We start from the raw sequence: 57,671 nt of genomic DNA on the forward strand, positions 1-57,671 counted from the left end.
TCAACCAAAACCTCAATCAAACGGTGACGTTTACGGACAGCGACAGCAGCGCCAGCTTTGGCGGGGAATCGTCGTTCAGCAACGAGTCCGAGTTCGACTATCTGATGCAGTACACGACCGCGGGCGCCGACTACGAGTTGGAATTCGACAAGACGTATTCAGAGGAGGCAACGGGAATCAATAAGATTCCCGAATTTACCGTCCGGCCTGCCAATTTCTTCCAGCACTTCATCATACCGCTCTCGGCGCAGCTGGTGGTCGGCGAGTACAGTAATCCTGCGGGCGACGGGCAGCCGGTCGCGCTGGCAACCTGGCGCGGCGACGCCAACCTCGTCGCCGGGCCGATACAGGCCAAGGTCCTCGGCAGCGATTTCGAAGGAACGGTTACCGTCGACCAATACGCCTACGGTACCGGAGACCTCAAAGCGGCTATCGAGCAAGACTTGAGCTTGACGACACCAATCAGCCAGCACATCGTCAACTCGTTGACCTACAACGAGGCGAATTACAACGGTCCCGCGCTCGTCCCGTTCCAGTACTTGGATCAACAGCCCACCGACAACACAAAGAACGCGCAGGACCTGATTCGCCTCTTCAACGACGACGTCTACGCGTTTTCCGTCGGCTGGACGACGAACTTCGACGGAATGGCCCAGCCCTTGAGCTATCAGCTCACGGCCAAGCCGTCGCAGCGTTCGGTGCTGATGCTCAGCGGCTCGTTCATACCCGGCCCGGGGCAGGGCTTCGTGACGACCAATCTCCAGCTTTCGACGCCCTTTGGACGCGACGCCTCACTGCAGTTCGTCACCGATCTCAACTGGAAAGGGCCGGGCGAAATGGTCACCGACAAAATCATCTACTACACGCGTACGATCGGAAACTGCTATCAGCTGCTGGTGCTCTACAACGAATCGCAGCAGGCCATCAACGTCGGATTGAATCTGCTCGCGTTCCCGTCGCAGTCGGCGGTCTTTCAGATCGGCTCGCCGCAGCCGGTCGTTCCGACTACCTTCAACTTCTAACCGCGTTCGTGCATCGACGAGAGAATGCAGGTGCCGGCGGCTTACGGTTCGTCGCAGGGCGGGTGGCCGCACGAACAGGCTTCCGATTCGATGCTCTGGTCGGTGGCGTCTTGACAGTAGTCGCTGCAGTAGGCAACGTCACCGTCGACCGGGGCGCTGACGGTGCAGTTGCAGATATCGTTGCCGCAGGAGACGTTGAGATCGCGCATCACGGACATGGGGTGGGATTGATGGGGTTGTTTGCGATCTCGATGGTGGAGATCATGCCCGCGGGATCCCCTTGAGCGTAGACGCCGTAGTATGTGTTATCGAAGGGCTCGGTCATACAGAGCCGCGGCGAGACGAACTGCGGATCGATCGGTCCACCGGTGCCGAGCGAGTCGATGAACGTCCACGTGCCGCCGTTGGTGGCCTGCGCCGAGAACGCATTGAAGGTCCAAAGGTTCGAGGGCGATGAGCTCGGCGACGGCGAGGGCGAGGCGATGCCGTGGAAGATCGAGCGCTGGGCGAGCATCGAAAACTCGGTGCCCGTGCCGTTGCTGTCCGGGTTGAACGAGAATTGCTGCGGCGTCGTGCCGAGCGGAAGCCACGCCGGCGGAATGTGCGGGTTTTGGTTTCGAACGAACTGGACGGGCTGGGCGTACGCGGCGCCGCCTCGGCCGAGAGCCATCAGGGCAAACGAATATCCGGCCCAGTTCGTTTGCAGAGTGTCGGTCGATGGCGTCTTTCCGTCGCCGCTCGTGTCGAAGACGATCATATATTGATAGTTGGAGAAGTTGAAGGCAGAGGTAACGTCAAAATGGATGGCCATGTATCCCGGAGGCGCCCCGCCGGGTCCTAAACCCGGAGGATTTGGCGTGACCTGCCGACCGCATGCCGATACGATGAACGCCGTTACCGAAACGACTATAAAACCGAAGCTCAATCTACGAATCATGGTCTCCTCGCGGCCCTTGCGAGACGTGTGCCTCGCCGCGATCGCGGCCGTGGCGCTGGCGGCGGCATTTCCTAAGCTTGGCGCGGCGTGGCTCGTTCCCTTTGGAACCGCGGCGCTCTTTTGGTTGTGGCAAGACGCTTCCTGGAAACGAGCGGCGCTTCTTGGTTGGTTTGCCGGATTAGTTTTCTTTACGATCGATTTTGCATGGGTCGGGCATACGGTCGGACGGTATATCGGGGCGTTCGGCCCGTTTCTCGCCTATGGGCCCGCCCTGATCGAGGCGCCGTTTTTTGCCGTCGCGGGCGCGCTGGCGTCGGTGGCGTACGCGCGAATGCGTCCGGTGGTCGCACCACTCGGCGCGGCCGCTGCCTTTACGATTTGCGAATGGCTTCGCTCGATCGGCGTGATGGCCGCGCCGTTCGATCAGCTTGGGTACACGCAAGCCGACACCGTCCTGCGGCCGATCGCGGCGTACGCGGGGACTTACGGAATCACGCTCGTGCTTTGCGTGCTCGGCGCATACGGAGCCGATGCTATCCGCCGGCGAACGTGGCAGCCGTTAGCGGCCGCGGCGGGCGCGACGCTTCTCCTCACCTTCGCGGCGTGGACGTTTTGGCCGGCTCGCCACATCCCCGCGCCGTCGATCGAAGTCGTGGCCGTACAGGGCAACGTTCCGCAGTCGCTCAAGTGGAACGCGCTGCAGGTTGCCGTCGCGCGCTACATGGCAATGACGCGCGGCGCGGCGCGCGCGCACCCGCGCCTGATCGTTTGGCCGGAGACGGCGATTACGACCGAGCTGGACTTCGACCAGCATTTGATCGGCCAGTTCTCCGGTCTCGCGCGCAAACTTCATTCAACGATCGTCGCCGGCGCAATCGATGCGGACTCGCGTGGACTCTTCAACGCACTGTTCATTTTCGCGCCCAACGGTTCTTCGCAGGTCTACCGCAAGCGCCAACTGGTGCCGTTCGCAGAGTGGTTTCCGGGCCGCGCGTTTCTTTCGTGGCTGCCGTACATCGGCGCGCTCAACGGCGGCATAACGCCCGGCCAGCGCGACGGCGTCTATCCGACGACGGCGCTGACGATCGCGCCGATGATCTGTTGGGAGTCGGCTTTTGCAGATCTCGCCTTTGCCCAGTTGCGGCGCAACGCGCAGCTCCTCGTGATCAGCACCGACGATGCCTGGTTCGGCAAGACGTCCGGCCCGTATATGCACGCTCAGATCGCACAGCTTCGCGCCGTCGAAAGCGGCGCGTACGTCGTTCGCGCCGCGGCGACGGGAATCAGCGGAATCATCGCGCCGGATGGCACGTGGCAGGCTCGCAGCCTGCTCGAAGAGCGAACCGTGGTGAAGGGCCGCGTCGGACGGAGGCTGCCGACGATCTTTTCCCGCATCGGCCCGACGACGATCGCGCTGCTGCTGATCCTCGGGTACGTCGCGCTCCTCTTGATTCCGCGCGTCGCTCGGACCGAAGACGATGCGTAAAAAATTGACCTGGAAGCGAATCGGCATCGTCGCCGGTCTGCTCTTTTTCGTCTACGTCGTCGTCGAGATCGTGCTCGCCGGGAAAGGCACGCCGCCGTCCCCGCCCGGGCAGCCGCCCGTCGTGTTAAGGGGCGGTCACGTGCTGAACAATCACATTAGGACAAAGTCGTGGAGCTTCGACTACGATCACGCGAAGCTCTCGCCCGACGGCCTGAGCGGCAGCGTCGACGGCGTGCGCAACGGGATCGTTTTCAAAAAGGGAAAACCGTACCTGCGGATCTCGGCCAAGCACATCCAGCTCAACATCTCAACGCTGGATTTTACGGCAATCGGGAAAGTTCACGTCGAGCGAATCGACGATCCCGAGAAGCGCGCGTTCGACACTGATTTGGTTACCTGGACGAACGATGCAAAGGAGCTGCATATGGCGCACCCCAGTTACATCCATTCCGGCGATCAAACGCTCAAGATCAGCAGTATAACCGTCGATTTCGATGATAACACGGTTCACCTCGGCAAGGTCAGCGGGGGGGTTGAAATCCACCACTGACCCGGCGGGGGGCGTTTTACCCGCTCTCTTCCCCCAGCTTTTTTTTTGCCTCGGCGATCAGTTTCTTGACCTTTTGGCCACCCTTGTGCCCGATCTCTTCGTAGAAATCGGAGCCGTATTTTTCTTTGACGACCTTGCCGCCTTTTTGACCGATCGACTCGTAGAATTCTACGCCATGACGATCGCGCGTCGCCTTGCCGCCCTTGCGGCCAATGTCCTCGTAGAACGTCGAACCGTAGCGGTCGCGCACGGTATCGCCGCCCTTTTTCCCTGCCTCGCGTACGGACATTTCGCGCTTGGTCGCACGCTCGTTCTTATCAGCCATCGGTCCTCTTCACTCGTAGACGGTAAGCGCTTTAAGAAGCAGCCGCCTTACGTTTTGGGCGTTGACCACCTTTTTGACCGATAACTTCATAAAATGACGGGCCGTATTTGCTTTTGGTGGCCTCGCCGCCCTTACGGCCGATTTCCTCGTAAAACTCCGATCCGTATTTGGCCTTGACGCGCTCGCCGCCGCGGCGACCCGCTTCGCGAACGCTCATGCCGCCGGACTGTCCTGAATCCTGGGTCATCTCATCCTCCTTGGTCTGGCGTATAGTCTTTCCCATACAAGCGCTCGGCAAACTCAGGATTTGCTGAGAATTTAGGTCAAGGCTCGGTAAACCGTCTCGCTTCGCTCTCGCAGATGCTCGAGATCGCCGTCGTTCTCGATCACGAAGTCGGCCCGCGAGCGGGCCTCGTCCGGTTCCACCTGAGTGGCCATCCGGGCTCGGACCCGAGCCTCGTCCAGCCGATCTCGCTCGACGATCCGGGCGATTCGCCGTTCGAGCGGTGAGGCGACGAGAACGGACTTATCTACGAGACGATCGTACCCGGTTTCGAAGAGCAAGGGCACGACGTGCACGATCAGCTGGCCTGGAGCGGCCCGGTTCTCGCGCTCGACCGCCAAGCGGCGGATATGGGGGTGCAGGAGCGCATTGAGGCGCTCGCGCGCGGCGGCGTCACTGAAGACGATGTCGGCAAGCGCCGCGCGGTCCAAGACGCCGTTTCGCACGACGGCCGGCCAGACTCTAGCGATCTCGAGCAGGCCGTCGCTTTGAGGCGTCACGACTTCGCGAGCGATGACGTCGGTGTCGATGATGAGCGCTCCGAGGTCGCCGAAGATGCCGGCGACCTCACTCTTCCCAGCGCCGATGCCGCCGGTCAGCCCAACGCGCACGGCGATGCTTACTCGCTCGGGGGAGGCTCCGGAAGCACGTCCACGGGCGTCACGATTCCGCCGGCCTCCTCCTCGACCGCGTACTGCTCGATCTCCTCGAGCGGCACGTCGGCCACGTGTTGGATCGATGCGGTGATCCGCCGCGTAGCGTGATTGATCGTCAGGAGCGTCACCTCGACCTCTTGGCCGGCCGCGAACGCGGCCGATGCATCGAACTCCCCCTTGGGTACCATCGCGAGGATCCCGGGGATGACTTCGACGAGCAGATAGTTCGGGGTGACTTTGACGATCTGTGCCGTGAGCTTGTTGGTTTCATAGAGACGGTCCGCGTACTGGTCCCACGGATCCGGCAGCGCGTGCTTGAGCGACAGGCTCACTTTTTTGGCGTCGGGGTCGAACTTCATGATTTCGACCTGCACGACGTCGCCGATCTTCACCACCTCCGACGGATGTTTGATCCGTGCGTACGACAACTCGCTGTTGTGAATCAAGCCGTCGATTCCGCCGAGGTCGACGAAAGCGCCGAAATCGGCGAGCCTGACGACGACGCCTTCGCGAATCTGCGCAACTTCGAGCGTATCGAGAAGCTCTTGCTTCTTTGCCTGCAGCTCTTCTTCGAGCACGAGCCGCTGCGAGAGAACCACGCGATGACGCTTGTGATCGAGGTCGATCACCTTTAGACGCAAATGCTGTCCGACGAGCTCGTCGAGATTTCCGACCGGCTGCCGGCGAATCTGAGAGGCCGGAACGAATCCGCGCATGCCCAAGTCGACGAGTACGCCTCCCTTGACGACCTGCGTAACGGTTGCCTCGATCACTTCGTCGCGATCGTGCGCTTCGATCACTTTCTCCCAGGTCTTGAGCGCGCGCGCGCGGCGTTCCGAGAGAAAGAGGGTCCCGTCCATCTCATCGATGCGGTGAACCATCACCTCGACGGTGTCGCCGACCTTCAGGAGTTTTGGATCGATTGCGAGAGAGAGTTCGCGGAAGGGGAGGACGCCTTCGGATTTTCCGCCGACGTCGACGAGGACTTCGTCTTTATCTCTTTGGACGATGGTCCCCGTGAGGACTTGGCCCTCGTCGAGGACCTTGAGCGACTCTTCGTACAGCCGCTGTTCGAATGCGAGTTGATCTTCTTCTTGACTGATGGGTGCGAGTTCGGTTGTTGAGATTTGAATTTCCTACCTTTAAATATTTTTTATCTTTGGCATCGCCGGCACCACCAGGTTCCGCGCCCGCCCAAGACGGTTCTCACGATCCTGCCGGTGCCGCAGCGCGGGCACGCTTGCCCGTGCCTGCCGTAGACCGAAAGCTTGTTTTGATAGCCACCCTTGAGACCTTCGGCATCCACGTAATCGTCGACGGTCGTTCCGCGCATGTCGATCGCGCGTTGTAATACGTCAACGATAGCTTCACGTAAGCGGCGCGCGGCCGCCTTTGTCAATGCCCCTGCCGGCCTGGTCGGACGAATCCGGGCCTCCCACAGCGCCTCGCTGGCGTAGATGTTGCCGATGCCGGCGATACGGCGCTGATCGAGCAAGAACGCCTTGATCGGGCTCGTCCGCCCCGCCAGCATACCGATAAAGGCCTCTGCTGTAAAGCCGGTCGAGAGCGGCTCGGTCCCGAGGCGGCCGTCCCAGGATTCGCCGGCCTTCACGAATTGCATCCGGCCGAAGGTTCGCACGTCGGCAAAATGCAGGCGAGCGCCGCCGGTGAACCGCAGGACGACGTGCGCCCGGGGATATTGCGGACGGCCCGCCTGGCTGACGACGAGACGCCCGGTCATTCGCAGACTAACGACCAGCGCGTCGCCCGACTCTAGTTCGATGACCGCATACTTGCCGCGGCGGCGCACCGCCGCGATGCGCTGACCCGCAACCGCGCGTTTAAAATCGACTCCGGGCGGCGCTACGATCATGCGTGCGAGCCGCACGTCCGCCCCCGCGATCTTTTTTCCGGCGATCGCCCGCTGCAGGCCGCGGACGATCGTTTCGACTTCGGGCAGCTCCGGCAAGCAGCGCTTACGAAGGCGTGTCCGCGACGCCGTGCAGATCGAGTTTGACCCCGGCGGCGATTCCGTCGCCGGCCGCTTCACCCGCGGGCAGCTCGATCACGTAGCGAGCCTGGCTCTGCTCTTGCGGAATCCGATCGTCCGGCGTGTTCGGCTGCACGACCGGGACGCCGGCAAATACCCGGCGCACGGTGCCGTTGGAGGCGATGAATACCATGTCGAGCGGAATCAACGTGTTCTTCATCCAGAACGCGATCTGCTCGTCGCGCTCGAATAAGAAGATCATGCCGGTATGCGGCGGCAGGGATTGGCGGAACATCAGGCCGCGTTCGCGCTGCGCCTCGGTCCTTGCGACTTCCAGCGTCAGATTTGCCTTCGGTGCATGGACGAGCGTCGTCGCGAGCATCGCCGCGATCGCCGCTAAGTAGCTAAACACGTTCCAGGCTCTCCTCCGCCAGCGGCTCGACATCGTACCAATTCCGCCCGGTTTTGATCGTCACTTCGAGCGGGACTCGCAGCTCGAGCGCCGTCTCCATGTGCTCTCGCACGAGCGCGGCGGCGGCGGCAACGTCCGTTTTGCGCACTTCAAATATCAGCTCGTCGTGGATCTGAAGCAGCATCGTGGCGTCGAGTCCCGAGGCTTCGAGTGCGCGATCGATGCGCACCATCGCGAGCTTCATGAGATCGGCGGCGCTCCCTTGCAGCGGCGCGTTGGTCGCCTCGCGCTCCGCTGCCGCCCGCAGCATGTAGTTCCCGGAGGTCAAGCCGGGCATATATCGCCGGCGACCGAGGATCGTCGAAACGTAGCCTGCCTCCCGCGCTTGCGCGATCGTGCCGTCGATGTGCGCGCGTACCGAGGGGAAGCGCGCGAAGTACGCGGCAGTAATCTCTTTGGCCTCGGCCCGGCCGATCTCCAGGCGCTGCGCCAGACCGAAGTCCGACATGCCGTACAAGAGGCCGAAGTTAACGCTCTTTGCCATGCGCCGCTGGTTGGGGTCGACCTCGCGATCGGCGGTAATGCCGAAGATTTGGCGCGCGGTAAAATCGTGGATGTCCTGCGACTCTTCGAAAGCGCGCAGCATCGCTGCGTCGCCGGAAAGATGTGCCATCAGCCGGAGTTCGATCTGGCTGTAGTCGGCCGCGAGCAAGACGTATTCGTCGCTGCGTGCGACGAACGCGCGGCGGATCCGCCGCCCGAGTTCGCCGCGCACCGGGATGTTCTGCAGGTTCGGATTCGTCGACGAAAGGCGGCCGGTCGCCGTAGCCGTTTGATTGAACTCAGTGCGCAGCCGGCCGTCCTTTGGATCGACCAGCTGCGGGATGACGTCGATGTAGGTGTTCTTGAGCTTGGTGACCTCGCGCCATTCGAGTACCAACGCGCAGATCGGGTACTCGCGGGCCAGGCCTTGGAGCACCTCGACCCCGGTCGCCCAGCCCGTCTTCGTCTTCTTGGCGCCGGGAATGTTGAGCTTGCCGAAGAGGACTTTACCGAGCTGCTGAGGCGATCCGATGTTGAACTCTTCGCCGGAGAGATCGTAGATCCGCGCTCGCAGCGCTTCGGCCGAGGCGTCGACGCGCTCGCCGATGACGCGCAGCTCCGCAGGATCGATCGCGACACCGGCGCGCTCCATCTTCGCCAATACCGGCGCGAGGGGCAGCTCGATTTCTTCGTAGAGCGAAAGCTGGCCGCGCGCTTCGAGCTCGCTGCGAGTCTTCGCGATCAGCTGCAGGGTCGCATCGGCCGCGGCGGCGGCGTCTGCGGGAAGGTCGAGCCCGAGAAACGCCGCGGCGGCATCTTCGACGTCGGCGAAACCGCGCGACGGGTCGAGTAAGTGCGCACCGATCATCGCGTCGTCGGAGAACCGCGCCCCGCCGGCGCCGGCTTTTTCGAAGACGTGAGCTAGCCGCTTGACGTCGTAGCCGCCGCGCCGCATCGGTGCGGCGAAGATGCGCGCCACCGCATCGCGCACGGCGCCCTGTCCGAGCGCGCTCGTGGCGAAGGCGATGCTTTCCCCCTGCTGGGTCGAGATTCCGAGCGCGTCGCCGGTCAGCGCGAAGCTGACGCTTTGCGCGCCCGCATATCCTTCGAGCTCGCCGGCGAGTGCCGCAAACTCGGGCGGATCCACGCAATCGACGTAGCTGCGATAGTTGCCGGTCAGCTTCGTGACGGCTTCGAAGAGCGGCAGGTCCGAGGGCGGCGAGAGCTTGGCGAGCAGCGTCTTGAACTCGAGTTCGCGGAAGAGCGGGTAGAGGGTTGCGTCGTCGGGAGCCTCGTAGCGGCTCCCACCCCAATCAACGTTCAGCGGCAGGTCGCGGCGAACGACGGAGACGGCGCGGCAGAGACACGCTTGCTGTCCGTACTCTTCGATCAAACGCGCGAGCTTCGGGTTGCCGGCCAGCTCGGGGTCTGCGATCAACGCGTCGAGCGAGCCGGCCGCCGCAAGCAGTTTGCTTGCGGTCTTTTCGCCGACGCCGGGAATACCCGGCAGGTTGTCGGATGGATCGCCCTTGAGGCCCCGGTAATCCGGAAGCTGCGTTGGATCGAGGCCGAAGCGTTCCCGAACGGCCCGCGGATCGTAGCGTCCGAGTTCGGTGATACCCCGCCGGGTGACGAGCACCGTTGTACGCTCGTCGACGATCTGCAGCAGATCGAGATCTCCGGTAACGACGATCGTCTGTTCTCCCGCCTCTTGCGCTTGTCGCGCCAGCGTCGCGATCACGTCGTCGGCCTCTTGTCCCTCGATCTCGACGATCGGAATGCCGTAGGTCGCCAGCACGCGGCGAACCAGCGCGAACTGGCCCCGCAGGTCGTCGGGCATCGCGCGCCGCTGCGCCTTATACTCTGCGAAAAGAGCGAGGCGGTCGGCCGGCATTCCTTTGTCGAATGCCGCGAGAACGTGCGTCGGATGTTCGTCGGCAATGAGCTTGTTGAGCATCATCGTAAAGCCGTACACGGCGTTGATCGGCGTCCCGGTGCTCGTCGTTAAGCCGGGAAGCGCAAAGAACGCGCGGTAAACCAGACCGTAGGTATCGAGCAGCATCAACGCCACGATTCAGCGCACCTCCATCGTCGTCGATCCGGCGCTGACGCTTCCATCATCGGCAATGTCGAGTAGGGAGACCACGTATCGGCCGCGTGCCGGCAAGTCGAATGCGAGTCCGTTGCCATCGCTGCGCACGACCCTCCATACGACCGTTTCCGTTTCGGCCTGGGCCAGCGACTCGTCGGGGGACTGAGAACGCCGCACGAAGCCGAGGATCTGCGCCCGGTTCCCGGTCGAATCGACGCACGGGTGCCAGGTGAGATCCTCTGGCGCGCTGTCCTGCGTACTGGTCAGATCGATCGCCAACAGGGCCGGCGCGGAGGAGAAGAGCGCGGCGCCCGAGGGCGCGCCGCGGCTGACTCGCAGGACGTAGGTTCCCTTCCCGGCGCCGGCGCCATCTAGGGAGACGCGCGCCGGTTCGCCGCTCGTGAAGTGGTCGGTGTGCAGCGTGAGCTCGGAGAGATGCGGTCGCCCCGGCGCCGAGAGGGTCAGCGGAACCGTGCTCCATTCGATCGCACCGCCATGGACGAACGCTGCGCCGACGCGCAGGTCGCCGGCTGCGTCGAGCGCGCGCACTCGCGCCACGGCGTGCCCCCCGTCTGAGCGGACGACGTCGAACTGTATGCCCAGCGCGCTCTCGTAACTGATTAGCGCGTCACCCTGAGAGCCCGGGGCGTCGGCAGCGACGGCCACCTGTTGCCCGGCGCGAACGTCGCTCGCCCCCAACGATATACGCACGTTGGGGCTGCGTCCGTCCGCTGCCGGCACCGACGCCTGCGGATCGACCTGAACCTGGGCGCCGTCGGTCGCGCGACCGCCATGGTCGACCGAAGCAAAGATCAAGTTCGTGCCAAGCTCGGGAGAGTTGAACGTTCCTCGGGCGTGGCCTTGCGCGTCGAGTGCGATCTGCTGTTCCTGCGTAGAGCCGCCGTGCACCAGGTCGACGCGAACGCTCGCCCCGGGCAGCGGTTTGCCCTCGATCGTTTCGACGTCTACGTCGAAGCTCAGCGGCGAGCCTAGACTCTGCTCCGTCCGATCGACGCGCAGATCGATCGCCGCATCGGCGGTCGGCACCACGACGCGCGTCTGCGCGGTCGCTCCGCCCGAGTCGACCACAATGCCGTAGGTCGACCCGAGATTATCGTCCGGCCGGGGGATCGTCACGGTCGCGTTGCCGCCGGCGTCGACGCGAACCGACTGCACGCTCCACTTGGTCGTAGCCCACGGCGTCGTTTCCGGCGCCGCACCGAGATAGACGTGCGGCGAGCGCACGGCCGTCACTTCGACGAGCACGTTTGGGCGGGAGGCATGAACGAGCAGCGGAACGTCTTGACGATAATCGCACAGGCCGTTGCAAGCCGAGTGGACGTCGAGCGAAAGGTCGCCGGCATTTGCGTCGACGTGCACGGTCGCGCCGCCCGTGCCGCCGGCCGCTTGCGCCAAAATCGTATAGTCGCCCGCCCCCGCGCCCGCGGGCACGGCCAGCTCGCCGGCGAAGGCGCCGGCTTCGTCGACGGCAACGCGATGCACGACGAGCACGCGCGCACCCTTTCGCAGAGAAACGAGCGCGCTGCCGCTTCCGGCTCGCAGCACGCCGCCGGAACGCGTCCGCACGAAGCCGGCGACATGCAGGACCCCGCCGGCGTGAACGACGGCCGAATCGGTGCGTACGCCGACGATGGCTCCCGGAACCGGAGCCTGCGGGAGCGGGCTCAGAAACGCGTAGCTGCTGCCCCACTGTGCGAGCGCGAAGACCGGACGTGAGGCCCGGTTCCAGCGTACCGCGCCCTGCGCGTCGGTCTGACTCGTCACGAATGCATTGTTGACAACGAGCTGCACGCGCATCCGCTGCACCGGCGCTCCGGTTCCTAAATCGACACCGTAAAAAAGCGAGCCGCCAGGCGTCTCTTTGGAGAACAGGCCGACGCGCGAGCGGTTGATCCACACCTGCTCGCCGACGTCGCCGCGGCGGGCTTCGACGACAAAGAAACCCTCGCGCGTTCCCAGCGGCACGCTCACTTGGCTCGACTGAAACTGATAACCGCCGGGCGGCGTAAAATTGAACGTGGCGACCGCGCGCCGGCGCGCGGTCGCGATTGGGCGCGGGTTGAAGTTTGCGCCCGCGGTCAGCACGTCTGCGGGATCGACTGCATACACCGAAAAGGCGACCGCTGCGCTTGAGTATGTGTCGAGCCGAACGGTCGCGGCCTTCCACGGCACGCTCGAATCGGCTGCAAAGAGTTGGAAGTACGAGTCCAGGCGGTGGAGGTCGACGATCGGCCGCTCGGCTTGTGCGGCCGAGACATTGAGCGCGAAGATGAGAAAAGCAGCGGCAGCGACCAGACGAAAGGACATCGGTCTGCGCAGCTTCGGCAGGTCGAACTACGAGGCCCGCGTAAAGCGCAGTATCGTGGACGAACAGGCGGCAGGCGAACGGCCCACCTCGACGCGGTGTCGTTTCTGCGGGTTCGAAGAGGGCGGCGACGAAGCGCGCAGCGTGCGAGAAAAGCCGCATCTGCAGGTCGTTGTCGCATGCGGATCCTGCGGTCATCCGTTCGCCGTACTCTCACGCAACTAGTGGGTCGCGCAGCGTCATTGCGTAACGTTCTGCTCGCGCTCCTGTTTTTCGCCGGGGCCGCACCGCTCTTGGCTGCGACGCCGTCGCCCGCACCGGTGCTCAAGCCGGTTCTTCCGAAGATTCCCCTGCATACCGAGGTCGTCGTCGAAGTCAACAAGTACGGCCAAGTCGTGCGCGTCAAGTCGACGAAGCCGTGCAAGGTTCAGACCTTCAACGTTCAGACGTTCGGCAACGCCCTGCAGATGTGGATCCGCAAGCCCGACGGCACGGCGACCGTCGGCCTCTATCGCGTTAACTACGACTACGATCCGAAAACGCAGAAGGTCTCGCGGCGCATCTCGCTCATCTCGGCCGGCGGCAACTGGGGGAACGAGGAAGGCGCCGCCAACGTGATGATGGATACGGCGCGTAAACAGGCGCTCGAAATGCAGCACAAGTCGCAGCAGCAGAACGCAAAGCTGCCCTCGCTCAACGATATTCGCGGCACGCCGACACCGAAGCCGCCGCCGGCCGCCACACTACCTCCGATTTGAAGTTCGTGACGTATCGGCCCGCCGATGGCCGAGCGCGTCCCGGTGTGCTCGAAGGTTCCTCGATCCGCCCGATCGCCACGCCGACGCTGCGCGAGTATCTGGAGCTAGCGCCCCACGAACGAATCGCGTGGCACAGCGCCGACGAGCTCGTGGCGCTCTCCGAGGTGCAGCTCGAGGCTCCGGTTCGTCCCGCGCGCAACATCTTCTGCGTCGGGCGAAACTATCTCGAACACGCGCAGGAGGGGGCACGCGCGCTCGGGCGCCCGCTGAAGCTTCCCTCCGTACCGACCTTCTTCACCAAGGCACCGACCGCCATCGCCGCGCCCGACGCCACGCTGCATTTGAGCCGCGCGGTTTCGTCGGAGTTTGATTTCGAAGCCGAACTGGCAATCGTCATCGGGACGGAATGTAAAGACGTTTCGCCCGCAGATGCGCTGCACACCGTATTTGGTTACACGGCCTTCAACGACGTCACCGCGCGCGACCTACAGCGCGAGTACGGCCAGTGGTTCAAAGGTAAGAGCCTCGACGACAGCGCGCCGATCGGTCCGTGGATCGTAACCCCGGAGGAACTGCGCGATCCGCAATCTTTGGACGTGCGCCTGCGCCGTAACGGCGTCGAAAAGCAGCACGCCAACACGTCGTCAATGATTTTTGCGATTCCTGCGCTGATTGCCGAGCTCTCGAAAGGCATGACGCTCCTGCCCGGCGACGTCATCGCAACGGGGACGCCCGCGGGAGTCGGCTTCGCGCGAAACCCGCCCGAGTTTCTTGCCGACGGGGATCTGCTCGAAGTCGAGATCGAGCACATCGGCGTCCTGCGAAACCGGATCAGCATAATCTAAGACCGCGCCGCGCCTAAAGGGCGCCGCCCCTTTCCAGCAAATGCCCGCGCTATGATCGTTGCCGTTCCCCGCGAGGCCGCGGTTAAGGAGCGCCGGGTGGCGCTCGTGCCCGAAACCGTCTCGAAATTTACCAAGGCCAACGTCGCCGTGAGCGTGCAGCGCGGGGCCGGGGAGTCGGCCTCGTTTCCGGACGACCTCTACGTGCAGGCCGGAGCCTCATTGGCTGCCGACACCGCTTCGCTGGCAGCAGCCGCCGACGTCTTCGTCACCGTCGGCCGCCCCGGCGACGACGCGATCGCGGCCATGCGCCCGAACAGCGTCGTGGTCGGTTTCTTGAATCCGCTCGGCGATACTGCGTTTACGCAGCGTTTGGCGGCTGCAAATCTTACGGCCTTGGCGATGGAGATGATCCCCCGCATTACTCGAGCGCAGTCGATGGACGCACTATCTTCGCAAAGCAACATCGCCGGCTACAAAGCGGTTCTGCTCGCTGCGGCCACGTTGCCGAAGTTCTTCCCGATGCTGACGACCGCCGCGGGAACGATCCGCCCTGCAAAGGCGCTGATCCTCGGCGCCGGGGTCGCCGGTTTGCAAGCCATCGCCACGGCGCGCCGGCTCGGCGCCGTCGTGAGCGGCTACGACGTGCGCGCGGTTGTGAAGGAACAGGTTGCCTCGCTGGGCGCGAACTTTCTCGAGTTCGACCTGGGAGAGGACGCGCAGGCGGCGGGAGGATACGCCAAAGAGCTGACGCCCGAGCAGCAGGAACGCCAGCGCGCGTGGATGGTCGAACAGATCGGCGCCAACGATGTCGTGATCACGACGGCGTTGGTTCCCGGGCGCAAGGCTCCAGTCTTGATCACCAAGGCTGCGGTCGAGGCGATGAAGCCCGGGAGCGTGATCGTCGATCTCGCCGCCGAAGCCGGCGGCAACTGCGAGCTGACCGTCGCCGATCAAGTGATCGCCACTCCGAATGGCGTTACGATCGTCGGCACGACGAATCTGCCCGGCACGATGCCTGCCGATGCCAGCCGGCTCTACTCGCGCAACGTACACGCGCTGCTTTCGCCTTGGATCAAAGACGGAGCGCTCGAGATCGATATGAACGACGAGGTCGCCAAAGGTGCAATCGTTGCAGGCGGCGGCCGCGTGCTTCTCGGAGGAAACGCTTCGTGACCGACGTTTCACATCTCGTCGAGCTCCTAACGGTGCTCGTGCTGGCGATCTTCGTCGGCTTTGAGGTCATCTCCAAAGTCCCGACGACCCTGCACACGCCGCTGATGTCGGCTACCAACGCGATCCACGGAATCGTCCTCGCGGGCGCGATCGTCATCGTCGCCGCGCTGGAGGGCGTCCAGCACGGCGCGCTCTTGACGACGCTCGCGGTCGCGGCGGTGACGCTCGGTGCGATCAACGTCTTCGGCGGCTTTGCGGTAACCGAACGAATGCTGCAAATGTTCAAGCGCAAGGGCGACGGCAAATGAGCGTTTGGATCGATCTCGCCAACCTCGTTGCGATCGCGCTCTTTATCTACGGGCTCCACGAGCTGAGCTCGCCGGCGACCGCGCGCCGGGGCAATCGCTACGCCATGCTCGGAATGGCGATCGCGCTCGCCGGCATCCTCCTGCGAACCCAGGCGGTGGGCTGGCCGTCGGTCCTCGCGGGCGTCCTCATTGGCGGCGCAATCGGCATCTACGCGGCGCTCAAAGTGCGCATGACTGCGATGCCGCAAATGGTCGCGCTTTACAACGGGGCCGGCGGCGGAGCGGCCGCGCTCATCTCGACCGTTGCATATTTCGTCGCCGGGTCGGGCGCCGGCCTCAACGGGGTCGTTTCCGTCTCTCTCGTGCTCTCGGCGATCATCGGCGCGATCAGCTTCTCCGGCTCGATCATCGCCTTTCTCAAACTGCAAGAGCTGATGACCGGCCGTCCGATCACCTATCCGGGGCAGCAGTTCGTCAACGGCATCGTTTTGCTCACGATTCTGGGGCTGGGCGTATGGTTCGTCGCGACGCTGGGAGTCTTGCCGCTCTGGGCGTATCCATTGCTGCTGTTGGCCGCGCTGCTGCTCGGCGTTCTCTTCGTGCTGCCGATCGGCGGCGCCGACATGCCGGTCGTCATTTCGCTGCTCAACTCGTTTACGGGCGTAGCGGTGGCGATCACCGGCTTCGAGATCGATTCGACCCTGCTGATCATCTGCGGCGCGCTCGTCGGCGCGAGCGGCACGATCTTGACGGTCGCGATGAGCCGCGCGATGAATCGCCCGCTCACCAACGTGTTGTTCGGCGCCTTCGGCTCGGCCGGCGGAACGGAATTGGCGGGCTCGAGCGGACCGCAGCAAATTCGCGCGACGAGCGCCGACGACGTCGCCGTCATGCTCGCCTACGCGTCCAAAGTGATCTTCGTGCCGGGCTACGGGATGGCGGTCGCCCAGGCCCAACACAGCGTCAAAGCGTTGGCCGACCAGCTAGAGAAACGCGGAGTGAAAGTCCTCTACGCGATCCATCCGGTCGCGGGGCGCATGCCGGGACACATGAACGTCCTGCTCGCCGAAGCAAACGTTCCCTACAATCAGCTGCTCGACATGGAGGACGTCAACGCGGAGTTTCCGACCGCCGACGTCGCGCTGGTTATCGGCGCGAACGACGTGACCAATCCCGCCGCCCGCAACGTCGCCAGCTCGCCGATCTACGGCATGCCGATCCTCGACGTCGACAAGGCGGCCAACGTCGTCGTTCTCAAACGCTCGATGCGGTCCGGCTTTGCAGGCATCGAGAATCCACTCTACGAGATGGCCAACACGTCGATGCTCTTCGGCGACGCCAAAGCCTGCGTAGAAGGCTTAACGGCCGCCGTCAAAGCGGTGTAGCAGGCCAGGACCTCGGCGGCGCGGTGCGTTCCGGGAACGAGGCGCCCGGTGCGGTCGGGATCATGACCCCGAGAAAGTAAAGCTGTCGTTTGAAAAGACGACGTGCGTGTGGGACGAGCTGATCCCGAGCACGCGGATACGAAAATCTGCTAGGCCGTCCTTCACGAGCCAGTTTCCGGCAACATCGCCGAGATGTAGTTCGAACGCGCCCGTAAAGCTGAGCGCTGAGTCCGCGCCCAGACGAAAATCCATCGTACAAAAACGCATGGTTCGCGTATCGACGATCACCGATGTGAGCGGATGACGACCTGGATCGCGCAGCGGCTTCAGGAGTAGTTTGTGGCCCGGTGCACCGTCCGAGCACGCGGCGGATCCGCCGTCGGTGATCTCGTACCCTCCGGGATCGATCGCCGTTACGGTTGCGATCGTTTGAAGTGCGTTCGGCGAGGCCGTTGGTACCGGCGACGGCGTCGCCGCTGGTTTACCGGAAGAGCTATCGCTGCCGGCGGATGGACCGTCGAATCCGTACTTCATCCAGGCCGCTATGCCGTTCCACGTCGGGTTGAATAGCGGGATACGCACCGTACTTGGCGTCGCTCCAATCAGCGTTGTGACATCTCCGGTCGATGCCGAGTACTGCGAATCGAACTCTTCCGAGGACCTCATCCCGGCGCCGTATCCGATGGCAAGCCTCGCTTCCCCATGATACGGCCGGACGTCGAACTTCATTCCGCTGGCGAATATCTTCGTACGATACTGCGCGGCCGACGGCTGCCGCGCCTCCCGGGTCGCGTGTAGCGCGTAGACGTAGTAAGCGGTTGCGGTCGTCGGCGCAGGCTGAGCGTCAGCCAGCAGTACCGAAAGAGTGAGAAAAGAAAGCACCTTTTCCTCCGGACCGGGCTACGGCTTGACGAGGGTTCCGAGTACGTTTAGGCCGTTCTGATGCAGCACCAGCGAGGTCACGCGGCCCGCGCGATCGAGAACGAACGTAATGCTTGCGTCGACTCCCGCGACCTTATAGCTCGTACCCGATTGCAGCGTTAGCTCAAATTGCGGCTGCTTCGTCGCTTGGCCGTAGAGTTTGCCGTTGTCTTCGAAGATCGTGATTGCGAATGTGGGCGAGAGTTGGTAAACGCCAACGTAGGGTGAGCTGCCGTGCGGCAGCACGGCCGGCGGCGGCGTCGCAATAACGGGCGAAGTAGGATTCGCTTCAGGCGCGAGCAGGTGTATGGCAAGGTCGTCGACGCGAAACTGGGCGACGTTTGCAAGGACGACGATTCCCGTCCCGCCGGCGCGGTCGAACCCGAGGAACGAGTGATAACCGCCGGTTTGGCCGTTATGCCACGTGATATGCGAGTTGACGTTGGTGAACCCGTTCAAACCGATCTTCATGAACGGCGCCAGGGTCGTGTCGCTGCGGGGCATTTGCGCGAAAGCCATTGCCGGACCCAGGCGTCCCGAGGGCGCATTCATGTTTGCCTTTAGGTACAGGAGCATATCGTGCACCGATGAGTTGATCGCGCCCGCGCCGGCGAGCCCGGTAAGCGTCCAGGCGGGCGACGGCGTTAGACCTTGCGTGAACCCAGGCATGAGCCGCGCGCGAATCTGCGGGGTGATGGCGGCGCTCGTCTCGTTCACCCCGAGCGGTTTGAGTACGCCCGAACCCAGGAGCGACGCGTATTTCGTATGCGCGGCGTTCGAGAGCAGCGTTCCAAGCAAACCGACGCCGACGTTCGAGTACTCAAACGTAGCTCCCGGTGCTCGGGTGAGCGCGTAACTGCGCAGGAAATCATAAAGCTGCGCGGTTCCATAGTCGGCATAGGGATCGCTCGGATTCGAAGGAGCGAAGTTCGTGGGCATCTCGGGCAATCCCGAGTTCTGCTCGGCGAGATTGAGCAGCGTGATCTGCTGACCTTTAAATGCGGGCGCATGGGCGCCGGCTGGGAGATACATGCCGATCGGATCGTCGAGACGAACCTTGCCGCTGCGCACCATCTCGGCCAACAGCGTCGCCGTAAACGTCTTGGTTATCGAACCGATCTGGAACTCCGTGGACGCATCGAGCGGCGGGGCGCCGGCGGGCGGCGTTCCGGCCGTGTAGACGTGCGTCACTCCGTGGTCCACAAGGCCGACGATAACCACTGCACCGGGCGCGGTCGCCACAAATGCGTCGAGCGAGCGTTGAATTTCTTGAGGCGAAGCGGGAGTAAGGGGGCCGGCCGCGCACGGTGCGAGCGAGATCGCAAAAGCCGCGGCCAGAAGAACGGAGATCCGCTTTTTCATAGGCGCTGGTCTTGACGCGCCGGCCTACCCTAACGAAGGGGTGGGCATTGGCGGGGGCGGCAAATCTTCTGGTGCAATCGGTTTCGGCTTGCGCTTTCGGTCGGTGAGTTCGATGACGATCACGTAGAGCACCGGCACTACGCCGAGGTTCATGACGAGCGAAACGAGCATACCGCCCAGTACCGCCGTGCCGAGCGAGATTCGGGATTGCGCGCCATCGCCGGTCGCAAACGCCAGCGGCAAGATGCCGAGAATGAAGGCGATCGACGTCATGAGGATCGGGCGAAGACGCGTGGCCGCCGCCTGCGTCACCGCCTGGATGTGGCTCGCGCCCTTCTCGCGGAGCTGATTGGCAAACTCGACGATCAGAATCGCGTTTTTGGCGGCCAACCCGATGAGCATGACATAACCGATTTGCGCGTAGATGTCCGACGATGTAATTGGAATCGGTACGGGGTGGCCGGCGATCACCGAATGGATGATCTCGCTCGCCAGCTCGACGAGGCGCCGAAGGTAGATCGCGGAGATGCCTCCCAGCAGGGCGAGCGGCACGGCGAGCATGATGACCAACGGCGTCGTCAAGCTCTCGTACTGAGCGACGAGGACGAGAAAGACGAAGAGGAGCCCCATACAAAAGACGATGATCGTCTGCGGGCCGCTCTGCACTTGCTGGCGCGCGATACCGCTCCAGTCGAACGCCATTCCTTTCGGTAGGTGCGCAGTGACGATTTTCGCGATGGCGTTGAGCGCGTCGCCGGAGCTGGCACGCGATCCAGGCGACCCGTCGATTTCAAACGAGTTGTACTCGTTGAACCGCATGATCGCGACATTGTCCGTAATGTAACCGGTGTGCAGGAACTCGCTGACCGGCATCATGTTGCCCGAAGTATTGGCGACGTAGATACGGGAGAGATCGCTCGGCGACGTGCGCTGGCCGGCCTTCGCCTGGACGAGCACTTGGTACGAACGCGTTCCGTAGTCGAAGAAGTTTACCAGCGACACGCCGGTCGTCGCTCCGATCGTATCGAAGAACGCCTGCGGCGTGACGCCGAATGCAAGCGCTTTCGAACGATCGAACTTCGTTGCCAGATACTGTCCGGTCAGGATCGTCGGGATACGAACCTGCGAGAGCGCGGGGTCCTTCTTGGCGTCGGCCAAAATCGCGCTGCCGACCTTGTTCAGCGCCGGCAACCCGAGGTTGTCGATATCCTGGATCTCGATCGCGAATCCGCCGGTCGTTCCCAATCCCGGAATCGCGGGGGGATTGGCGGGCAGCGCGGTGACGCCGGCAACCTTCGCGAACTGGGTGTAGAACTGATACTGCAGCGCGAGCGCGGAGTTTGCGACGCCCCCGCGTTGGGAGAGCGGCTTGAGCTGGACGAACATCGTCGCCTGGTTCGAGCTGTTGTTGGCAAAGCCGAAGCCGATACCGCTGGTCACCGCTTCGACCTGCGGCATCGCGAGCATCATCTTCTCGAGCCGTTTCACCGCGGCCGTCGTCTGATCCATCGAGGCCGCAACCGGCAGCGTCACCAGCACGTAGAGCAGGCTCTGGTCTTCGGCCGGAATGAAGCCCTGGGGCGTTATCTCGAACATCACGCCGAGCAGAACGAGCCCAAGCACGAAGACGCCGACCACGAGCTTACGGCGCGCAATCAGCCGCGGGACGAGCCCCTCGTACCACTGGGTAAGCGCGCGCAGCCTGCCTTCGAACCACAGCATGAAGTGATTCTTCGTCGTCTCGCTGCCGTGCACGATCTCGTAGGCAAGAACGGGAGCGAGGGTCAGCGCCGTAAAGAGCGAGATGGCGATAGAGGCGGCCATCGTCAGCGCAAACTGCTGGTAGAGCAAACCGGTAGTGCCGGGAAGCAGCGCTACCGGAATGAAGACCGACATCAGGACCAGCGAGGTCGCCAAAACTGCGCCCGAGATTTCTTTCATCGCCCGGACCGTCGCGTCAAAGGGGCTCGCCTTGTCGTCGACGATGTGGCGTACGATGTTCTCCAGCACGACGATCGCGTCGTCGACGACCAGGCCGGTCGCCAGCGTCAAACCAAAGAGCGTTAGAGTGTTGATGGAAAAACCGAGCAGCTTCATCGCCGCAAACGTTCCGATCAACGAGACCGGGATCGTGATCGCAGGAATCAGCGTACTGCGCCAGTTTTGCAGGAACAAGAAGATGACGAGGACGACCAGGACGATCGCAATCAGCAGCGTGATGACGACTTCTTTGATCGAGGCCCGTACGAAATCGGAGGTATCGAAGGCGATGCTGTAGCCGATCCCGCCGGGAAACCGCTCTGCCAGCCGCGCCATCGTCGCGCGAACGTTCGTAGAGATCTGCAGCGAGTTAGCGGTCGGCTCGCCTTGAATCGCCAAAACGACGGCGGTTTGCCCGCTATAGCGCGCCGAGGTGACGTAGTTCTGCGCGCCCAGTTGAACGTCGGCGACGTCGCCCAAGCGCAGATACCCGCCGTTTGGTTGAGCGGCGATGACGATCTGCTTGAACTCCTGCGCCGACTGCAAGCGCCCGTTGATCTGAATCGGTATCTGAAACGGCTGCGAACCGCTCGTCGGCGGCTGGCCGATCGCGCCCGGCGCAACGTCGGCGTTGTTGTTTTGGATTGCATTCAGTACGGTGTCGAGCGAGATTCCGTTGGACTGCAGCTTGTGAGGGTCGACCCAAACGCGCATCCCGTAGGTCCGGTCCCCCAGCACTTCGACCTGACCGACGCCGGGAATTCGCTTGAGTTCTTCGATTACGTTGAGGTCGGCGTAGTTGCTTACCGCGACGTCGGTGACGGCCGAGCTCGTCGAGAGCATCGCGACCGCGATCGTGATGTTGCCCGAACTCTTCGTGACGGAGACGCCGTAGTTTTGGACGGCCGGCGGGAGTTGGGCCAGCGTTAGGTCGACGCCGTGCTGGACGTTGGTCTGGTCGATCGTGGGATTCGTTCCGAGGGCGAAGGTACAGGTGATGACGCTCGTGCCGTTGGCGCTCGAATAGGATTGCATGTACTGGAGCCCGTCCGCGCCGTTGATGTTGATCTCCAGCGGCGTCGTCACCGAACGCATCACCATCGCCGCGCTCGCGCCGGGGTATTGCGACGTGACCGTAACGGTCGGCGGCGAGATCTGCGGGTACTGCGCGATCGGCAGCGTCGGGATCGTCACCAGGCCCGCCAGCAGCACGACGAAACTGAGCACCCCAGCAAAATGCGGGCGCCGTAGGAAGAACTCGATCACGACGGCGCTACGCCCGCGGCGGCTTCCACTCCGAAACGAGCGTTCGGACGCCGCCTCATCGAATCCCTGGCACGCCGCCGCCTTATGGTTTGGCCGGCTTATCCGCTACGCGCCAGCCGTACGCGTTCCACGTCGGAAGAAACGCGTTCGGTGCAAAGCCCTGCAGGCGCTTGCGATACGCATAGACGTACGCGGCGTTGAAGAGGTAGAGAATCGGGACCTGATCGGCGACGATGCCGGCGATTTGCCGATAGGCTCGCTTGCGCTCTGCACGAGCGGTCGTGGACAGGGCCTCTCGCTCCAAACGATCGACCCGCGCGCTGCACCAGCGCATGTAGTTCGACGGCGCCCCGCAGCGCAGGACCCACGAGTCATCCGGATCGGCTCCCATGGTCCACGGCACGTACGCCAGGTCGAAGTTGCCCGAGGCCAGCACGCCCGTCTGTGGTAAGAAAAGCTGCGCGTTGCTGACCGACTTGACGATTACGTCGACGCCGCGTTCGCGCAGCGCCGCGGCGACCGCGGTCGCCACCCGGACTCCGGTCGTCGTTTCGACGAACTGCACGTAGACGAGGCGCAGGATCTTTCCGCCGCGCCGGCGCCACCCGTCGGCCGAGCGCGGCCAGCCGGCCTCGTCGAAGAGATGGTCGGCTCGCGCCGGGTCGTACGCCGGCTCCCGCACCGAGGCGTCGAAGGCCCACGAGAAACGCGGCTGCAGCATGTTGGCGACGGGATAGAGCCCGAGGGTGATCTTTCGCGAAATGGCTTCACGATCGATCGACATCGCAAGCGCGCGGCGCATTCGGACGTCGTCCAGCGGTGCGTGCGCCGTGTTGAGCGCCAGGCCGGCAACGACGGCCGTCGACACGGTCGTGAAATCGAGCGACGCGTCGCCGCGCACGATCGAGAGCTGCGCCGGCGCCAGCAGGTTCCAGTCGAGCTCGCCCGATTGCAGGAGCAGCAGGTTCGTCGAGGGATCCGGGACGCTGCGAACGACGAGTTGGGCAACGGCCGGCTTTCCTCGCCAATAGCGAGGATTTGCCGCGTATCGCATCCCTTCGCCGCGTCGCCAGGAAACGAAGGTGAACGGCCCGTCTCCGACGCTGGGATCGGCATTGAAGGCCGCGCGCGACAGCGGTGACTGCGAACGCAAGACGTGCTCGGGGAGGACGAACTGGGGCGAAAAGCCGTACGAAAAATAGGAAGTCGCCGCGGGCGCCCACGCGCGTCTCAAATGGAACACGACCCGCAGAGGCCCGATCGCATAGGCGCGGTCGATGAGGTCGTAGCCTTCGTGCGAGCGCACCGGATTTCGGGGATCCGCTATGGCGTGCAGCGTGAAGAGGACGTCTTTTGCGCTGACCGGCACTCCGTCGCTCCAGCGCACGCCGCGCCGAAGCTCGTAGCGAATCGTGCGGCCGTCGGCGGAAAGCCCGCCGTTGCGCCGCGTGGGGATGCGCTCGAGCAGCGCGGGGACCGGGCGCCCCCGCGGGTCGAGGTCGACGAAGGGCTCGAAGGCTAGGCGCGCGACCTGCTGCTCGACCGAAGCTGCGTCCGGGCTCGTAAAGAGCGGGTTGAGATTGCGCGGGTCGGCCGCCAGATCGAAGCGGACCTCCCCGGCAGGTGCCCGGCCGCCTTGCCGATAGCAACCGCTCGGGCCGGCCAGCAAGGTTGCTAACAAAGCCAGGGTCCACATGGGGGTTGCGGCGAATGGATTCCTGGTGTTATGCTTCTTGGGCCGACGATTGTTCGGCAAACTAGCAACTCCTATCGAATATGATTTCTACCACTGATTCGCTCGACGAGCTCGACCTTCGCCTCCTCGACGCGTTGCAGCGCAACGCGCGATCGACCTTCGCCGAACTCGGGACGATCGTCGGGCTGCGGCCTCCTGCCGTGCACGATCGCGTAAAGCGGCTCGAGCAGCGCGGCTACATTCGCGGCTACGGGGCAAAACTCGATCCGGCCGCGCTCGGCCTCAACCTCACCGCGTTTATCAGCTGCTACACGTCGCCCGATTGCGCTTACGAAGATTTTACACGCATCTTGAGCGAGATGCCGGAGGTCTGCGAAGTGCACTCGGTCGCCGGAGAAGAGAGCTTCATCTGCAAAGTGGCGACGCGTTCGACGCAGCATCTCGACGAACTCTTAGCCCGCCTGAAAGCGACCCCCGGAATGGCCCGCACCCGCACGACGATCGTTCTGGGAATGCCTTTCGATCGCGGCGGCGTTACGGTCGTCACGCGATGATCATCGGCAACTTCGATGATCATCGGCAACTTCAACGAAACCTACGCAAGGAACGCTCAATGACGCAAACGCTTTCCCTCACCCCCCACGTCAAGCCGCCGGCGCCGCCCGAGCAGTTCGAATACAAGCGGCTGCGCCAAGGCGAGTTCTGGCGCCACATCCCCGCGTACGCCGAGGTCGACGAAGCAACGTTCCTCGATCACCTCTGGCAGCAGCGGCGATCCGTTAAAACCGCCGAGGAGCTTCTTGAGACGATCCGCGACGTGTGCTCGCCCGAGTTTTACGCCGACGCCGAGGCCGGCTTCCGCCACGCACCGATGGCGGTGCGCGTCTCGCCGTATGCCATCTCGCTGATCGACTGGGACAACCCCGTCGAAGATCCGATTCGCCGGCAGTTCATACCGCTGGCCTCCACCGCACTGCCGGATCATCCGCGGCTGACGCTCGACTCGCTCCACGAACAGGAGGATTCGCCCCTCCCGGGCCTCGTGCACCGGTACGTCGATAAGGCGCTTTTTCTGCCGCTTGCGGTCTGCCCCGTCTACTGCCGCTTCTGCACGCGCAGCTACGCCATCGGGCCGGATACCGAAAACATCGACAAAGTTACCCTGGCGACGACGCCCAAACAGTGGCACGAAGCCTTTGCGTATATCGCGAGCCGGCCGGAGCTCGAAGACATCGTCATCTCGGGCGGCGACGCGTACCAGCTCGCACCCAAGAATATCGAGCTGATCGGCAACGCGCTGCTCGACATTCCTCATCTTCGCCGGCTTCGCTTCGCCTCCAAAGGCCCGGCAATCATGCCGATGAAGCTGATCACGCACACCGAATGGCTCGACGCGCTCACCTCGATCGTCGAACGCGGCAGAACGCTCGGCAAGGAGGTCGTGCTGCACACCCACTTCAACGCACCCGAAGAGATCACGTGGATCACGGAGAAGGCGATGCGCCTGCTCTTCGAGCGCGGGATCTTCACGCGCAACCAGTCCGTACTGATTCGCGGGGTCAACGACACGCGCGAACGAATGCAGCTGCTCGTCAAGCGCCTCGGTCACATCAACGTTCACCCGTATTACGTCTACATGCACGACATGGTCAAGGGGGTCGAAGAGCTCCGCACGACGATCGCGACGGCCGTCGACACCGAAAAGTTCGTCCGCGGAAGCACTGCCGGATTCAACACTCCGACGTTCGTTTGCGATGCGCCGGGCGGCGGCGGAAAGCGCGACGTCCATTCGTACGAGTACTACGACCGGGAGAACGGCATCGCCGTCTACGCCGCACCCAGCGTCAAGCCGGGCAAAGCCTTCGTCTACTTCGATCCGATCGATCGCCTCGGCTCGCAGGCCCAGGCGCGATGGGCGCACGACGAACTGGCCGGGCAAATGATCCAAGAAGCGGTTCGTAAGGCGGGCGCGGGGGACGAACAGCTCGTCGTCGCGTAAGAGCGCGGTGCGCTCATGAACGAATCACGTCTTCGGCTGGACTTCGCAATCGCGGTCAGCGCGCTGACCGTCAGTTTGGTCGCGGCCGGCGCCGCCGTTTATCAGACGCGCGTCATCGCCCGGCAGTTCAGCGCGACGGTTTGGCCGTACGTGAGCTTCGATCGCACGAACTCTCCGTCGTCAATCGAACTCGACATCCGCAACGACGGGCTCGGACCCGCGATCGTACGCAACGTCGCGATAACCTGGAACGGCGTCAGCGAACCGACGATCGAGGCACTGATCTCGGCCGCCGTCGCTGCCGATCCGCGCGGGATGCGCGCGGCGCGTGCCGCGCTTGTGTCCGGAACGAAGCTAGCCTTCAGCACCAGCACGCCGACGGCCGGAATGGTGATCCCCGCGAATACCAAGCACATGATCGTTCGTTTGGACGGGGCAGTGCTGGTTCGGTACTACGCGCCGGCGATCAAACACGTCGGCCTCTCGTTGTGTTACTGCTCCCTCACCGGAAGCTGCTGGACGCTAAAGTATATGCAGACCGACAACTCCGAGCCGCAGAGCGTCGGCTCATGCGCCCAGCGCGGCTGACGAGCGCTCGCGCAACAGCGCGCGCATCATTACGGGGCCGGCCGGCCGCAGGGTAACCGAGGCGGCCATCGGGACCTCGGAGCTGCCGGCGAACGTGAAGCGGAATTTTCGCAACAGCGGCTCGAGGACGATTCGCATCTCACCGCGCGCAAACTCTTCACCGATGCAGCGGCGAGCCCCGCCGCCGAACGGCACGTAGGAGAACGGCGCCGGCTCCTCACCCGCCCAGCGGTCCGGTTCAAGCCGCTCCGGATCCTCGAAGTACTCGGGGCGCCGGTGCAAAATCAGCGGCGCCATGAAAACCGTCATTCCCCGTGCGATGCGAGTTCCGTCGGCCAGCGTTACGTCGCGCAGCGTTTCGCGACCGATGATCCAGGCCGGCGGGTAGAGACGCAAGACTTCCTTTACGAGACGATCGAGGTACTCGCGGTCGCCGTTGCTTGCCGCAGCCGCCGCGCGCGCATCGACCTCCGCATTGCGGGCGAGCAGCACGAGCGCCCAGGTCATGGCATTTGCGGTCGTTTCATGGCCGGCGATAAAGAGCGTCATGATTTCGTCGCGGATCTGTTCGTCGGTCGGCCGGTGGCCGGTCTGTGCGTCGGGTGCCGCCAGAAGCATCGAAAGCGCGTCGCCGCGATCGCCGTCCCGCCGGCGGCGGGCGATCAGGCCGTAGATGATTTCGTCGAGCGTGGCGCGAGCGCGCCAAAAGCGACGCGTGCCCGGCAACGGCAAGCGCCGTCGCAGCCCGCTCAGCGGAGTCAGCATGTACGGGAACTTCCGCATCATGAGGTGCAGCGCTTCGGCGACGACCCTCGCGGACTCGCTCTCGTCGCTGCCAAAAAGCGTCTCGGTCGTAATGCGCAGCGTGAGCTCGGTCATCGCGGCGCGGGCGTCGAACGGCTGCTGCGGATCGATTCGATCGACGAACTCCACTGCGTCCCGCTGCATGATCCGCGCGTACTCCAGCATGCGCTCGCGATGAAAGGCCGGCTGCACGATCCGCCGCATCTGCCGGTGGAGAGGATCTTCGCTCGTCAGCAGCCCCTCGCCGAGCAGCAAGCGCAGGACGCGCGTGCCGAGCGACTTCGAGAACGCGTGCTGCTGCGTCACGAGAATATCCTTGATCAGTGCCGGTTCGTTGACGAAGACGTACGATCGCCACGGGAGCGAGAAGGCGACGACGTTGCCGTAACGTTGCGTTACCGTCGCGAGAAATTCGGGAAAGCGGCGAAACGGCACCGGAAAGAGTGCGCGCAGCGTCGACCAGCGGCTGGGGCCGGGAAGAGGCTGCATCATTTCGAGTCCTTTCGCCGATACGCCACGACTTCGCCAAAGCGGCAGAGGACGCGATACTCGCCCTGCGCGACCTCCCGCGCGATCGCCGGACGGATCGTCAACCGGGAGGCATTGCTGGGAAAGTCGTCGGCGTAGACCAAGTACTCAACGCCGCTGGTCTTGTCGATCGTTGCGAGCGGCCGCCGGGCGGCCACCGCGGAAAACCATTCGTCGTAGGTCGACTGCGATGCATTCTCGGGGACGCAGTTCAGCGTCCGCCGCGCGTCGGCGAGGTCGTGGTAGTACGGATGCAAGTAGTGCAGCGGATGAAGCGGGTCGAAGGCGATCAAGAAGATTACACAGATGACGGCGGCAGCGCCCGTCCAGTTGTTCGCGGCGCGCGAGTTTGCCTTTCGGGCCACCGTTACGATTCCCATCACGGTCGCGACGAGCAGCCAAGGGATCCACAATGCCGCATAGTGATCTCCCATGCGCCAGACATACCCGGAGTTCGCAAGCAAAACGACCGTACCGCCGGGCAACGCCAGCAGCGCCCACCGCGAACGCAGCGGCAGGAACAGCAGCGGCACAAACGCTTCGAGAACGTAGGTAAGGCGCCCAAACGTGAAGATTGCGCGCGCAAAAGCGATTGGATGCACGAACGGAGCGACGGCCAACGCCAGTGGCCCGTCGGCGAAGGGATAGACGTAGAAGTGACTCGGCCGCCAACCGCCCACGCGCGGAACGATCGCGAGATAGTAGACGAGCAGCGCCGCCGAACTTCCCGCAGCCAGCAGCGTGCCGGCAAGCAGGGTCCCGGCACGCGGAGAACCGTCGAGCAGCGCGCCGCCGGCCGGAGCCGGCCGCGCGGCGATCCACGCGAGCGCACCACCGAAGAAAACGCACGTGAGCGCGGCGTCCTCGCGCAGACCGAGCGCGACGAGTCCGCACAGCGCAAACCACAGCCACCGCCCACGATCGGCCGCAACGAACATTCCGAGTACGAGCGCGCTGAAGAGCCCGAGCTCGTGAAACTCGTCGAACCCGAGCGCCAGGAGCGGGGGATAGAGCAGCGTCAGAATGCCCAGACGCTGCGCCAATGCGACGCCTGCGTAGGGACGCGCCAGCGCCGCCACCAGCGGCGCGCAGGCGACGGTCGCCGCTGCCTGCACGATCTGTAACGGAAGCGCGCTGCCGGTTAACGCGACCAGCGGCCACAGTAGCACCAGCGACGGCGACCAATGATAACGGAAGTGCGATCCGTCTTCGACGCCGTCGCGCATTCCGTGCAGAGCGCCGGCAACGACCTGCGCGAAGGTACCCGTGTCGGAGCCGTACGTCCAGAGCTTCGTGCGGATGCAGGCGAGCACGACGAGCACGAAGAGTTCCAGAGCCGCCCAAAACCAAACGCGGGCGAGCAGGCGCATCAGAGCCCCTCGCCCAACCGCGCAAAACGGTGAAGCGTCTTTGCATTTTTTGCGGATCGCGGACTGGGGACGATCCGGCGTTCGCGGCGATGGCGGCGGCGGTCGCGCGCAGCATCGCGGGCGCCGGTTACGGCATCGTCTACGGCGGTGGCAGCGTTGGGTTGATGGGCATCGTCGCCGATACGGCGCTTGCCTGCGGCGCCGAAGTAATTGGAATCATTCCGCAGGCCCTGGCCGAAACGGAGATCGCGCACCCCGGCCTCGCGCAACTGCACATCGTTACGACGATGCACGAGCGCAAGGCGATGATGGCGGATCTCAGCGACGCGTTCATTGCGCTGCCGGGCGGGTTCGGCACGATGGATGAGTTCTGCGAAGTGGTGACCTGGCGCCAGCTCGCGATCCACGACAAGCCGATCGGGCTGCTGAACTACCGGGGTTATTACGACCCGCTGCTCGCGCTCTTCGACTCGATGGTGGGACGAGGCTTCATTACGGAGCAGACCCGACGGCTCTTCGTCGATGCTCGCCGCATCGAAGAGCTGCTGCATTTGATGTTCGGAAGACCGGAAGCCTGAGAGCTTAAGAAGACTTCGGCAGCGTCATGCCGAGGTTCTTGACGAGAGGCGCATTCATGGCGCGCCTCTACTCCGCGAGCGCCGTCGCGACGATTCGTTCTTGCTCGGCGGCGTGTTGGCCGGCGTAGCCTTCGCTCGGACTCGCACGGTAGCCGCGCCCGATGTACTCGATGTCGAAGCCGTCGCGCTTGCCCTCCAGCAGCCGGCGCCGTACGAACGCGCGGGCGCCCATATTCTTGGGCTCTTCCTGCACCCAGACGAGCTTCGTGAGCTTGGGATAGCGGGAGATGACGCGATTGATCTCGCCGACCGGGAGCGGCGCCAGCAGCTCGATCCGCGCGATCGCCGTGTGGCGCAGTTCCTTGTACGCGGGCTGCGTCACGAGATCGTAGTAAATCTTCCCGCTGCACAGGATCAAGCGTTCGATCTGCGCGCGATCGAGCTCGCGCGGATCGTCGAGCACCGGCGCGAAACCGCCCTTCACCATATCGTCGAGCCTGCCCGCCGCAACGTCGGCGCGCAGCAACGATTTCGGCGTCATCACGACGAGCGGCACCGCGATCGGGGAGCGCGCCTGCATGCGCAAGAGGTGGTAATAGTTGCTCGCGACCGAGGGTGACGCGACGCGCAAATTCCCCTCTGCAACCAGCTGCAGGAAGCGTTCGAGCCGCGCACTCGAGTGCTCGGGGCCTCCGCCCTCGTAGCCGTGCGGCAGCAGCAGCGTCAGGCGCGACGTCTGGCCCCACTTCGCCTGGCCGGCCGCGATGAACTGGTCGACGATGATCTCGGCGCCGTTGAAGAAGTCTCCGTACTGCACTTCCCACAATACGAGCGCTTCGGGCTGTTGCGTCGAGTAACCGTATTCGAAGCCCATGCACGCGTACTCGGAGAGCGGGCTGTTACGTATCTCGAACGAGGCTTGCTCTTTTGCAAGGTGCTGCAGCGGAATCCAGACCGCGTGCGTCGCGGGATCGTGAAAGACCGCATGGCGGTGGCTGAACGTACCCCGCTCGGTGTCCTGACCGGTCAGCCGTACCGGAGTCCTCGCCAGCAGCAGCGATGCGAAGGCAAGCGACTCCGCGGTGCCCCAGTCGACGACGCCCCGCTCCGCGATCACGCCCATGCGCCGTTCGAACTGTCCCTGCAGCTTCCGGTTGAGCGTGAAGCCGGGGGGAACGGTGCTTAGTGCATCGACCCACGAGAGAAGCTCCGGGCGGTCGACCCGCGGCAGCGCGGTTCCGTCGAAGGTATTGCTTCCCGACATCTTGCGGCCGCTGATATGCGAGGCCAGCGCACCGCGAACTCCGCGGCGGGCCTCCTGCAGCCGCGCGGTCGCCTCGTCGACGAGCACTCCGACGCGTTCGGCGCCGATCACGCCCATGTTGACGAGCTTATTGGCGAAGAGCTCGCGAACCGTCGGATGGCTCTTGATCTGTTCGGCCATCTTCGGCTGGGTGTACGCCGGTTCGTCTTGTTCGTTGTGCCCGAAGCGGCGGTAGCCAATCAAGTCGATGAGCGCGTCGCGTCCGAAGGCGCGACGGAAGTCGACCGCCAGTCGAACCGCGGCGATGCACGCGTCGAGATCGTCGGCGTTGACGTGGACGATCGGAACGTCGAAGCCTTTCGCGAGATCCGACGCGTACCGGGTCGAACGAGCGTCGGCCGCATCGGTCGTAAAGCCGATCTGATTGTTGGCGATCAGATGGATCGTCCCGCCGGTCTCGTACCCCGGGAGCGACTGCAGATTAAAAACCTCCGCGACGATCCCTTGACCGGTGAACGCCGCGTCGCCGTGGATCAGGATTGGAACGGCGCGCTTTCGGTCGAAGGTTGGGACGCCTTCGGAGTGATCGGTCTGCAGCGCCCGAGCGCTCCCCTCGACGACCGGATCGACGGCCTCGAGGTGGCTCGGATTGTGCGCCAGCGTGACGTTGATGCTCTTGCCCTTCGAGGTCGTAAACGTTCCGGTCGCGCCATGATGGTACTTGACGTCGCCCATCACGTCGTCGTCGCCGAGATTACCGCGGTACTGCGCGGCCTCGAACTCCATCATCACTTCTTCGTAGGGCATGTTGACGACGTGCGCGATGACGTTAAGCCTGCCGCGGTGGGCCATGCCGAGAACTGCGTCGGCGACGCCGTCCTCCGCGAGCATGTCCAGCATCTCTTGGAGCATCGGGACCATCACGTCCAGGCCTTCGCCTGAGAACGTCTTCTGGCCGAGGAACGTCTTGCGCACGTAGCGGTCGAAGGCTTCGACTTGGGTAAGCCGTTCGAGCAGTTCGATCTGCCGTTCCGGCTTCGGGTCGGCTCGGTTCCGCCCCGACTCGATGTAATCGCGCAGCCACGTACGCTGCGTCGCGTCCGAGATGTGCTCGATTTCGTAGGCGATCGTCGAGCTGTACGTCTCACGCAGGCGCGGAAGAACGTCGGCCAGCGTGTTGCCCGGTACTTTGACGCGCAGGACACTCGCCGGAATTGCGCTCTGCAGCGCGGGCGTCAATCCATAGGTCTGGGGCTGCAGCGAGGCATCCCCAACCGGCTCGGCGCCCAGCGGATCGAGGTGAGCCGCGAGATGTCCGTACCTGCGGTAGGCCGAGACGATTGCCATGCCGGCGGCGACCGCGCGCAGCATCTCGTCGGAGGGCGGCGTACTCGCCGGTACGCCGGGCGTAACGACGACCTGCGCGCCCGGCGCCGCCTGCAATCCCAGCGAGGCAAAGACCGTGTCGTAGAACCCGGCGCGGCCCTGCAGCAGTTCGTCGACGCGGCGCAGATATTCGCCGGATTGCGCGCCTTGGATCACGCGATGATCGTAGGTGCTGGTCATCTGCATGACCCGCGACACGCCGAGCAGGCGTAACGACTGTTCGTTCGCATTGGCAAAGCCCGGCGGATAGCCGATCGCGCCGGCAGCGATGATCGCACCCTGCCCGGCCATCAACCGCGGCACCGATGCAATCGTTCCGATCCCACCGGGATTGGTCAGCGTGAAGGACGCGCCGGCGAGATCGTCGGCGGCAAGCTTGTTCTCGCGCGCCTTTCCGACGAGCTCCTCGTAGCGCGCGCGAAACGCGGCGAAATCCAACCTATCCGCGTTGCGAATGACGGGCACGACGAGAAAGCGCGAGCCGTCTTTCCGCTCGCTGTCGACCGCCAGCCCGAGATGCACGCCCGGCTCCAGCCGCGCCGCGCCGCCGCTGGGGTCGCGTCGAAACGAATACGTGATGACGGGCTGTTCGCGCGCGGCCGTGACCAATGCGTACGCGATCAGATGCGTGAACGAAACCTTCTCGCTGCGCCCCGCCGCTTTGAGCCCTCCGTTGAGCTCTTTGCGGCGCGCGTCAAGCGCGTCCACGGCGATAGTTCGGAAGCTGGTCGCCGTGGGGATCGTGAGGCTCTGCTCCATGTATCCGGTGAGCGCCGCTGCCGGCCCGCGCAGCGGAACGAGCTTCGCGTCGGGGGCGAGCGGCGGCAGCGACGTCTGCGGAGCTCGCGCCTGTCCACGTACCCGATCCGCCTGCTCGATGACATCGGAGCGCAGAACCATACCATTGGGCCCCGATCCGCGCACGGCGCTCAGGTCGACGTCCAGGCGCTTGGCCATTCGGCGTGCCGGCTGATCGGCGATTTGCTCACCGGCGCGCACCGGCTGTCCCGAAGGCAGCGGCGCCGGTTTGACGGGCGCCGGTTTTACGGGGGTCGCCCGATGCGCTGCACCGTTCCCGCCGCCGGCCGGGCGCGCGGCTGCTCCGTTACTCTTCGAGGTATCGATCTGCGCCAGGTCGGCTCCGATCGAGACGGTCTCGCCTTCGCGCGCGGAGATCTTCGTTACGACTCCGGAGACGGTCGCGGGCACTTCGACGTCCACCTTGTCGGTCGTCACCTCGACAAGCGGATCGCCTTCGGCGACGAAATCGCCGACGTTGCGGAGCCATTCGACGATCGAGCCTTCGGTGACGGACTCGCCCATCTCGGGAAGGGTTACAGTAACGAGAGTATCTTCCAAGACAGGTTTCATCTTATCTTTTCGCGGGCCGGAGGCCTACGACTCCGCGCGCTTGCCCTGCCGGACGGCGAGCGAGGCTCGAACGGCTAAAAGTAGTGCGCGGGAAAGGAGGGCGTGACCACCAGGGCGTTCTTGGCAAACTGCGGCCGGGGGTGGCTCAACACGAAGGCGGCGATATCGTACGCCTGCGCGAGCGAAAGCGAGCCGGGAGCGTTCTGCGGCATATTGTACCGGACGAATCCGGTCATCCGATCGATATGCGCCATGCCGGCCCCGCTGTTGAATGAGTCCTTTCCCCAGAGCGGCGGAAAGACGTTCGATTGGCCGCCGCCGTCGGAAGCGTGGCAGGCGGCACACTTTTGCGCGTAGAGTTTGGCGCCGCGCTGCGGATCCGGCGACCCGCTCGGCAATGGTTCGATATAGCGCTGGTCCGCCGCTTGTGCCCGGCCGGCCGGCGTCCCGCGTGAGAGCCACGCCACATAGGCGACCACGGCGATCATCGCGGTGCTGTCGTACGCGGGCGGGCGCCCGTTCATACTGTAGAGGAAGCACTCCGCAATCCGGTCCTGCAGCGCGATCACGCGGTGCGCGCGGCGATTCCATTGCGGAAAGGCTCCATAGATGCCCACGAAGCTCCCGCCCTTCGGCTGCGTACCCCCCGCGAGATGGCAGGCGGCGCACGACATCTTGGCGCGGACGTAGCCTTTCATCGTCGTCTGCGTATCCATGACGATCGCGCGTCCGTAGGCGATCGACTGGCCGACCGGACCGCTCGGCAGCGCCCGCGCGTTGTAGGCGCTCGCGCCGTGCAGTTCGCTCGAGCAGCCGGTTACGGCGAGCAGCGCCGTGAGCGCGAACGTCGCCCGGCGCGCACGCGCATTCATCGCGCTAACCTCCCAAGGTATAGGCGTAACGATAGGTCGATTGGAGAACGGCGAGCGTCGCGACCATTGAAGGCACGACCACCGCACCCGCAATCAAATGAGTGAGGATATCGTCGGCGACCGCTTGCGCGTTCGTCGTCGCGCCCGAATACCCGCGGCGAACGAGTGACCGGGCGATGCCCTCGACCGCGGTGTGGCAGGTCAGTATGACGGTGCCTCGCCGCTGCAGCATCTCCAAAGAAGCGTCTTGATACATCCCTTTTTCGTCGTCCGGATCGAGCGCCGGATCGAACGGCGCCGAACTCTTGAGGAATACGTTCGAGGTTATGGGCAGCGCGTCGGCGTCTTTGAGCTTGAAGAACTCGCCGATCCGATACTTCTTCCAGAGGTAATCGCTGAACGAGTAAGCAGACGACGCACCGTGACCCGCCAGCGCAATCGCAAGCGAACCCGCGGGATATCCAAAGCCGAATTGCAGTCCGTTGAGCGAATTCTTGATGCTGCCGAGCACGGCGGGCTGGAATGCGACCGCTTCATAAACCTGCCGAACCGCCGCGGGGCGGCCGAGAGTAGCGGCGAACGACGTTTCGTCGAAATCGGCGCGACGCACGACGAAGTGTTCGCCGCCTGGAATCCTGGCGGCTGCCGCATTCGTGGCCGCGGCGATCGTCGCCGAGCCTGTCAAAAAGACGCTTCGCTTCATTCCATGAGGTTCGCAGAGCCGGTGCGAGCTCCCGCGGACCTTCTCCGAGGACGTTTGCGCGCGCGGTCAAAGGTAGATCGTACGATGAGCACGCCGGAAATCGACCCGACGCAGGCTGCCTCCCTCCGGTTGAACCGCCGCGTCTTCGTCGGCATTTCCACGGCAGCGACGCTCGGCGCACCGGCGATCGCGCTCTCCGCTACCGCGGGCGGCCAGACGCACCCGCCGCTGGTTGCCGAGAACGATCCGGCGATCTCCGTCGACCACGTCACGCTCAAACGCGATGACACCGTCATCGGCGCCTACGCGGCGCGTCCGGTTCACAGCACGAAGCAGACGCCGACCGCCGTCGTCATCATGCACGTCTGGGGCGTCGACACGTCGATCCGCGATATCGTCCGCCGGCTTGCCAAAGCCGGATTCGCAGCCATCGCCCCCGATCTCTACGCACGGTTCGGCGCTCCCAGCGGCGACGGATCGACCGACTACACCATCTTTCGTCCGTACGCCAAACGGCTGGACCGCGCGCAGTACGATGGCGACATCGCGGCGGCGGCGCACTGGTGCGCGGAACAATTTCCTGCGACGAAGATGGCGCTATTGGGCTTCTGCATGGGCGGGCGAATCGCGCTGCTCGCCTCGATCGACGATGCGGGGACGTTCGGCGCCGTCTGCTCGTTTTACGGGCCGCTCGCCGACGTCGATCCTGCCAAAGAGCAGACGCCGGTCTGCGGAAGCTACGGCGCTCGGGATACCGGCATTCCCGCCGATAGCGTCCGCGCCTTCGCAGCGGCGCTGCACGTGCCCAACGACATCAAGATCTACGATAACGCCGGGCACGCCTTCATGGACGATCAGCGCAGCTCGTACGTCGCTTCGGCGGCGGCCGACGCCTGGACGCGCACGCTCGCGTTTCTCGCAAAGCACCTCGGAGAGCCGAGCACGTGATCGAGGTCGTCGCCGGCGCCCTTTCGGTCTTTCTGTTCGGCGCGGCGATCGGGGGCGCGATCGCGTGGTTTGCCGCGCGCGCCGAGAGCGCTGCGCTGCGCGCGACCCTCGACGAGTCGAGCCGCAGCGGCGAAAAAGCGATCGAAGCTCTGCTCGAACGGACGAAAAACGAACTGCGCGAGGCGACCGCGTTGCGCGCGAGCGAACGCGTCGGCGAGCTGGTCTCCCCCGTCGCCGCGAAACTCATTGAGTTCGACCGGCTGATCAACGAGATCGAGGCGACGCGGCGGCGCGACGAAGGAAGCCTTCGCGAGCAGATCGACCAGCTGCTCGGGCGAACCGACAAGCTTCAGAGCGCGACGTCTCACCTGAGCACGCAGACGTCGACGCTCGTCACCGCGCTGCGAAACCCCACTTCGCGCGGCAAGTGGGGCGAGATGCAGTTGCGCAACGTCGTCGAGAAGGCGGGAATGCTCTCGCACTGCGATTTTACCGAGCAGCAGACGGTCGTCTTGGAGGAGGCCCGCGTGCGCCCCGACATGACGATCAATCTCCCGGGCGAGCGCCGAGTCTTCGTCGACGCAAAGGCGCCGACCGATGCGATGCAGGCCGCGCTGGAAGCGGCCGACGACGACACCCGGCGCGCCCTGGTGAAACAGCACGCCCGCGCGCTGCGCGAGCACATCGATTCGCTCGCTCGCCGCGGCTACCAAACGGCGACGGGTTCGGCCGACTACGTCGTGATGTTCGTTGCGGGCGAGGTCTTCCTGAGCTCGGCGTGCAGCGAGGACCCGTCGCTCATCGAGTACGCGCTCGACAAGGGCGTTCTCGTGGCCGGCCCTTTGAGTCTCATCAGCCTCCTTCGCACCTTCGCGATGGGCTGGCAGGCGCTCCGCCAGGAAGAGAACGCGAAGCGAATCGCAGCGATCGGCCGCGTGCTCTATGAGCGCACGGTCAAGTTCTCGGAGCACCTCATCGAGGTGCGCAAGCACCTGGAGCGCTCGGTGAATGCCTTCAACGGCGCCGCCGGCTCATACGAAAGCAAGCTGCTCCCGCAAGGCCGAAAGCTCAAGGACGAAGCTTCGCTGATCGGCGAGGATCTCGATGCGATACCCCCGATCGACGTAGTGCCGCGCGACCTCACCTCGCTCGACACGCACACCACGCCGAAGCGGCTGCCGCGCTCGACCCAGCTTTTCGCCAACGACGACGCGGTGTAGCCTTTTTCGGCCGCGCTGGTTACGCTCCGATTCAGACACATTCGTCGGGCCACATCCGTGTGGCCCTCCTATCGACTGCCTCGGGCCTTCCGCATCCGGCTCCGGCCCTCGGTCAGACGGTCTTCATCGGAGCGTAACCAGCGTGGCCGAAAAAGTTAGGCGGACTAATCTGTTTCGCGTGACAGATTTCTAAGGCGTTGTTCCTGAAGCGTGATCGGCTTTCCATGCCTTCAGCGCCGTCAACGTGTTCTGGACGTGAAGCGACGGATCGAGGCTCGTGTAGGCATAGATAATCGTTCCATCGGGCGCGATGACGTACGAGGTGCGGTTCGCGTACTGCGGATGCTGCGGCAGCACCGAGTCGTACGACTTCATCACCGTTTGATTGGTGTCGGCGGCGACCGCAAACTTGCTGCGGCAATCGCTGACCGAGAATTTCTGCAGTTTGTCGAGCGGATCGTGCGAAACGCCGATAACGGTTGCGCCCAACGCCGTATACTGGTCGATCGCATCGGCGAAATCGTGCGCTTCCATCGTGCAGCCGGTTGTGAAGGCAGCCGGATAGAAGTAGAGCACGACCGGCCCCTTCTTCAGGGCGTCGGCTAAGTTAAAGGTAAAGACGTTACCGCCGAGCGTCGCCGGCAGGGTGAACTCGGGGGCTTTGGTACCGAGTGAAAGCGCGGCCGAGGCTTGCGCGGTCGTTGCCGCAAGCATTGCGGCGACGATGAGATGCCGAAACTTCATTACGCGGGTCCTTTCTTGCGCCTAACGCTTCGCTGCAAGGCGCTATAACCCCATCAGGCGCGCGAGGACCAGGCGCTGCACTTCGTTGGTGCCTTCACCAATTTCATTAATCTTTTGGTCCCGGTACATGCGCGAGATCGGGTACTCGTCCATGAAGCCGTACCCGCCGTGGATCTGCAGCGCTTCGTTGACTACGCGGTGCGAAAGCTCGCCCGCAAAGAGCTTGGCGAAGCTCGCCGCTTGCACGTAGTCGCGGCCGCGATCCTTCTCCCAGGCCGCCCGCAGCATCATCAGCTTGGCATGCTCGATCTCGGTCAGCATGTCGACCAGCTTGAACGAGATCGCTTGAAACTTGCTGATCGGCTGCCCGAACGCTCGCCGCTCCTTCGCGTAAGCCAGCGCCTCATCGTAGGCACCCATCGCCAGACCAATCGAGAGCGCCGCCACGGAGATCCGCCCCCCGTCGAGGATCGAGAGGAACTGCCGATAACCCTCGCCGCGGGCGCCGAGCAGGTTCTCTTCGGGCACCTCGGCGTCGGCGAACGAGAGTTCGCGGGTATCGGAGGCGCGCCACCCCATCTTGCGATACTTGCGGCTCCGCGTGAAGCCCGGCGTCTCTTGAGGAACGATGATGTTGGAGATCTCGCGCGATCCGTCGGAGCGCCGCCCGGTCACCGCGGTGATCGTCGTGCCGCCGCTGATCTCGGTGCCCGAGTTGGTGATGAAGGCCTTCGTGCCGTTGACGACCCACGTGCCGTCGCGCAGCTCGGCCTTGGTCTGCACGTTGCCGGCGTCGCTCCCGGCGTTGGGCTCCGTCAGGCCGAAGCCCCAGAGCATCGTTCCGCGAGCCAGCGGAACGAGATACTCTTGCTTCTGGGCTTCGGTACCGAAGAGCAAAAACGGAGTGGCGCCGAGCGAGACGTGTGCCGCCATCGTGATGGCGGTCGACGCGTCGGCTCTCGCGATCTCCATGACGGCGAGCGCGTAGCTCACCGTATCGGCGCCGGCGCCGCCATACTCCTCGGGGAAGGGCAGGCCCATGAATCCGAGCTCCGCCATCTTCGAAATGAGGTCGTACGGAAAGCGCTCCTCGCGATCCATCTCCTCGGCCCGCGGCTTCACCTCTTCCTGCGCGAACTCACGCGCGAGGCTCTGGATCGCCTTTTGCTCGTCGGTTAAATCGAAGTCCATGCCGAAGGTATAGCCCCCACTCTGCAAAAAACTCCTCCGTTAGCGATGATCTCCCTGCACGGCGTTTCGCTCGTCTATCCTAACGGCGTGCGCGCCCTGGATAACGTGAGCCTCGATATCGCCAAGGGTGACTTCGTTTTTCTCGTCGGGCATTCCGGAACCGGCAAGTCGAGCCTCTTGCGCCTGCTCTATCGGGAGGCGAAGGCCACGACGGGTACGATCGTCGTCGACGGTATCCGCGTCGACCGTTTGCGCCGCAACCGCGTTCCAGCCTTGCGGCGCCATCTCGGCGTCGTATTTCAAGACTTCAAGCTGCTGACCGACAAGACCGTCTGGGAAAATGTCGCGTTCGCGATGCAGGTCACGGGCGCGCACACGCGCGACGTAATGCGCCAGGTGCCCCGCTCGCTCGAACTCGTCGGGCTCTCACACAAGAGCCGCATGTATCCGACCGAGCTTTCCGGCGGGGAACAGCAGCGCACGGCGATCGCCCGGGCGCTGGTGAATAATCCGAAGATCCTCCTGTGCGACGAGCCGACGGGAAATCTCGATCCCGCCAACACGACGGAGATCACCGCCCTCCTGCAGCGCATCAACCTCAAGGGGACGACCGTGGTCGTCGCAACCCACAACCAGGCCGTCGTCGACCGAATGCGCCGGCGCGTCGTGCGTCTCGAAGACGGCCGCATCACAACCGACGAAGAGCGAGGCTACTACTATCTTGGACTCGGGCAAGGTCAAGTTCTTTCTGGGTGAGGTGTTGCGCAACTTTTCGCGCAACGCCGGCATGCAGATTACCGCCATCGGCACCGTCGCCATCACCATCGTCTTACTCGGACTCTTTCTCTTCATACGTGCGGCGCTGGCCGACGTCGGAACGCGCCTCCTCGATCAGATCGAGATTTCCGCGTACCTTAGCCCGGACGTCACGAGCGCACAGGTCGCGGCGATCGGGCGTTACCTGGCCCAAGATCCGCGCGTCGCCTCGGCCAAATACATTCCCAAACGCGAGGGCCTCGCCGAGCTGCGAACGCAGACGCGCGGGGCGATCGACACCGCGCTGCTCACCGAAAATCCGTTGCCGGATAAGTTCCGGATAAAGGCGCGCCTGCCCGAAGACGTCGCCGCCGTCGCCGCCAGCGTACGGCGCCTGCGCGGGGTCGGCAACGTCGTCTACGGTCAGAAGATCGTGCAGCGGCTGCTGCAGCTCGGCGCGGTGCTGCGTCGAGTCGGCATCGGCGTCATCGTCGTCTTCCTCGCCGTCGCGGGAATCATCATCTCGAATACGATTCGCTTGACGGTCTTTGCCCGCCGCCGCGAGATCGCGATCATGCAGCTCGTCGGCGCGACGAACACCTACATCCGGCTGCCGTTCATCTGCGAAGGCATGCTCGACGGCGTGCTGGGCGCGCTCGTTGCGATCGGCCTGCTGGCGATTGCACGCGCGACGCTCTGGCCGCGTCTGCTCGAAGCTTTGCCCTGGGTGGCGATGAGCGCCGCACCCGTCGACCCCCGAATCCTCGCCGCCGAACTGCTGCTCGTCGGTGCGGCCGTCGGGATCTTGGCCTCGTGGATCTCGGTCGGACGCCACCTCCGGACGTAACGGCTCGTTGACTTCGCGCCGCGCTGCCGCCGGAGCGCTCGCCCTCGTGTTGCTGCCGGTGCTCGCCGGCGCGACCGGCACGACGCTGGAACAGCGGATCAACGCCGAACGCGCCAAAGCGCAGGGCCTCCAAAGCCGCCTGCACGCAAAACGCGTCGAACTGCACGCCGTGACGCTGCACTATCAGGATTTGCAGACGCAGCTTGCGCAGACGAACGCCGCCATCGACACCGTTTCGGGCCGGATCGACGCGCTGTCCGTTCAACAGAGCTCGACGCAGCGCCGCATCGACTGGAACACGACGCAGCTCGGCGCGGCGCGGCGCTCTTTACGGCTTCACGACGAGATGCTCAAGCGGCGGCTGGTCGATATCTACGAGTACGGCAACCTCAGTTACCTCAACACGTTGCTCGCCGCTCGTTCCTTCAGCGAGTTCGTTGAGCGGTGGGAAGATCTGCGTCTGCTGATTGCGGCAAACCAGCGCGCCGTTCGCGCACGCAAGGCGGCCGAGGCACGCGTTGCCGCGGTGCAGGCCGAGCTCGAGCGAACGCGCCTGCTGCTTGTCCAAGAAGAGCAGGCGCAGGAAGAAGCGCGCAGCCAGCTCGGGTCGCTCGCCGGCGAGCGCAAGAATCTCGTCGAACTTGCCGCCGTCCACCGCCGGAGCGTCGCCTCGCAGGTGGCGGAGATGGAGAGTCTGACAGCCGCCGAAGAGGCCGCCCTCGAGGCGCTCATCCGCGAGCGCGAGCAAGAGCTCGCGGCGCAGCGCCGGGCAGCCGGAATCGCCGGCGGCACCGAGAGCGCCGGCGCCTCGGGTTCGTTCTCTTGGCCCGTGACGGGCACGATCACCTCACCCTTCGGCTGGCGCTCGAATCCGTTCGGCGGCGCGCCCGAGTTCCACCAGGGCCTCGATATCGCGGCACCGATGGGGACAACCGTCACCGCCGCGGCCGGCGGCACCGTCATTATGGCGCAATGGTACGGCGGCTATGGGAATTACATTCTCATCGACCACGGCGGCGGCTACTCGACCGGCTACGGCCATCTTTCCGCCATGTACGTCGCGAGCGGGCAGTCGGTCCAGCGCGGCCAGGCGATCGGCGCGGTTGGTTCGACCGGGCAGTCGACCGGCCCTCACCTTCACTTCGAGGTACGAATTGGGGGCAAACCGGTTGACCCAGCACCCCGTCTTCATTAAGACTTATCGGGTATTCTAGTCCCACAAGAAACTCAGAACCGGCCTAGCCGGGTATTATAGAGGATCGATGAGCCTTACCCGACGCCTTTTACTTACGGCATTCGTTGCGCTCGCTGCGGTGATCGCGACCGCACTTTACGTTGGATATCGTACCGGCTCGATCGCCGGCCCCGCGGGGCTGCAGGTCGCAACGACCGGAGACTTGCGCTCCCTGTACGATTCGGAGGATACGTCCGGTTCGGCCGTCGCCGACTTTGCGCTTCGCCGCCTCGAAAGCGTGTACTACAAACCCATTTCGCCGCAGGTCCCGCTCAACGGTGAAGCCGATTCGCTCAAGACCCTGCTGACCGCAAAGAAGATCGGCTACGCGTCGCTGCCCTCGCAGAGCGCCGCGGGCGATCCGGCCGCCGACGGGGAGCGCGCCTCCGCCTTGCTCGGCTATGCGCTCAAACGTTACGGCAACGCGTTGGGTGCTACCGGAAACGAAGACATCACCGACGCCGCGCTGCGCGGCATCATGAACTCCGTCCACGATCCGTACACCGTCTATCTTTCGCCGCGCGAGAATCGCGGGCTCACCGAGTCGCTCTCCGGAGGGAACTTCGGCGGCATCGGCGTTTACATTTTCCAACTCAAGGACGGCGAGGTCATCGTCCGCCCGATCGACGCAATGCCGGCCGCCAAAGCCGGAATGCAAGCCGGCGACATCGTCGACGCGGTCGACGGAAAACGGGTGCGGGGCCTCTCGATCGACCGCGTTGAGGCGATGATTCGCGGCGAACCCGGCAGCATCGTGAACCTGAAGGCGCACCAATATAAGGCGCCCTCGGCCGAGCACAACTATGCGATCGTCCGCGAGATCATCCACGTCCCGACCGTGCATGCGAAGATGGAGCAGGGGATCGACTATATCCAGCTCTCCGATTTCGGGAAGACGTCGGCGGACGAAGTGCGTACGGCGCTGCTCGACGGGAAAGCCAAGGGCGCGCGCGGTTACATTCTCGACCTGCGATTCAACGGCGGCGGCTTCGTCGACGCGGCGGTTTCGATCTCGAGCCTCTTCATCCCACAAGGTACGATCGTCTCGACGATTGCGCGTGACGGTTCGCGCACGACCGACGCAGCGCTCGGCGATGCGATCGCCGGCCTGACGCCGCTCGTCGTGCTCGTCAACAAATACACGGCCAGCGCCTCCGAGATCACCTCGGGCGCACTGCAAGACTATCGCCTCGCGACGCTGGTCGGCACGCGAACGTTCGGCAAGGGCGTGGTCCAGAGCATCTACGAGCTGCCCGACGACGGGGCGCTGAAGATCACGACGGCCCGTTACCTGACGCCGGCCGGGCGCGACATCCAGCATCACGGGATCGAGCCGAACGTCGTCGTCGCGCAGGAGCCCAACCCCTCGCTGATCGACACCCCCGCCGACAAGCAACTCGCCGTTGCGAAGGCACATATACGCCAACTCTTACGTTGATATGGGTAGTATGAAACGCAATCTCGCTCTTGTACTCTTGGCCGCTACCGTTCTAGGGTCGGCGCGCCTTCTCTTGAGCCCGGCGCTGGCGGCCGGGCAGGTCCTTCCCGCCCCCGACGCCGGAGAAGTTTCGACGAGCTATACGTACCTCACTGAGAACTTCTATAAGAAGGTCGATCCGCAGACCGTGCTGGATTCGGTTCGCACGACGTTGCTCGCAGCGATGCGGACCGCGGGTGTGAAGCACGCGGCCCTGCCCGAGATGCAAGCAAATGCAGCCCCGAACAGCAACATTCGGGAGATCGACCGCGAGATCGTCGACGCCGCGTCGCAATCGAAAGCAAAGTTCACCGTGCACGACCTCAGCTACGTCGCGCTCGACGGGATCATGCGCTCGGTCAACGACCGCTACACGGTCTTCATGACGCCGAAAGAGTACGCCAGCCTCAATCAGGGCCTCGACGGCGGCGATTTCGGCGGAACCGGGATCGTCATTCAGATCGACGACAAAACGAAGTTCATCAGCGTCGAAAACGTCGTTCCGAACGGACCGGCGGACAAGGCCGGCATTGCGCAGGACGATCTGATCACCACGATCGACGGCTCGTCGACCAAAGGCATGAGCCTTTCGGCAGCCAGCGGAAAGCTTCGCGGTAAAGAGGGAACCCGCGTAACGCTGACGGTTGCTCGCGACGGCGCGGCGCAGCCGGCGCCCATCACGATCACCCGTGCCAAGATCCACCAGCTCAGCGTCTACGAGAAAATGCTTCCCGGCAAGATCGGTTACGTCGCGCTGACCGTCTTCGGGCGCGACACCGGCGACGAGCTCAACGCCGCTCTCGAACGTTTGCAGCGCGACGGGGCCAGGGCCCTCGTGCTCGACCTGCGCGACAACGGCGGAGGCTATCTCGAAGCGGCCGTCGCCGTCAGCTCGAAGTTCATTCCGAGCGGGCCGATCGTATCGGTCGAATCGCGCGCTTCGAATATCACGACGCTCGACGCCGACGACACGGCCATTGCGCCGGTCCCGCTCGCGGTACTCGTCAACGGCTATACGGCCTCGGCCTCCGAGATCACCTCGGGAGCGATTCAAGATAGCACGGTCGGCACGATCATCGGGACGAAGACGTTCGGTAAGGGTGTCGTCCAGACGATCTATCCGCTGCCCGACGGGAGTGCCATCAAGGTTACGACGGCGCGCTATCTCACGCCGCGCAACCGCGACATCAACCACCTCGGCATCACGCCGGACATCGTCATCACTGAGAACAAGCACGCGCAATTCGGAACTCCGGCAAAGGACGATCAGCTCACGCGCGCGGTGGCGTTCTTGAACGCACGTCTCGCTCGCCTTAATGAAGAGAACGGCGTGCCGGCGAGCCCCGCGCCTTAGCGCGACCCGCTCCGTAGGCTACAAAAGAGACGCCCTCGCGAGCGTCTCTTTTTCTTTCTTCCTACTCTTTTTCGGCGGCAGCCACGGTCTTTCGACGGCGGCGAACCGGCTTCTCCGGCGCGCCGTCGGGGCTCGCCGAGGTCGTGCCGCGGGTCGCGCGCGTACGTTTCGGCTTTGCCGCCGCTGCCGGTGCAGCGTCCTTAACCGGCTTGGTTTCGGCCGCGGCTTTCCGGCGCGTCGTCGTGGCGCGCTTTTTCGCCGGCGCGGGCTTCGCTTCGGGCGCGGGTAACGCGATCGCGCTCTCCGCCCGGGCCGGTTCCCCGGGGGCGGTACCCGTACGGGCACGCCGTCGCGTAGGCTTCGTTCGCTTGGGCTCCTCTGGCGGCACCGAGAGGCTCGGCGGGGGCGGCTCGACGGCCGGAGGTGTGGCTTGTGCGCGCCGCGCAATCGCTCGCGTCGGCTCCGGCGGCGCCGTAGCGCCGGTGGCGGCCGCTTTTCCGTCCGCGCCGACTTCGAAGATATGCCGGTCCGGCATCGTTCCGACGCCTTGGGCACCCCCCCGTCCGCCGCGCCCGCGCCGTCGCCGGCGGCGCCGGCGATGCTGGCCGGAACCGTCGCCGGCCGCTGCATCGTTTGAAACCGAAGGCGCCGCGTCGATCGGCGTCACGGCCGCCGGCGTCGCGATTACGGTGGTCGCCTCGTCGCCCTCGTCGCGGCCGCCGCGCCCCCGTCGCCGGCGGCGACGGCGTTTGCGGCGTTCACCTTCAACGGCCGCGTGCTGTACGGCCCCCTCGGCGATAATGATTGCGTCGGGCTGCGCTTCACCGCGCCGCTCGGCGCTGAGCGCCTTGTCCTGCGCCTCTTCCTCTTCGGTGAGCGAGCTGATGCCGATCGGCGGACGCGACGCCGACTGGCGCGCGGCATCTTCGGCAAGCTCCCGCAGCTGACGAGTCTGCTCGGCCGCCGACACTTCCGCTTTGCGCGTTGGGCGCTTGCGGCGCGACTTTGCGCCGGCCATCACGAGCTCGGCGAGAATGTAGTCGCCCTTGTCGTCGACGTCGAGGATGCGGATGCGCACGAAGTTACCGGCGTTGTTTGCCGCGTTCTCCACCTCGGTGACGCGACCGTCGACGATCGCTGCGGCCGAGCTCGCATTCGGCAGCCGGCCGGTCAGGAGCTCGACTTCGTGCTCGTCACCAACGCGCACGGGCCGCTCGCGTTCCTGCTTGGCGCTGCTGACGATCTCCAGCCGGGATTTTTCCGGATGGATCATCGGATCGACGCGCACGTGAATCGGGTGCTGGATCGCTTTGGCGAGCTCGCTGCATTCCTCTTCGTACCAAAAGTCCATCTGTACCGCGACGGTCGGCGCGACGTGTACGACGACGTCGCCGGCGGCGCCGTTGCGCGTCTCGTTGCGAATGTGGCGGAAGGTTTCGATGGCCACCGATTGCGGCGACATCACGCTGCCCATGCCCATGCAGGTCGGGCAGCTGCCGCGCAGCTGCGCGCCGAGGTCCTTGCCGATGCGTTTGCGCGTGAACTCGAGCAGCCCGAGATTTGAGAAGGACTGAATCGTCGCTCGCGTGCGGTCGCGGCGCAGACTCTCCTCCATCGTCTTTATGACCCTATCGCGGGAAGCTTCCGAGGCCATGTCGATAAAATCGACGACGATGATCCCGCCGATATCGCGCAGGCGAACCTGCCGTGCGATCTCCTCGGCGGCCTCGATGTTCGTCTTGAGGATCGTGTCCTCGAGGTTCCGGCCGCCGGTGAACTTTCCGGAGTTGACGTCGATGACGGTCAGCGCCTCGGTCGACTCGATGACGATCGAAGCTCCCGACGGAAGATTGATCTTCGGCTTCATCAGCTTCTGCAGCTCGGCCTCGATGTGGTAATCGTCGAAGAGCGAGCGTCCCGAGTTGTAGTACTCGATGCGATCGATGTATTGCGGCCCGAGAAGCTGGAGGAGGTCGCGAATTTTGCGGTACTCTTCTTCGTCGTCGATCAGGACCCGGTCGACGTCGGCCGTGATGAAATCGCGCGCTGCCTTGTAGACCAAGTTCATGTCTTTGTGCAGCAGCGACGGCGAGCCGGCGCGCTTATAGCGCTCGAGAATTCCGTGCCACATGCGGATCAGCACACCCAGGTCCGCGATCAGCTCGGCTTCGCTGACCCCCGCCGCGGCGGTGCGCACGACCGTAGCCATACCCTCCGGCCGAATCCGCTTCATGACGCCGTTGAGACGATTGCGCTCGTCGGCCGACTCGATCTTGCGCGAGACGCCGGAGTATTTTCCGGTCGGCATCAAGATCAGATACCGGCCGGGCAACGAGATGTTCGTGGAGATTCGCGCCCCTTTGAGGCCGCGGGGCTCCTTGACGATCTGCACGAGAACGTCGTCGCCTCGTTTGACCTTCTCGCTAATCGTAAAGCCGCCGTGGCCTTGGGTGATCTCGACGTCGCCGATGTTGAGAGGCTGTTTGTTGATGTCGTCGACGTAGAGGAACGCGTTGCGTCCCAGACCGATGTCGACGAAAGCCGCTCCCATTCCGGGGAGCACGTTCTGTACTTTACCTTTATAGATCGAGCCGATGACCTTCTCTTCGCGCTCAATGTAGAGCTCTGCTAAGCCACCGTCCTCGAGTATGGCGACCCGGTTTTCCCACGGGTCGCTCGAGATCAATATCTCGCTCGACAAATTGTCCCCTATTTTCGGAGCCCGCCTCCCTCGCCGCGCCTACCGTTGCCGGTGCACCTTGCGGGCGGCGCCTCGCGCCGCCAGGGCTAGCCCCTTAAGAAAAATCTTGCTTGTTAATAAATCTTTGCCGGCGGCCCTTCGTCTCGAAGACGGAGCCAGCCGGCGTGACTTGGAGCCTCTGTTCCCGGCCGGCGGAAAACGGACCTGCCCGCGGCTACTCCGTATCGACGGGCCGGGGGTCGAGCGGCTCCCGCTCGAAGTCGTGCGCGCTCATCGTCGTCGAAATCGGGACGAACTTGCGCGGCGCCTCTGAGAAATTAAAACAGTCTGCCGCCGGAGAGGTTGCACGGGCGTCGGATGCCGAGAGGGTAGCGAGCCCAAAGCGGTCTTCGACGAAGCGAAGCAGGCTGCCGTGCTCGTACCGCACGTGGGAGACGCGCCCTCGCTTCGCGTAGGGCGAAATGACCAGCAGCGGCACCCGAAAACCGAGTCCGTCGTAGTCGACCTTCGTGGGGGCGACGTGATCGTACCAGCCCCCGGGATCGTCCCAGAAGACGAAGAGAGCGCTCGTATCCCAGTACTTCGACTCTCCGACCGCGTTGACGAGCGCCGCGACCCACTTCGGACCGTCGTCGGCGTCGCAGCCAGCGTGATCGGAGTTCTTGCAGGTCGGCGTCACCCAGCTCACCGCCGGGAGCCGACCGTCGCGGACGTCCTTAAAAAAGCGCGTCTGCGGGTGGATGACGTCGTTTTTCCAGTCCGGGCCCTTGTAGATGTGATCGATCGCCTGATAGGCGTTCCAAAGGCCGCCGTCGCCCTCGCGGAGCGAAGCGGTATAGTATTTCCACGAGATCTTTGCCGCGTCGAGTTCGTCGCCGAGCGTCTGGTTATCGAAACAGGCCGGAACCGAAGGGCCCTCCACACGCTGCTGCGTGAGCGTGAGGACGAGCGCGGGCCCGCTGCAGCCCCACGGCCCGCCTTCGGGCACGTTCATGCTCGAACTCGCTTGAGCGGCGATGATGTACTGATGCGAGACAAAGCTGCTCTCGTCGACGTTGGAAACGAACATTCGATCGGCCAACACGTACTGCGCCGCCATGTCGAAGTATGGCGTCGTTTCGCTGGGCGTCACGTAAGAGTACATGGGATCCTTGAACGGGCAGCGCGGCTCGCCGGGACCGCCGCACTCAACTCCTTCCCGGTCGAACCCGTTCATCCGGCAATCGGTTCCCGGATACTTTCCGGTGCCGTTACAGCTGGTGAGAAAGGCACCGAAGCTGTGATTGACGTCCCAGGTCGTCTTCATCGTCAGCGGACGCAACGCGATCTTGTCGCCTTTGCTGTCGTAACCCCAAGGGCGTGTATCGGCGTTGCGCGCACCTTGGAAGAGATTGTCGAAGCTGCGATTCTCTTGCACGATGATGACGATGTGCTCGATCTTGCGGATGCCCGACGCACCGGGCGCCGCGGCGAACGCCTCTGCGTGGGCGGCGTCGGCAACCGGAACTGCCGATGATGCTCCGCCCGCACACGCCGCTAAGCCGAGCAATGCAACCAGGAGAGCCGCCAAACGACCGGTCGTGCTTATAACGCCAACCCTCTTTCCTTGGCAGCCAGGAGAGTTCGTCCCTTTGCCGCGCAGCCGACTTAAATGCCCCCAGCCTTCGCGCTGATCGCGGCTCCGCTCGGGGATGCGCCAACGTCGTCGTTGCCGACCGTTGGGTCGCTGCCGGCCGGGAAGTTCCAGCGAGCCACGCTGGTGACGCCGCAGTTCTTGACCAATCCGTTGCCGACGCCGCCGACGAAGACTCTGCTCCCTGCGTCGGTGATCGCACCCTGGAACATGTCGCAGACGGGTTTACCGTGTGCGTCCGTAAGCGTGATTTTCTTTCGCAGCACGCCACTGGCGGAGACTGGATAAATGCAGAAGCGGCTTCTGCCACCGCACCTCCTGTCGGCTACGTACCACGTTTTCTGCCCCACTGCGTACTGCACGAAACCTGGCTGATAGATCGTCCCGCCGCTGATCGGAATCGTGCGGCACCTCGACCCCCTGCAGGAGGCGACAACGCTGGTCGAGTTCTTGGTGTAGCCGTCCACCCAGAGGTTGCCGCGGCGATCGTAGCCGTCGAAAAAGTACGTCTGCATATGGGAACCGAGAATGAGCTCCTGTATCCGCTGTCGGTCGGGCGGAAGATCTGGATGTTACCCCCGCTGGGGCCGTTACTGGTAACGGCAACTTCACGGTTTATCGGGTTAACGGCGCAGCTGAAGGGCGCGCGGATCTGTCCGTAGGTTGGAGTCCACAATTCGCCCGCGCGATTTAGTTCGCCTATCCATCCCGCTCCAGCGTTGGTGATATAGACACCCCCGGTCGTGTCCGAGCACTCGCCCTGCAGGTCGCTCCCAACTGGATCGAACTGCGCCTTCAGCTTCAAGTCGGGCAGCGAATAGATATTGACGTTACCCGATGCGCTGTCTGATAGGAAAAGCAGGCGCGGCGTTTGGGCGAGGTCCGAAGCCGCCCAGCGGAGGTGGGGATGGAAGCGTGCCCGTGCATACGCGACGTCGCTCGCGCCGCGGAGACCGGACGCCGGCGACGACCCGCCGCCGCTACAGCCGGCAACGAGTACTGCGCTGCCGGTTATACCGACGGCATACCAGAAGAGCATACGTGTTTTCAATGGGAAACCGCTCCTTTCGCTTTCCGAGAAAGGGCCCGCTGCCTGGCCGACCGGTGCTCTTCCAGCTGCCCCGTCGAGCACCCCTAGGCGTTCCCCAGCACGTCGCGGTCGCGCTGAGAAAAGATGTTGAGCAAAACGCCGGCGGCGGCGAAATCGGTGATCATCGCGGAGCCGCCGTACGACATGAACGGCAGCGGGATGCCGGTGATCGGCATAATCCCGATCGTCATTCCGACGTTGACGAGCACGTGGAAGAAAAGCAACCCGACCAGGCCGCTCGCCAGCAGAAACCCGAAACGATCGCGTGCCGCAAGCATGGCGCGCACGCCCCCGTAGAGCACGGCGGCATAGAGCGCCAGCAGGAGCGCCGCGCCGACGAAGCCCCACTCCTCGGCCAGCACGGTGAAGATGAAATCGCGCGAGTGCTCGGGTACGAAGTTGAGCTGCGTCTGCGTTCCGCGATAGAGGCCGCGTCCGAACCACTCACCGTTACCGACGGCGATCTTCGACTGCGCGAGGTTGTAACCCGAACCTTGCGGGTCGGCCTTGGGATTGAGGAATACGAAGAGCCGCGCGCGTTGAAACGGTTTGAGGACCGCATTGGTTCCGACGGCTGCCGCGCCGACGACCAGCACGGCCAACGCGTAGATGCCGAAGTCGCCGAGCTTGGGCAACGCGAAGAACAGCTCGACCGTCAAGATCGCAACCAGCGTCAGGGACGTTCCCAAGTCGGGTTGCTTGAGGATCAGGAGTGCCGGAAGCGCGACGGTCAGCAGCGGCTTCCAGAGCTCTTGCAAATTCTCGTAGCGCCCGCGGCAGAGCACGGCAGCCAGTGAAATCGCGACGACGAGCTTGGCCGGCTCGGACGGTTGAAAAGTGCCGAGCGGTCCGAGTGAGATCCAGCGTTGCGCGCCGAGCGCACTGTGGCCGCCGCGCAGGATGAAGATCAGCAGCAACAGATTGATGGCGTACAAGCCGGGGGCCCAGCGCTGCCAGTTTCGGTAGTCGACGAGCGAGAGCCCGAACATCAGCGCCATTCCGAGTGCCAAGTAGAGTATCTGTCGCTTGAACTCGCCGCCCGCATCGGTATCGTGCAATCCGGCCGAGCGAATGCACAGCAAGCCGATCAGCGCGATGAAGACGGCGCCGAGCGCCAGCGGCCAGTTGAAGTTGCGAGCGTAACGTCTAGCGCCGCTGCCGAGTGCCAGGACGGCCAAGCGGCCTCAGGTCGGCGTCGGCGCTGGAGCCGCGCTCGCGGCGGGATTCTTCTTGCGCCGCCGCCGTTTGCGCACGGGCGGCGTTGCGCAGGCGGCGGCTTTCTTTTTCGGCGCGGGCGCCTCGACGGCGACTGCGTCTTCGACGACGGCCGAGGCCGTTTCGCTCACCGGCTCGACCGGCGCACCGCCGTTGCTTCCGTTACCGTGGCTGCCGTTACCGTTGGGACGATTAACCGAGATAATCGGGATGTTCGCCAGCAGCGCGAGCGCGGTATCTTGCCGTTCGAAGTTAACCTCGATCCGATCGCGGTCGACCTCGACGTGTCGCGAGATCACGTCGACGAGATCGGCCTTGAGCTTTTCGATCATCTCCGGCGCGAGTTCGAGGTGATCCGTCATGAGAACCAAACGCAGCCGCTCTTTGGCCGTCGCACTCGAGCCCGATTGCCCGAAGAGGCGTTTGAGAAACTCGATCACGCGCGCTTTCCTCCCAAAAAGGAGCTCACCCGTTCCATGAACGACGGCTTCGAGAGGGGCGGCATCGGCGCGGGAACGTCTTCGCCGGCAACTCGTGCGGCGATCGCGTGATAGGCGGCGCCGGTGGGATTCTCTCGCCGCAGCGCGAGCGGTTCGCCCCGGTTCGTCGTCACGATGATGTCGGGTTCGTCGGCGATTACGCCCAGCAGCGGAAGACGCAGTATCGCGTTCACATCGTCGACGGAGAGCATCTTGCCCTTGCGCACGAGTGCGGGACGCAGCCGATTGATGACCAGCTGCGGGCGAAAGCGGTTGCCGAGCAGCCCGACGACACGATCGACGTCGCGCACCGCCGATACCTCCGGGGTGCAGACGACGATCGCTTCGTCCGCGCCGGCGACGGCGTTCTTGAAACCGAGCTCGATGCCCGCGGGACAGTCGATCAGCACGTAGTCGAAGCGCTCGCGCAGAGACTCGATCAGCGCCTTCATCTTCTCGGTTTCGACGTCGTCTTTTTCCCGCGATTGCGCGGCCGCAAGAAGAAAGAGCGTGTCGCCGTGTTTGCTCGGAACCAGCGCGTCATCCAGCGAGGCGCGCTCCTCGAGCACGTCGAGCAGATGGTACTTGACGCGGCTCTCCAAGCCCAAAAGAATGTCGAGGTTGCGCAGGCCCACGTCGGCGTCGACGAGCACGACCTTTACGCCGCGGCTCGCGAGCGCCGTGCCGAGATTCGCGGTCGTCGTCGTCTTACCGACGCCGCCCTTGCCCGAAGTGAGAACGATCGCGCGACCGAGGCGCCGAGCCGGTGCGGCCGCCTCGGTCTCGTGTTCAACGGCCTGTGTCTGTTGCACGCGCTACCCCGCTTTCAACGCGTCGAGGAGACGACCGAAAAGACTCGTGCCGTCGAAGCTGGTAAAGGGCACCATCTCGCCTTCGAGACGGCGAGCGATCTTGTCGTAAATCGTCTTGAGGCGGCTGGCATCGTTGAGCACAATTGGTTCGCCGCGATTGGTCGTGTCGATGACCTCTTCGTCGTCGGGAACGACGCCGAGCAGCTCGATAGAGAGGACGTCGCAGACGTCGTCGACCGAGAGCATGTCCCCGCTGCGCACCATCTCGGGACGCAGGCGGTTGACGATCAAGCGAATCGGCTTGCGCTCGTGGGCGATCTTGCCGACGACCCGATCGGCGTCGCGAATCGCGCTGACCTCCGGCGTCGTAACGACGATCGCCTCGGAAGCCCCCGCGACGGCGTTTCGAAAACCGTGCTCGATGCCGGCGGGGCAATCGATCAGCACGTAGTCGGCCTGCGTTGCGGCGAGGTCGACGATCGCCGAGAACTGTTCGGTCGTGATCGCATCCTTCTCGCGCGTCTGCGCCGCGGGCAGGATCGAAAGCGACTCGAAGCGCTTGTCTTTGATCAGCGCCTGACGAAGCTGGCAGCGCCCCTCCGCGACCTCGACCAGATCGAAGACGATGCGCTTTTCGAGGCCGAGCACGAGATCGAGGTTGCGCAGCCCGATATCGGCATCGATCAAGATCACACGTTTGCCGCGCTTCGCGAGCGTCGCGCCGAGGTTTGCGGTCGTCGTCGTTTTGCCGACACCGCCTTTTCCCGAGGTGATGACGATCTTGCGCGGCGTCACGTCGAGACCGCTCCCAGCGTTCCAGATATATCGAGGCGATCGAGAGTGAGAATCGTTATCCGCCCATCACGCACGAGGGCAGCTTCGGCCACCGCCGGCCGGCTCCGCTTGCTCTCTGCATCAGCGGCGATGAAGGTCGCGATGCGCAGCTGGGTGGGTGAGAGGTCGAGAGCGTAGATGCGCGCACTCTCGTCGCTTTGCGCACCCGCGTGCGCGATGCCCCCAAGCCGCCCGAAAACCAGGATATCTCCGGTCGCGATCAGCTCCGCGCCGGGATTGACGTCGCCGACTACGACGATGTTCCCAGTGTGATGGAGAACTTGGCCGCCGCGCAGCGTCGACGCGTGATAGAGCGTCGCCGGGCCGGTCTCGACGACGTGCAGCGCGGCGGGCGGCCGCGCAGTCTCGACCGGCGGCCCGGTGTGACGGCGGACGCTCTCCTCGCCGCGGCGCCGGCGCTGGGCAATGTCGCCGCGCGCTCCCGCAAAATCGGCGACGAGCGAGCGCGCAGAATCGGAGAGCGCGGGATCGGTGCGCGGCCGCAGTGCTCTGGGGCGGACGGTCTCTTCGCGCGGCGTTTCAAACAGCAGACTGGTTCGTGCGGCGAGCGCTGCCAGCTCCTCGTCGAACCCAGCGACCCCGCGCAGCGCGATTCCCGCCTCCTCGAGGACGCCGCGCAGCCCGGCCAGCTCTTCGTCCGACGGCAAATCGGAGCCGAAGTTGACGATGGCGCTGGCTCCGCGATAGAAGCCCGGCTGCTCGGTGAGGCGAGCGTGCAGCTCCGCGAACCCCTGGCTCAAGTCACCGGGGGACAAGGTCACTTCGAGGCCGCCCCGCCTCCCTCGCAAGAGTGCCACGCTACGCTCTCCGAGAAGAACTGGGGGCAACCCCTTGTTCATCCACAAACGATTCGCAAGTTCTTGGCGTTGTCCACATATAATACACAGTCAGGCGGCGTAACCTAATCTTTGTCCGCCGGTAGAGGAATTGAGACCCGTATGCTGCGTCGCATTATTCCCGCTCTCGTCATCGTCTCGCTACTCTGTGCCGGCGGTCCGGCACCGACCGGCGCCATGTCGACGCAGGCCGAAATTGCCCTGGGCCAATCCGAGGATCAGCAGATCGTCGCCGGCAGCGTGATCGAAACCGATCCGCTGCTCAACGCCTACGTCTCCGGCGTCGCCGGGAACCTCTGGAATCAGGTCGCGCGTAAGGACGTTCCTTACTCGATCAAGATCATCCACGACAGCCAGATCAACTCCTTTGCGACGATGGGCGGATTCGTCTACGTCTACGAGGGTCTGGTCGACTTCGTGCAGTCCGACGACGAGTTGGCCAGCGTTCTCGGCCACGAGACCGGCCACATCGAGCGGCGCCACCTCATCACGACCAACACGAAGGCGGAGATTCTGAACCTTCTCTTCGGAATCGCGTCGATGTTCTCGCCGATCCTCTACGAGTTCGGCGGCCTCGCTGAGGCGGGGCTGATGGCCAAGGTTTCCCGTGAAGACGAGATCCAGGCCGATCGCTACGGGCTGCAGCTGATGTCGCGCGCGGGGTACGATCCCGAATCGATGGTGACGATGATGGCGCACCTCGGCATCCTGGAGGACGAGCACAGCGACGCGGTCAGCAAGTATCTCCAAGACCACCCCGATCCGTCGGCGCGCGTCTCGCACTTGATGGGCTACCCGGAGCTCGATCCGAGGACGATCACATCGACGCAGGAGCTCGTCCAAGCCTCGAGCGACGAAGAGCGCTCGCGCTATTCCTTCTCGCAGCTGCGCCTCGATCAGGTTTTGCATACCGATCCGCAAAACCCCGAGGCGCTGCTCGAACTCGGGCAATCCGAGCTCGCACTTGGCCTTCCGAGCAAGAGCGAACAGACGCTCGCGCAAGCGGCCCAGCTTGGATCCTCTCAGACGCGGGCGACGGCGAATCAGCGAATCACGGCGCTGCGGCAGATGGAAGTACAGCGCGTTACGCTGACCAAGCCGAACCTGCCGAAGCTCAAGGAGGCCGTGCTGGCCGGGCAGGCTGCCCAGTATTCCGCCGCAACCGAGATTCAGACTCGAGCAACCGAGGGAAAAGATCAGCTCAAGTCGGTCCAGAGCCGCCTGGAAACGATCCAATACGAGGTACCGGACCTCAGCCGCGTCAACATTCGCCGCGGCAGCCGCATCGAAGCCATCGTCAAGAACCTCACCTCGATGGCGCGCTCGGTCGATAGCACGCTCGGCGATGCGGGCGGCGACACGAGCCCGATCGGGGGCGTCGGTTCGCTCGAAAAGAATAAGGAAAACGGCCTCCTCAAGGAGAGCGCCGACATCTACGACGAGATGCTGGCTCCCTTCTCGATGAGCACCGTGCCGGCCGAATCGCTAGAGATCTTGCCCTCGTACCCGAGTATGATGAACGAGCTCACCTTGGCCGACGGCGAGATGCTGCGCTCGGTCGACGCGGCGCGAGCCTCGCTCACGATGCTCGACCAGTCGCTCGGAGATCTCGACGAGTTTTTCAAACAGCTCGACCACGCGCAAATGAGCTTCGGCGGCGACATCAGCCAAGCCGACTACTTGTCGGTCGCGCCGATGATGAAAAAGACCGTCGACGAGCTCAACTCGGCTGCAACGGCATCCTCGCAAGGCGCCCAGCTCTTCAACCTCGCGCGTTCGCGCCAGATCGGCGTGCGCATCACGCTGCTTGGGCTGGGAACCTCCCCGCAAATCTACTCGACGCTGCGGTACGCGCTGCAGCAGCGCTTCGGCTCGCCGGGCGTCTCCTACCGGACGATGCTGCACGACGATCTGACGCCGGGCGACGTCGTCACCGCGACGATCGTCGCCGCCGATATCAAGAGCACGCCGGAGAGCATCATCGCCGAGGCCAAGAGCGCCAATCAAACGATCGTCGACGTCGCCAACTCGCATAAGATGCACGCGTGGCCGCTCGAGATATTCCTCGGTCTCGTCTACCTCGACTACACCGACGATCCCGCCAAGGAGCTGCGCAAAGCCGACGGCACGATGGCGGTCGACCTCAACAAGCTCGGCTTGTAGGACTGCAATCATGGCAATCGCTGGCGACGCCCGTAATCTTTTCACGATCGTGCGCAAGGGAATCGACGTACGCACAGTTCACGCGCACGTTCGCAAGCCGTTTCGCTTTCTGCTCTGCGGCGATCTGTCGCTGGTGGCAAGGCTGCGCGCTTTGCTGCTCTCCGGACACGATGAAGAGATCGCGCGGAGCGAAGCGTCGGCCTGTCTCGAAACGATCCGCGCTGGGACACCGCTGGCCACCGACCCAAAGGAAGTTCGCGCCGTGCTCTTTCTGGGGCACCGCAACGACTGCACGGGCGTCGATTTCGCGCCGCTCTCAGCGCTCCAGGTTCCGATT

51 protein-coding genes (1 of these 51 running past the window's edge) are annotated in these 57,671 nt (G+C 64.1%); 22 read left to right on the top strand and 29 right to left on the bottom strand.

What is annotated here, in order from left to right; translation table 11 throughout:
* On the top strand, nucleotides 1-1,022 hold a 1,022-nt coding region (locus VGG51_14745), incomplete at its 5' end, for a hypothetical protein (protein ID HEY1884284.1).
* Between the two features lie 41 nt (nucleotides 1,023-1,063).
* On the opposite strand, the gene VGG51_14750 is transcribed toward VGG51_14745, so the two are convergent.
* Complete coding sequence (locus tag VGG51_14750) at nucleotides 1,064-1,240, bottom strand: hypothetical protein (protein ID HEY1884285.1); 177 nt, start codon at nucleotides 1,238-1,240, stop codon at nucleotides 1,064-1,066.
* Nucleotides 1,231-1,833, bottom strand: coding sequence for a hypothetical protein (locus VGG51_14755; GenBank protein ID HEY1884286.1), 603 nt, complete (start codon nucleotides 1,831-1,833; stop codon nucleotides 1,231-1,233). Before VGG51_14755 ends, VGG51_14750 begins: the two co-directional genes overlap by 10 nt.
* A 46-nt stretch (nucleotides 1,834-1,879) precedes the next feature.
* Between VGG51_14755 and lnt the strand changes: the two genes are divergently transcribed.
* The gene (gene lnt / locus VGG51_14760) at nucleotides 1,880-3,445 is read left to right on the top strand and encodes an apolipoprotein N-acyltransferase (GenBank protein ID HEY1884287.1); all 1,566 of its coding nucleotides are present in this window, start codon (nucleotides 1,880-1,882) and stop codon (nucleotides 3,443-3,445) included.
* Entirely contained in the window at nucleotides 3,438-3,995 is a 558-nt protein-coding gene (locus VGG51_14765; protein HEY1884288.1) for a hypothetical protein, read from the top strand. The genes lnt and VGG51_14765 overlap by 8 nt, the downstream gene beginning before the upstream one ends.
* Before the next feature lie 16 nt (nucleotides 3,996-4,011).
* Here the strand turns inward: VGG51_14765 and VGG51_14770 are convergent, their stop codons facing one another.
* From VGG51_14770 to VGG51_14785, 4 genes are all read right to left on the bottom strand, one after another.
* Nucleotides 4,012-4,320: a hypothetical protein gene (locus tag VGG51_14770; protein HEY1884289.1), complete on the bottom strand. Its 309-nt coding sequence runs from the start codon at nucleotides 4,318-4,320 to the stop codon at nucleotides 4,012-4,014.
* Between the two features lie 31 nt (nucleotides 4,321-4,351).
* Nucleotides 4,352-4,567 carry a KGG domain-containing protein gene (locus VGG51_14775; protein HEY1884290.1) on the bottom strand — a complete coding sequence of 72 codons (216 nt, stop codon included), beginning with the start codon at nucleotides 4,565-4,567 and terminating at the stop codon, nucleotides 4,352-4,354.
* Nucleotides 4,568-4,638: 71 nt separating this feature from the next.
* Nucleotides 4,639-5,214 (bottom strand): dephospho-CoA kinase, encoded by a 576-nt coding sequence (gene coaE, locus VGG51_14780; GenBank protein ID HEY1884291.1) that lies wholly within the window; start codon nucleotides 5,212-5,214, stop codon nucleotides 4,639-4,641.
* Nucleotides 5,215-5,222: 8 nt separating this feature from the next.
* Nucleotides 5,223-6,140: a S1 RNA-binding domain-containing protein gene (locus VGG51_14785; protein ID HEY1884292.1), complete on the bottom strand. Its 918-nt coding sequence runs from the start codon at nucleotides 6,138-6,140 to the stop codon at nucleotides 5,223-5,225.
* On the opposite strand from VGG51_14785, the gene VGG51_14790 reads away from it, so the two are divergent.
* On the top strand, nucleotides 6,132-6,383 hold the full coding sequence (locus VGG51_14790) for a hypothetical protein (protein HEY1884293.1): 252 nt from the start codon (nucleotides 6,132-6,134) through the stop codon (nucleotides 6,381-6,383). The two genes, VGG51_14785 and VGG51_14790, sit on opposite strands and share 9 nt — an antisense overlap.
* A gap of 29 nt (nucleotides 6,384-6,412) precedes the next feature.
* Here VGG51_14790 and mutM read toward each other — a convergent pair whose 3' ends face one another.
* From mutM to VGG51_14810, 4 genes are read right to left on the bottom strand one after another with little or no spacing between them, the layout of a single operon-like run.
* A complete protein-coding gene (gene mutM / locus VGG51_14795; GenBank protein ID HEY1884294.1) occupies nucleotides 6,413-7,228 on the bottom strand; it encodes a bifunctional DNA-formamidopyrimidine glycosylase/DNA-(apurinic or apyrimidinic site) lyase in 816 nt (271 codons plus the stop codon).
* Between the two features lie 7 nt (nucleotides 7,229-7,235).
* Nucleotides 7,236-7,661, bottom strand: a complete 426-nt coding sequence (locus VGG51_14800; protein HEY1884295.1) for a DUF192 domain-containing protein — start codon at nucleotides 7,659-7,661, stop codon at nucleotides 7,236-7,238.
* On the bottom strand, nucleotides 7,654-10,266 hold the full coding sequence (polA, locus tag VGG51_14805) for a DNA polymerase I (protein ID HEY1884296.1): 2,613 nt from the start codon (nucleotides 10,264-10,266) through the stop codon (nucleotides 7,654-7,656). The genes VGG51_14800 and polA overlap by 8 nt, the downstream gene beginning before the upstream one ends.
* 12 nt (nucleotides 10,267-10,278) lie before the next feature.
* Nucleotides 10,279-12,624: a hypothetical protein gene (locus VGG51_14810; protein HEY1884297.1), complete on the bottom strand. Its 2,346-nt coding sequence runs from the start codon at nucleotides 12,622-12,624 to the stop codon at nucleotides 10,279-10,281.
* A 240-nt stretch (nucleotides 12,625-12,864) separates the two neighbouring features.
* Between VGG51_14810 and VGG51_14815 the strand changes: the two genes are divergently transcribed.
* The 5 genes from VGG51_14815 to VGG51_14835 are packed head-to-tail and all read left to right on the top strand — an operon-like array spanning nucleotide 12,865 to nucleotide 17,091.
* Nucleotides 12,865-13,380 (top strand): hypothetical protein, encoded by a 516-nt coding sequence (locus VGG51_14815; GenBank protein ID HEY1884298.1) that lies wholly within the window; start codon nucleotides 12,865-12,867, stop codon nucleotides 13,378-13,380.
* A gap of 5 nt (nucleotides 13,381-13,385) precedes the next feature.
* Entirely contained in the window at nucleotides 13,386-14,225 is an 840-nt protein-coding gene (locus VGG51_14820; protein ID HEY1884299.1) for a fumarylacetoacetate hydrolase family protein, read from the top strand.
* Nucleotides 14,226-14,276: 51 nt separating this feature from the next.
* Nucleotides 14,277-15,398, top strand: coding sequence for a Re/Si-specific NAD(P)(+) transhydrogenase subunit alpha (locus VGG51_14825; GenBank protein HEY1884300.1), 1,122 nt, complete (start codon nucleotides 14,277-14,279; stop codon nucleotides 15,396-15,398).
* On the top strand, nucleotides 15,395-15,706 hold the full coding sequence (locus VGG51_14830) for an NAD(P) transhydrogenase subunit alpha (protein ID HEY1884301.1): 312 nt from the start codon (nucleotides 15,395-15,397) through the stop codon (nucleotides 15,704-15,706). Before VGG51_14825 ends, VGG51_14830 begins: the two co-directional genes overlap by 4 nt.
* Complete coding sequence (locus tag VGG51_14835; protein HEY1884302.1) at nucleotides 15,703-17,091, top strand: NAD(P)(+) transhydrogenase (Re/Si-specific) subunit beta; 1,389 nt, start codon at nucleotides 15,703-15,705, stop codon at nucleotides 17,089-17,091. The genes VGG51_14830 and VGG51_14835 overlap by 4 nt, the downstream gene beginning before the upstream one ends.
* A gap of 60 nt (nucleotides 17,092-17,151) precedes the next feature.
* Here the strand turns inward: VGG51_14835 and VGG51_14840 are convergent, their stop codons facing one another.
* The 4 genes from VGG51_14840 to VGG51_14855 all read right to left on the bottom strand — a co-directional run bounded on the left by VGG51_14840 (nucleotide 17,152) and on the right by VGG51_14855 (nucleotide 24,301).
* Complete coding sequence (locus VGG51_14840; GenBank protein HEY1884303.1) at nucleotides 17,152-17,973, bottom strand: hypothetical protein; 822 nt, start codon at nucleotides 17,971-17,973, stop codon at nucleotides 17,152-17,154.
* 18 nt (nucleotides 17,974-17,991) lie between these two features.
* The gene (locus VGG51_14845; protein ID HEY1884304.1) at nucleotides 17,992-19,374 is read right to left on the bottom strand and encodes a serine hydrolase; all 1,383 of its coding nucleotides are present in this window, start codon (nucleotides 19,372-19,374) and stop codon (nucleotides 17,992-17,994) included.
* Between the two features lie 24 nt (nucleotides 19,375-19,398).
* Entirely contained in the window at nucleotides 19,399-22,620 is a 3,222-nt protein-coding gene (locus tag VGG51_14850; protein ID HEY1884305.1) for an efflux RND transporter permease subunit, read from the bottom strand.
* Between the two features lie 82 nt (nucleotides 22,621-22,702).
* Entirely contained in the window at nucleotides 22,703-24,301 is a 1,599-nt protein-coding gene (locus tag VGG51_14855; protein ID HEY1884306.1) for a peptide ABC transporter substrate-binding protein, read from the bottom strand.
* A 95-nt stretch (nucleotides 24,302-24,396) separates the two neighbouring features.
* Here VGG51_14855 and VGG51_14860 point away from each other — a divergent pair, with 95 nt between their 5' ends.
* Genes VGG51_14860 through VGG51_14870 form a run of 3 tightly spaced genes read left to right on the top strand, consistent with a single transcriptional unit; the run spans nucleotide 24,397 to nucleotide 26,903 of the window.
* The gene (locus VGG51_14860; GenBank protein ID HEY1884307.1) at nucleotides 24,397-24,870 is read left to right on the top strand and encodes an Lrp/AsnC family transcriptional regulator; all 474 of its coding nucleotides are present in this window, start codon (nucleotides 24,397-24,399) and stop codon (nucleotides 24,868-24,870) included.
* Nucleotides 24,871-24,929: 59 nt separating this feature from the next.
* On the top strand, nucleotides 24,930-26,315 hold the full coding sequence (locus VGG51_14865) for a KamA family radical SAM protein (protein ID HEY1884308.1): 1,386 nt from the start codon (nucleotides 24,930-24,932) through the stop codon (nucleotides 26,313-26,315).
* Between the two features lie 15 nt (nucleotides 26,316-26,330).
* Complete coding sequence (locus VGG51_14870; GenBank protein ID HEY1884309.1) at nucleotides 26,331-26,903, top strand: hypothetical protein; 573 nt, start codon at nucleotides 26,331-26,333, stop codon at nucleotides 26,901-26,903.
* Here VGG51_14870 and VGG51_14875 read toward each other — a convergent pair.
* Nucleotides 26,883-28,199 carry a cytochrome P450 gene (locus VGG51_14875; GenBank protein HEY1884310.1) on the bottom strand — a complete coding sequence of 439 codons (1,317 nt, stop codon included), beginning with the start codon at nucleotides 28,197-28,199 and terminating at the stop codon, nucleotides 26,883-26,885. The two genes, VGG51_14870 and VGG51_14875, sit on opposite strands and share 21 nt — an antisense overlap.
* Nucleotides 28,196-29,605, bottom strand: a complete 1,410-nt coding sequence (locus tag VGG51_14880) for a DUF2079 domain-containing protein (GenBank protein HEY1884311.1) — start codon at nucleotides 29,603-29,605, stop codon at nucleotides 28,196-28,198. Before VGG51_14880 ends, VGG51_14875 begins: the two co-directional genes overlap by 4 nt.
* Before the next feature lie 29 nt (nucleotides 29,606-29,634).
* Between VGG51_14880 and VGG51_14885 the strand changes: the two genes are divergently transcribed.
* A complete protein-coding gene (locus VGG51_14885) occupies nucleotides 29,635-30,183 on the top strand; it encodes a TIGR00730 family Rossman fold protein (GenBank protein HEY1884312.1) in 549 nt (182 codons plus the stop codon).
* A 67-nt stretch (nucleotides 30,184-30,250) separates the two neighbouring features.
* On the opposite strand, the gene VGG51_14890 is transcribed toward VGG51_14885, so the two are convergent.
* The 3 genes from VGG51_14890 to VGG51_14900 all read right to left on the bottom strand — a co-directional run bounded on the left by VGG51_14890 (nucleotide 30,251) and on the right by VGG51_14900 (nucleotide 35,779).
* Nucleotides 30,251-34,192 (bottom strand): multifunctional oxoglutarate decarboxylase/oxoglutarate dehydrogenase thiamine pyrophosphate-binding subunit/dihydrolipoyllysine-residue succinyltransferase subunit, encoded by a 3,942-nt coding sequence (locus VGG51_14890; GenBank protein ID HEY1884313.1) that lies wholly within the window; start codon nucleotides 34,190-34,192, stop codon nucleotides 30,251-30,253.
* A gap of 86 nt (nucleotides 34,193-34,278) precedes the next feature.
* Nucleotides 34,279-35,076, bottom strand: a complete 798-nt coding sequence (locus VGG51_14895) for a c-type cytochrome (GenBank protein HEY1884314.1) — start codon at nucleotides 35,074-35,076, stop codon at nucleotides 34,279-34,281.
* 4 nt (nucleotides 35,077-35,080) lie between these two features.
* Nucleotides 35,081-35,779: a hypothetical protein gene (locus VGG51_14900; protein ID HEY1884315.1), complete on the bottom strand. Its 699-nt coding sequence runs from the start codon at nucleotides 35,777-35,779 to the stop codon at nucleotides 35,081-35,083.
* A gap of 84 nt (nucleotides 35,780-35,863) precedes the next feature.
* Here VGG51_14900 and VGG51_14905 point away from each other — a divergent pair, with 84 nt between their 5' ends.
* Both VGG51_14905 and VGG51_14910 read left to right on the top strand, forming a co-directional pair.
* Nucleotides 35,864-36,727 carry a dienelactone hydrolase family protein gene (locus tag VGG51_14905; protein HEY1884316.1) on the top strand — a complete coding sequence of 288 codons (864 nt, stop codon included), beginning with the start codon at nucleotides 35,864-35,866 and terminating at the stop codon, nucleotides 36,725-36,727.
* A complete protein-coding gene (locus tag VGG51_14910; protein HEY1884317.1) occupies nucleotides 36,724-37,947 on the top strand; it encodes a DNA recombination protein RmuC in 1,224 nt (407 codons plus the stop codon). Before VGG51_14905 ends, VGG51_14910 begins: the two co-directional genes overlap by 4 nt.
* A gap of 189 nt (nucleotides 37,948-38,136) precedes the next feature.
* Here the strand turns inward: VGG51_14910 and VGG51_14915 are convergent, their stop codons facing one another.
* Both VGG51_14915 and VGG51_14920 read right to left on the bottom strand, forming a co-directional pair.
* On the bottom strand, nucleotides 38,137-38,691 hold the full coding sequence (locus tag VGG51_14915; GenBank protein ID HEY1884318.1) for a peroxiredoxin: 555 nt from the start codon (nucleotides 38,689-38,691) through the stop codon (nucleotides 38,137-38,139).
* Nucleotides 38,692-38,733: 42 nt separating this feature from the next.
* Entirely contained in the window at nucleotides 38,734-39,882 is a 1,149-nt protein-coding gene (locus VGG51_14920) for an acyl-CoA dehydrogenase family protein (GenBank protein ID HEY1884319.1), read from the bottom strand.
* 45 nt (nucleotides 39,883-39,927) lie between these two features.
* On the opposite strand from VGG51_14920, the gene ftsE reads away from it, so the two are divergent.
* The 5 genes from ftsE to VGG51_14945 all read left to right on the top strand — a co-directional run bounded on the left by ftsE (nucleotide 39,928) and on the right by VGG51_14945 (nucleotide 45,550).
* Nucleotides 39,928-40,638 (top strand): cell division ATP-binding protein FtsE, encoded by a 711-nt coding sequence (gene ftsE / locus VGG51_14925; protein ID HEY1884320.1) that lies wholly within the window; start codon nucleotides 39,928-39,930, stop codon nucleotides 40,636-40,638.
* Nucleotides 40,604-41,485, top strand: coding sequence for a permease-like cell division protein FtsX (ftsX, locus tag VGG51_14930; protein HEY1884321.1), 882 nt, complete (start codon nucleotides 40,604-40,606; stop codon nucleotides 41,483-41,485). Before ftsE ends, ftsX begins: the two co-directional genes overlap by 35 nt.
* A gap of 7 nt (nucleotides 41,486-41,492) precedes the next feature.
* Nucleotides 41,493-42,680: a peptidoglycan DD-metalloendopeptidase family protein gene (locus tag VGG51_14935; protein ID HEY1884322.1), complete on the top strand. Its 1,188-nt coding sequence runs from the start codon at nucleotides 41,493-41,495 to the stop codon at nucleotides 42,678-42,680.
* A 67-nt stretch (nucleotides 42,681-42,747) separates the two neighbouring features.
* Entirely contained in the window at nucleotides 42,748-44,157 is a 1,410-nt protein-coding gene (locus VGG51_14940; protein ID HEY1884323.1) for a S41 family peptidase, read from the top strand.
* A gap of 10 nt (nucleotides 44,158-44,167) precedes the next feature.
* Nucleotides 44,168-45,550, top strand: a complete 1,383-nt coding sequence (locus tag VGG51_14945; GenBank protein ID HEY1884324.1) for a S41 family peptidase — start codon at nucleotides 44,168-44,170, stop codon at nucleotides 45,548-45,550.
* A 61-nt stretch (nucleotides 45,551-45,611) separates the two neighbouring features.
* On the opposite strand, the gene VGG51_14950 is transcribed toward VGG51_14945, so the two are convergent.
* The 8 genes from VGG51_14950 to minC all read right to left on the bottom strand — a co-directional run bounded on the left by VGG51_14950 (nucleotide 45,612) and on the right by minC (nucleotide 55,132).
* The gene (locus tag VGG51_14950; GenBank protein ID HEY1884325.1) at nucleotides 45,612-48,251 is read right to left on the bottom strand and encodes an Rne/Rng family ribonuclease; all 2,640 of its coding nucleotides are present in this window, start codon (nucleotides 48,249-48,251) and stop codon (nucleotides 45,612-45,614) included.
* A 214-nt stretch (nucleotides 48,252-48,465) separates the two neighbouring features.
* Nucleotides 48,466-49,821: an alkaline phosphatase family protein gene (locus VGG51_14955; protein HEY1884326.1), complete on the bottom strand. Its 1,356-nt coding sequence runs from the start codon at nucleotides 49,819-49,821 to the stop codon at nucleotides 48,466-48,468.
* 77 nt (nucleotides 49,822-49,898) lie between these two features.
* Nucleotides 49,899-50,399: a hypothetical protein gene (locus tag VGG51_14960; protein HEY1884327.1), complete on the bottom strand. Its 501-nt coding sequence runs from the start codon at nucleotides 50,397-50,399 to the stop codon at nucleotides 49,899-49,901.
* A gap of 619 nt (nucleotides 50,400-51,018) precedes the next feature.
* Nucleotides 51,019-52,152, bottom strand: a complete 1,134-nt coding sequence (gene rodA, locus VGG51_14965) for a rod shape-determining protein RodA (protein ID HEY1884328.1) — start codon at nucleotides 52,150-52,152, stop codon at nucleotides 51,019-51,021.
* Between the two features lie 6 nt (nucleotides 52,153-52,158).
* The gene (gene minE, locus VGG51_14970; protein ID HEY1884329.1) at nucleotides 52,159-52,629 is read right to left on the bottom strand and encodes a cell division topological specificity factor MinE; all 471 of its coding nucleotides are present in this window, start codon (nucleotides 52,627-52,629) and stop codon (nucleotides 52,159-52,161) included.
* The gene (gene minD / locus VGG51_14975) at nucleotides 52,626-53,480 is read right to left on the bottom strand and encodes a septum site-determining protein MinD (GenBank protein HEY1884330.1); all 855 of its coding nucleotides are present in this window, start codon (nucleotides 53,478-53,480) and stop codon (nucleotides 52,626-52,628) included. Before minD (VGG51_14975) ends, minE begins: the two co-directional genes overlap by 4 nt.
* A 3-nt stretch (nucleotides 53,481-53,483) precedes the next feature.
* On the bottom strand, nucleotides 53,484-54,275 hold the full coding sequence (gene minD / locus VGG51_14980) for a septum site-determining protein MinD (protein ID HEY1884331.1): 792 nt from the start codon (nucleotides 54,273-54,275) through the stop codon (nucleotides 53,484-53,486).
* Nucleotides 54,272-55,132 carry a septum site-determining protein MinC gene (gene minC / locus VGG51_14985; GenBank protein ID HEY1884332.1) on the bottom strand — a complete coding sequence of 287 codons (861 nt, stop codon included), beginning with the start codon at nucleotides 55,130-55,132 and terminating at the stop codon, nucleotides 54,272-54,274. Before minC ends, minD (VGG51_14980) begins: the two co-directional genes overlap by 4 nt.
* 141 nt (nucleotides 55,133-55,273) lie before the next feature.
* On the opposite strand from minC, the gene VGG51_14990 reads away from it, so the two are divergent.
* Complete coding sequence (locus VGG51_14990) at nucleotides 55,274-57,334, top strand: M48 family metalloprotease (GenBank protein HEY1884333.1); 2,061 nt, start codon at nucleotides 55,274-55,276, stop codon at nucleotides 57,332-57,334.
* Between the two features lie 10 nt (nucleotides 57,335-57,344).
* Nucleotides 57,345-57,671, top strand: the start of a protein-coding gene (locus VGG51_14995) for a hypothetical protein (protein HEY1884334.1). 669 nt of this gene lie beyond the right edge of the window; 327 of the gene's 996 nt are visible here — the first part of the coding sequence; its start codon is at nucleotides 57,345-57,347; the stop codon falls past the right edge of the window.

The sequence above is a fragment of the Candidatus Cybelea sp. genome (genome assembly GCA_036489315.1).
Lineage (GTDB): Bacteria > Vulcanimicrobiota > Vulcanimicrobiia > Vulcanimicrobiales > Vulcanimicrobiaceae > Cybelea.

Bases quoted from the DNA above. Each gene is read 5' to 3' on its own strand.
- VGG51_14750 (HEY1884285.1), bottom strand. From the start codon at position 1,240: ATGTCCGTGATGCGCGATCTCAACGTCTCCTGCGGCAACGATATCTGC.
- VGG51_14870 (HEY1884309.1), top strand. From the start codon at position 26,331: ATGAACGAATCACGTCTTCGGCTGGACTTCGCAATCGCGGTCAGCGCG.
- VGG51_14765 (HEY1884288.1), top strand. From the start codon at position 3,438: ATGCGTAAAAAATTGACCTGGAAGCGAATCGGCATCGTCGCCGGTCTG.
- VGG51_14940 (HEY1884323.1), top strand. From the start codon at position 42,748: ATGAGCCTTACCCGACGCCTTTTACTTACGGCATTCGTTGCGCTCGCT.
- VGG51_14990 (HEY1884333.1), top strand. From the start codon at position 55,274: ATGCTGCGTCGCATTATTCCCGCTCTCGTCATCGTCTCGCTACTCTGT.
- polA (HEY1884296.1), bottom strand. From the start codon at position 10,266: ATGCTGCTCGATACCTACGGTCTGGTTTACCGCGCGTTCTTTGCGCTT.
- VGG51_14775 (HEY1884290.1), bottom strand. From the start codon at position 4,567: ATGACCCAGGATTCAGGACAGTCCGGCGGCATGAGCGTTCGCGAAGCG.
- VGG51_14915 (HEY1884318.1), bottom strand. From the start codon at position 38,691: ATGAAGTTTCGGCATCTCATCGTCGCCGCAATGCTTGCGGCAACGACC.
- VGG51_14960 (HEY1884327.1), bottom strand. From the start codon at position 50,399: ATGCAGACGTACTTTTTCGACGGCTACGATCGCCGCGGCAACCTCTGG.
- VGG51_14880 (HEY1884311.1), bottom strand. From the start codon at position 29,605: ATGCGCCTGCTCGCCCGCGTTTGGTTTTGGGCGGCTCTGGAACTCTTC.
- VGG51_14835 (HEY1884302.1), top strand. From the start codon at position 15,703: ATGAGCGTTTGGATCGATCTCGCCAACCTCGTTGCGATCGCGCTCTTT.
- VGG51_14895 (HEY1884314.1), bottom strand. From the start codon at position 35,076: ATGAATGCGCGTGCGCGCCGGGCGACGTTCGCGCTCACGGCGCTGCTC.
- VGG51_14755 (HEY1884286.1), bottom strand. From the start codon at position 1,833: ATGGCCATCCATTTTGACGTTACCTCTGCCTTCAACTTCTCCAACTAT.
- ftsE (HEY1884320.1), top strand. From the start codon at position 39,928: ATGATCTCCCTGCACGGCGTTTCGCTCGTCTATCCTAACGGCGTGCGC.
- VGG51_14825 (HEY1884300.1), top strand. From the start codon at position 14,277: ATGATCGTTGCCGTTCCCCGCGAGGCCGCGGTTAAGGAGCGCCGGGTG.
- VGG51_14810 (HEY1884297.1), bottom strand. From the start codon at position 12,624: ATGTCCTTTCGTCTGGTCGCTGCCGCTGCTTTTCTCATCTTCGCGCTC.
- VGG51_14785 (HEY1884292.1), bottom strand. From the start codon at position 6,140: ATGGTTCACCGCATCGATGAGATGGACGGGACCCTCTTTCTCTCGGAA.
- VGG51_14900 (HEY1884315.1), bottom strand. From the start codon at position 35,779: ATGAAGCGAAGCGTCTTTTTGACAGGCTCGGCGACGATCGCCGCGGCC.
- VGG51_14905 (HEY1884316.1), top strand. From the start codon at position 35,864: ATGAGCACGCCGGAAATCGACCCGACGCAGGCTGCCTCCCTCCGGTTG.
- VGG51_14920 (HEY1884319.1), bottom strand. From the start codon at position 39,882: ATGGACTTCGATTTAACCGACGAGCAAAAGGCGATCCAGAGCCTCGCG.
- VGG51_14845 (HEY1884304.1), bottom strand. From the start codon at position 19,374: ATGAAAAAGCGGATCTCCGTTCTTCTGGCCGCGGCTTTTGCGATCTCG.
- VGG51_14770 (HEY1884289.1), bottom strand. From the start codon at position 4,320: ATGGCTGATAAGAACGAGCGTGCGACCAAGCGCGAAATGTCCGTACGC.
- VGG51_14945 (HEY1884324.1), top strand. From the start codon at position 44,168: ATGAAACGCAATCTCGCTCTTGTACTCTTGGCCGCTACCGTTCTAGGG.
- VGG51_14860 (HEY1884307.1), top strand. From the start codon at position 24,397: ATGATTTCTACCACTGATTCGCTCGACGAGCTCGACCTTCGCCTCCTC.
- VGG51_14865 (HEY1884308.1), top strand. From the start codon at position 24,930: ATGACGCAAACGCTTTCCCTCACCCCCCACGTCAAGCCGCCGGCGCCG.
- VGG51_14875 (HEY1884310.1), bottom strand. From the start codon at position 28,199: ATGATGCAGCCTCTTCCCGGCCCCAGCCGCTGGTCGACGCTGCGCGCA.